The sequence below is a fragment of the endosymbiont DhMRE of Dentiscutata heterogama genome (genome assembly GCF_002888635.2).
GTDB lineage: Bacteria > Bacillota_I > Bacilli_A > Mycoplasmatales > CGIF01 > CGIF01.
On sequence record NZ_LN828718.1, the window covers coordinates 346,029 to 403,699 of the forward strand.

Annotated in this window: 76 protein-coding genes and 1 tRNA gene (2 of these 77 cut by a window edge); 19 read left to right on the forward strand and 58 right to left on the reverse strand. The window is 34.2% G+C overall.

Features of this window, described 5'->3' with window-relative positions:
* The 3 genes from DHMRE_RS02165 to DHMRE_RS02175 all read right to left on the reverse strand — a co-directional run.
* Positions 1-189, reverse strand: the 5' end (the start) of a protein-coding gene (locus DHMRE_RS02165; RefSeq protein WP_322632068.1) for a hypothetical protein. It extends 873 nt beyond the left edge of the window; only the first 189 of its 1,062 coding nucleotides appear in the window; it begins with the start codon at positions 187-189; its stop codon lies beyond the left edge, outside the window.
* Complete coding sequence (thrS, locus tag DHMRE_RS02170) at positions 182-1,468, reverse strand: threonine--tRNA ligase (RefSeq protein WP_322632069.1); 1,287 nt, start codon at positions 1,466-1,468, stop codon at positions 182-184. Before thrS ends, DHMRE_RS02165 begins: the two co-directional genes overlap by 8 nt.
* Positions 1,469-1,610: 142 nt before the next feature.
* Positions 1,611-2,090 (reverse strand): dihydrofolate reductase, encoded by a 480-nt coding sequence (locus DHMRE_RS02175; RefSeq protein WP_322632070.1) that lies wholly within the window; start codon positions 2,088-2,090, stop codon positions 1,611-1,613.
* A gap of 107 nt (positions 2,091-2,197) precedes the next feature.
* On the opposite strand from DHMRE_RS02175, the gene DHMRE_RS02180 reads away from it, so the two are divergent.
* The 4 genes from DHMRE_RS02180 to DHMRE_RS02195 all read left to right on the forward strand — a co-directional run bounded on the left by DHMRE_RS02180 (position 2,198) and on the right by DHMRE_RS02195 (position 6,304).
* On the forward strand, positions 2,198-2,845 hold the full coding sequence (locus DHMRE_RS02180) for a superoxide dismutase (protein ID WP_322632071.1): 648 nt from the start codon (positions 2,198-2,200) through the stop codon (positions 2,843-2,845).
* Positions 2,846-3,176: 331 nt separating this feature from the next.
* Positions 3,177-3,368, forward strand: coding sequence for a hypothetical protein (locus tag DHMRE_RS02185; RefSeq protein ID WP_322632072.1), 192 nt, complete (start codon positions 3,177-3,179; stop codon positions 3,366-3,368).
* Between the two features lie 68 nt (positions 3,369-3,436).
* The gene (locus tag DHMRE_RS02190; RefSeq protein WP_322632073.1) at positions 3,437-5,800 is read left to right on the forward strand and encodes a leucine-rich repeat-containing protein kinase family protein; all 2,364 of its coding nucleotides are present in this window, start codon (positions 3,437-3,439) and stop codon (positions 5,798-5,800) included.
* A gap of 9 nt (positions 5,801-5,809) precedes the next feature.
* Positions 5,810-6,304 (forward strand): hypothetical protein, encoded by a 495-nt coding sequence (locus DHMRE_RS02195; protein ID WP_322632074.1) that lies wholly within the window; start codon positions 5,810-5,812, stop codon positions 6,302-6,304.
* 2 nt (positions 6,305-6,306) lie between these two features.
* On the opposite strand, the gene DHMRE_RS02200 is transcribed toward DHMRE_RS02195, so the two are convergent.
* The 33 genes from DHMRE_RS02200 to DHMRE_RS02360 all read right to left on the reverse strand — a co-directional run bounded on the left by DHMRE_RS02200 (position 6,307) and on the right by DHMRE_RS02360 (position 26,614).
* Entirely contained in the window at positions 6,307-12,072 is a 5,766-nt protein-coding gene (locus tag DHMRE_RS02200) for an LPP leucine zipper domain-containing protein (RefSeq protein ID WP_322632075.1), read from the reverse strand.
* Positions 12,073-12,105: 33 nt separating this feature from the next.
* On the reverse strand, positions 12,106-12,840 hold the full coding sequence (locus DHMRE_RS02205) for a hypothetical protein (RefSeq protein ID WP_322632076.1): 735 nt from the start codon (positions 12,838-12,840) through the stop codon (positions 12,106-12,108).
* Between the two features lie 3 nt (positions 12,841-12,843).
* Positions 12,844-13,182, reverse strand: a complete 339-nt coding sequence (locus DHMRE_RS02210; RefSeq protein WP_322632077.1) for a hypothetical protein — start codon at positions 13,180-13,182, stop codon at positions 12,844-12,846.
* A gap of 15 nt (positions 13,183-13,197) precedes the next feature.
* Positions 13,198-13,449 (reverse strand): hypothetical protein, encoded by a 252-nt coding sequence (locus DHMRE_RS02215; protein ID WP_322632078.1) that lies wholly within the window; start codon positions 13,447-13,449, stop codon positions 13,198-13,200.
* Positions 13,439-13,990 (reverse strand): hypothetical protein, encoded by a 552-nt coding sequence (locus tag DHMRE_RS02220; protein ID WP_322632079.1) that lies wholly within the window; start codon positions 13,988-13,990, stop codon positions 13,439-13,441. Before DHMRE_RS02220 ends, DHMRE_RS02215 begins: the two co-directional genes overlap by 11 nt.
* An 89-nt stretch (positions 13,991-14,079) precedes the next feature.
* Entirely contained in the window at positions 14,080-14,289 is a 210-nt protein-coding gene (locus DHMRE_RS02225; RefSeq protein WP_322632080.1) for a hypothetical protein, read from the reverse strand.
* Positions 14,290-14,292: 3 nt separating this feature from the next.
* Positions 14,293-14,661 carry a hypothetical protein gene (locus tag DHMRE_RS02230; RefSeq protein WP_322632081.1) on the reverse strand — a complete coding sequence of 123 codons (369 nt, stop codon included), beginning with the start codon at positions 14,659-14,661 and terminating at the stop codon, positions 14,293-14,295.
* Between the two features lie 3 nt (positions 14,662-14,664).
* Positions 14,665-15,159, reverse strand: coding sequence for a hypothetical protein (locus DHMRE_RS02235; RefSeq protein WP_322632082.1), 495 nt, complete (start codon positions 15,157-15,159; stop codon positions 14,665-14,667).
* A 184-nt stretch (positions 15,160-15,343) separates the two neighbouring features.
* Positions 15,344-15,475 carry a hypothetical protein gene (locus DHMRE_RS02240; protein ID WP_322632083.1) on the reverse strand — a complete coding sequence of 44 codons (132 nt, stop codon included), beginning with the start codon at positions 15,473-15,475 and terminating at the stop codon, positions 15,344-15,346.
* A gap of 259 nt (positions 15,476-15,734) precedes the next feature.
* Entirely contained in the window at positions 15,735-15,950 is a 216-nt protein-coding gene (locus DHMRE_RS02245; RefSeq protein ID WP_322632084.1) for a hypothetical protein, read from the reverse strand.
* A 1-nt stretch (position 15,951) separates the two neighbouring features.
* A complete protein-coding gene (locus tag DHMRE_RS02250) occupies positions 15,952-16,179 on the reverse strand; it encodes a hypothetical protein (protein ID WP_322632085.1) in 228 nt (75 codons plus the stop codon).
* The gene (locus tag DHMRE_RS02255) at positions 16,127-16,417 is read right to left on the reverse strand and encodes a hypothetical protein (protein WP_322632086.1); all 291 of its coding nucleotides are present in this window, start codon (positions 16,415-16,417) and stop codon (positions 16,127-16,129) included. The genes DHMRE_RS02250 and DHMRE_RS02255 overlap by 53 nt, the downstream gene beginning before the upstream one ends.
* Positions 16,418-16,438: 21 nt before the next feature.
* Positions 16,439-16,621, reverse strand: coding sequence for a hypothetical protein (locus DHMRE_RS02260; RefSeq protein WP_322632087.1), 183 nt, complete (start codon positions 16,619-16,621; stop codon positions 16,439-16,441).
* Positions 16,622-16,625: 4 nt separating this feature from the next.
* Positions 16,626-16,787, reverse strand: coding sequence for a hypothetical protein (locus DHMRE_RS02265; protein ID WP_322632088.1), 162 nt, complete (start codon positions 16,785-16,787; stop codon positions 16,626-16,628).
* Positions 16,777-16,911 (reverse strand): hypothetical protein, encoded by a 135-nt coding sequence (locus tag DHMRE_RS02270; protein ID WP_322632089.1) that lies wholly within the window; start codon positions 16,909-16,911, stop codon positions 16,777-16,779. Before DHMRE_RS02270 ends, DHMRE_RS02265 begins: the two co-directional genes overlap by 11 nt.
* Before the next feature lies 1 nt (position 16,912).
* The gene (locus tag DHMRE_RS02275) at positions 16,913-17,320 is read right to left on the reverse strand and encodes a hypothetical protein (RefSeq protein ID WP_322632090.1); all 408 of its coding nucleotides are present in this window, start codon (positions 17,318-17,320) and stop codon (positions 16,913-16,915) included.
* Positions 17,321-17,469: 149 nt separating this feature from the next.
* Positions 17,470-17,694 (reverse strand): hypothetical protein, encoded by a 225-nt coding sequence (locus tag DHMRE_RS02280; protein WP_322632091.1) that lies wholly within the window; start codon positions 17,692-17,694, stop codon positions 17,470-17,472.
* Positions 17,695-18,194: 500 nt separating this feature from the next.
* On the reverse strand, positions 18,195-18,668 hold the full coding sequence (locus DHMRE_RS02285; protein ID WP_322632092.1) for a hypothetical protein: 474 nt from the start codon (positions 18,666-18,668) through the stop codon (positions 18,195-18,197).
* A 1-nt stretch (position 18,669) separates the two neighbouring features.
* On the reverse strand, positions 18,670-19,134 hold the full coding sequence (locus tag DHMRE_RS02290; protein ID WP_322632093.1) for a hypothetical protein: 465 nt from the start codon (positions 19,132-19,134) through the stop codon (positions 18,670-18,672).
* A 120-nt stretch (positions 19,135-19,254) separates the two neighbouring features.
* Complete coding sequence (locus DHMRE_RS02295; protein ID WP_322632094.1) at positions 19,255-19,494, reverse strand: hypothetical protein; 240 nt, start codon at positions 19,492-19,494, stop codon at positions 19,255-19,257.
* Positions 19,495-19,612: 118 nt separating this feature from the next.
* Complete coding sequence (locus tag DHMRE_RS02300; RefSeq protein ID WP_322632095.1) at positions 19,613-19,903, reverse strand: HU family DNA-binding protein; 291 nt, start codon at positions 19,901-19,903, stop codon at positions 19,613-19,615.
* 41 nt (positions 19,904-19,944) lie between these two features.
* Positions 19,945-20,406 carry a hypothetical protein gene (locus DHMRE_RS02305; RefSeq protein ID WP_322632096.1) on the reverse strand — a complete coding sequence of 154 codons (462 nt, stop codon included), beginning with the start codon at positions 20,404-20,406 and terminating at the stop codon, positions 19,945-19,947.
* A complete protein-coding gene (locus DHMRE_RS02310) occupies positions 20,406-20,600 on the reverse strand; it encodes a hypothetical protein (RefSeq protein WP_322632097.1) in 195 nt (64 codons plus the stop codon). Before DHMRE_RS02310 ends, DHMRE_RS02305 begins: the two co-directional genes overlap by 1 nt.
* 12 nt (positions 20,601-20,612) lie before the next feature.
* Positions 20,613-21,032, reverse strand: coding sequence for a tyrosine-type recombinase/integrase (locus DHMRE_RS02315; RefSeq protein WP_322632098.1), 420 nt, complete (start codon positions 21,030-21,032; stop codon positions 20,613-20,615).
* Positions 21,033-21,277: 245 nt separating this feature from the next.
* Entirely contained in the window at positions 21,278-22,084 is an 807-nt protein-coding gene (locus tag DHMRE_RS02320) for a bifunctional DNA primase/polymerase (RefSeq protein WP_322632099.1), read from the reverse strand.
* A gap of 414 nt (positions 22,085-22,498) precedes the next feature.
* Positions 22,499-22,822 carry a hypothetical protein gene (locus DHMRE_RS02325; RefSeq protein WP_322632100.1) on the reverse strand — a complete coding sequence of 108 codons (324 nt, stop codon included), beginning with the start codon at positions 22,820-22,822 and terminating at the stop codon, positions 22,499-22,501.
* A complete protein-coding gene (locus tag DHMRE_RS02330; RefSeq protein WP_322632101.1) occupies positions 22,812-23,423 on the reverse strand; it encodes an N-6 DNA methylase in 612 nt (203 codons plus the stop codon). The genes DHMRE_RS02325 and DHMRE_RS02330 overlap by 11 nt, the downstream gene beginning before the upstream one ends.
* Positions 23,416-24,312 (reverse strand): tyrosine-type recombinase/integrase, encoded by an 897-nt coding sequence (locus DHMRE_RS04035; RefSeq protein WP_419184201.1) that lies wholly within the window; start codon positions 24,310-24,312, stop codon positions 23,416-23,418. Before DHMRE_RS04035 ends, DHMRE_RS02330 begins: the two co-directional genes overlap by 8 nt.
* A gap of 3 nt (positions 24,313-24,315) precedes the next feature.
* A complete protein-coding gene (locus tag DHMRE_RS02340; RefSeq protein ID WP_322632102.1) occupies positions 24,316-25,008 on the reverse strand; it encodes a hypothetical protein in 693 nt (230 codons plus the stop codon).
* On the reverse strand, positions 24,995-25,276 hold the full coding sequence (locus DHMRE_RS02345) for a hypothetical protein (protein WP_322632103.1): 282 nt from the start codon (positions 25,274-25,276) through the stop codon (positions 24,995-24,997). Before DHMRE_RS02345 ends, DHMRE_RS02340 begins: the two co-directional genes overlap by 14 nt.
* A 10-nt stretch (positions 25,277-25,286) precedes the next feature.
* Positions 25,287-25,577, reverse strand: a complete 291-nt coding sequence (locus DHMRE_RS02350) for a hypothetical protein (RefSeq protein ID WP_322632104.1) — start codon at positions 25,575-25,577, stop codon at positions 25,287-25,289.
* A gap of 3 nt (positions 25,578-25,580) precedes the next feature.
* Positions 25,581-25,871: a hypothetical protein gene (locus tag DHMRE_RS02355; protein ID WP_322632105.1), complete on the reverse strand. Its 291-nt coding sequence runs from the start codon at positions 25,869-25,871 to the stop codon at positions 25,581-25,583.
* Positions 25,871-26,614 carry a hypothetical protein gene (locus DHMRE_RS02360; protein WP_322632106.1) on the reverse strand — a complete coding sequence of 248 codons (744 nt, stop codon included), beginning with the start codon at positions 26,612-26,614 and terminating at the stop codon, positions 25,871-25,873. Before DHMRE_RS02360 ends, DHMRE_RS02355 begins: the two co-directional genes overlap by 1 nt.
* A 97-nt stretch (positions 26,615-26,711) precedes the next feature.
* Here DHMRE_RS02360 and DHMRE_RS02365 point away from each other — a divergent pair, with 97 nt between their 5' ends.
* The 9 genes from DHMRE_RS02365 to DHMRE_RS02405 all read left to right on the forward strand — a co-directional run bounded on the left by DHMRE_RS02365 (position 26,712) and on the right by DHMRE_RS02405 (position 33,297).
* Positions 26,712-27,671, forward strand: a complete 960-nt coding sequence (locus DHMRE_RS02365; RefSeq protein WP_322632107.1) for an Eco57I restriction-modification methylase domain-containing protein — start codon at positions 26,712-26,714, stop codon at positions 27,669-27,671.
* Position 27,672: 1 nt separating this feature from the next.
* The gene (locus tag DHMRE_RS02370) at positions 27,673-28,323 is read left to right on the forward strand and encodes a hypothetical protein (protein ID WP_322632108.1); all 651 of its coding nucleotides are present in this window, start codon (positions 27,673-27,675) and stop codon (positions 28,321-28,323) included.
* An 80-nt stretch (positions 28,324-28,403) separates the two neighbouring features.
* Complete coding sequence (locus tag DHMRE_RS02375) at positions 28,404-30,062, forward strand: ribonuclease J (RefSeq protein WP_322632109.1); 1,659 nt, start codon at positions 28,404-28,406, stop codon at positions 30,060-30,062.
* 98 nt (positions 30,063-30,160) lie between these two features.
* Complete coding sequence (locus DHMRE_RS02380) at positions 30,161-30,586, forward strand: large ribosomal subunit protein uL14 (protein ID WP_322632110.1); 426 nt, start codon at positions 30,161-30,163, stop codon at positions 30,584-30,586.
* Between the two features lie 25 nt (positions 30,587-30,611).
* Positions 30,612-31,850, forward strand: a complete 1,239-nt coding sequence (locus DHMRE_RS02385; RefSeq protein ID WP_322632111.1) for a hypothetical protein — start codon at positions 30,612-30,614, stop codon at positions 31,848-31,850.
* Between the two features lie 129 nt (positions 31,851-31,979).
* On the forward strand, positions 31,980-32,183 hold the full coding sequence (locus tag DHMRE_RS02390; RefSeq protein ID WP_322632112.1) for a hypothetical protein: 204 nt from the start codon (positions 31,980-31,982) through the stop codon (positions 32,181-32,183).
* Positions 32,184-32,288: 105 nt separating this feature from the next.
* Positions 32,289-32,768 (forward strand): hypothetical protein, encoded by a 480-nt coding sequence (locus DHMRE_RS02395; RefSeq protein ID WP_322632113.1) that lies wholly within the window; start codon positions 32,289-32,291, stop codon positions 32,766-32,768.
* A 171-nt stretch (positions 32,769-32,939) separates the two neighbouring features.
* A complete protein-coding gene (locus DHMRE_RS02400; protein ID WP_322632114.1) occupies positions 32,940-33,143 on the forward strand; it encodes a hypothetical protein in 204 nt (67 codons plus the stop codon).
* On the forward strand, positions 33,112-33,297 hold the full coding sequence (locus DHMRE_RS02405; RefSeq protein WP_322632115.1) for a type II toxin-antitoxin system PemK/MazF family toxin: 186 nt from the start codon (positions 33,112-33,114) through the stop codon (positions 33,295-33,297). Before DHMRE_RS02400 ends, DHMRE_RS02405 begins: the two co-directional genes overlap by 32 nt.
* 21 nt (positions 33,298-33,318) lie before the next feature.
* Here DHMRE_RS02405 and DHMRE_RS02410 read toward each other — a convergent pair whose 3' ends face one another.
* Positions 33,319-34,569 (reverse strand): aminotransferase class V-fold PLP-dependent enzyme, encoded by a 1,251-nt coding sequence (locus tag DHMRE_RS02410; protein ID WP_322632116.1) that lies wholly within the window; start codon positions 34,567-34,569, stop codon positions 33,319-33,321.
* Positions 34,570-34,660: 91 nt separating this feature from the next.
* Between DHMRE_RS02410 and DHMRE_RS02415 the strand changes: the two genes are divergently transcribed.
* Together DHMRE_RS02415 and DHMRE_RS02420 are read left to right on the forward strand one after the other, a co-directional pair.
* Positions 34,661-35,380 (forward strand): hypothetical protein, encoded by a 720-nt coding sequence (locus DHMRE_RS02415; RefSeq protein WP_322632117.1) that lies wholly within the window; start codon positions 34,661-34,663, stop codon positions 35,378-35,380.
* A 49-nt stretch (positions 35,381-35,429) separates the two neighbouring features.
* Positions 35,430-36,149, forward strand: coding sequence for a uracil-DNA glycosylase (locus tag DHMRE_RS02420; protein WP_322632118.1), 720 nt, complete (start codon positions 35,430-35,432; stop codon positions 36,147-36,149).
* 97 nt (positions 36,150-36,246) lie between these two features.
* Here the strand turns inward: DHMRE_RS02420 and DHMRE_RS02425 are convergent, their stop codons facing one another.
* Positions 36,247-37,767 (reverse strand): hypothetical protein, encoded by a 1,521-nt coding sequence (locus tag DHMRE_RS02425; RefSeq protein WP_322632119.1) that lies wholly within the window; start codon positions 37,765-37,767, stop codon positions 36,247-36,249.
* Between the two features lie 95 nt (positions 37,768-37,862).
* On the opposite strand from DHMRE_RS02425, the gene DHMRE_RS02430 reads away from it, so the two are divergent.
* The 3 genes from DHMRE_RS02430 to DHMRE_RS02440 all read left to right on the forward strand — a co-directional run bounded on the left by DHMRE_RS02430 (position 37,863) and on the right by DHMRE_RS02440 (position 39,364).
* Positions 37,863-37,937, forward strand: a tRNA-Lys gene (locus DHMRE_RS02430).
* A gap of 58 nt (positions 37,938-37,995) precedes the next feature.
* Positions 37,996-39,021 carry a PCRF domain-containing protein gene (locus DHMRE_RS02435; protein WP_322632120.1) on the forward strand — a complete coding sequence of 342 codons (1,026 nt, stop codon included), beginning with the start codon at positions 37,996-37,998 and terminating at the stop codon, positions 39,019-39,021.
* An 85-nt stretch (positions 39,022-39,106) separates the two neighbouring features.
* Positions 39,107-39,364 (forward strand): hypothetical protein, encoded by a 258-nt coding sequence (locus DHMRE_RS02440; protein WP_322632121.1) that lies wholly within the window; start codon positions 39,107-39,109, stop codon positions 39,362-39,364.
* A gap of 95 nt (positions 39,365-39,459) precedes the next feature.
* Here the strand turns inward: DHMRE_RS02440 and DHMRE_RS02445 are convergent, their stop codons facing one another.
* From DHMRE_RS02445 to DHMRE_RS02515, 15 genes are all read right to left on the reverse strand, one after another.
* Positions 39,460-40,476 (reverse strand): CBS domain-containing protein, encoded by a 1,017-nt coding sequence (locus DHMRE_RS02445; protein WP_322632122.1) that lies wholly within the window; start codon positions 40,474-40,476, stop codon positions 39,460-39,462.
* Positions 40,466-40,948: a ribosome-binding factor A gene (locus DHMRE_RS02450; protein ID WP_322632123.1), complete on the reverse strand. Its 483-nt coding sequence runs from the start codon at positions 40,946-40,948 to the stop codon at positions 40,466-40,468. Before DHMRE_RS02450 ends, DHMRE_RS02445 begins: the two co-directional genes overlap by 11 nt.
* Positions 40,941-41,141, reverse strand: a complete 201-nt coding sequence (gene rpmC / locus DHMRE_RS02455; RefSeq protein WP_322632124.1) for a 50S ribosomal protein L29 — start codon at positions 41,139-41,141, stop codon at positions 40,941-40,943. Before rpmC ends, DHMRE_RS02450 begins: the two co-directional genes overlap by 8 nt.
* A gap of 85 nt (positions 41,142-41,226) precedes the next feature.
* On the reverse strand, positions 41,227-41,649 hold the full coding sequence (rplP, locus tag DHMRE_RS02460; RefSeq protein ID WP_322632125.1) for a 50S ribosomal protein L16: 423 nt from the start codon (positions 41,647-41,649) through the stop codon (positions 41,227-41,229).
* Positions 41,627-42,307 carry a hypothetical protein gene (locus DHMRE_RS02465; protein ID WP_322632126.1) on the reverse strand — a complete coding sequence of 227 codons (681 nt, stop codon included), beginning with the start codon at positions 42,305-42,307 and terminating at the stop codon, positions 41,627-41,629. Before DHMRE_RS02465 ends, rplP begins: the two co-directional genes overlap by 23 nt.
* 2 nt (positions 42,308-42,309) lie before the next feature.
* Entirely contained in the window at positions 42,310-43,446 is a 1,137-nt protein-coding gene (locus DHMRE_RS02470; protein WP_322632127.1) for a hypothetical protein, read from the reverse strand.
* A 42-nt stretch (positions 43,447-43,488) separates the two neighbouring features.
* Positions 43,489-43,851, reverse strand: coding sequence for an uL22m family ribosomal protein (locus DHMRE_RS02475; protein ID WP_322632128.1), 363 nt, complete (start codon positions 43,849-43,851; stop codon positions 43,489-43,491).
* Positions 43,852-43,862: 11 nt separating this feature from the next.
* The gene (locus DHMRE_RS02480) at positions 43,863-44,132 is read right to left on the reverse strand and encodes a ribosomal protein S19 family protein (protein ID WP_322632129.1); all 270 of its coding nucleotides are present in this window, start codon (positions 44,130-44,132) and stop codon (positions 43,863-43,865) included.
* An 8-nt stretch (positions 44,133-44,140) separates the two neighbouring features.
* The gene (rplB, locus tag DHMRE_RS02485; protein ID WP_322632130.1) at positions 44,141-44,986 is read right to left on the reverse strand and encodes a 50S ribosomal protein L2; all 846 of its coding nucleotides are present in this window, start codon (positions 44,984-44,986) and stop codon (positions 44,141-44,143) included.
* 22 nt (positions 44,987-45,008) lie between these two features.
* The gene (locus DHMRE_RS02490; RefSeq protein ID WP_322632131.1) at positions 45,009-46,010 is read right to left on the reverse strand and encodes a hypothetical protein; all 1,002 of its coding nucleotides are present in this window, start codon (positions 46,008-46,010) and stop codon (positions 45,009-45,011) included.
* Between the two features lie 12 nt (positions 46,011-46,022).
* On the reverse strand, positions 46,023-46,319 hold the full coding sequence (locus DHMRE_RS02495; protein WP_322632132.1) for a 50S ribosomal protein L23: 297 nt from the start codon (positions 46,317-46,319) through the stop codon (positions 46,023-46,025).
* A 1-nt stretch (position 46,320) separates the two neighbouring features.
* On the reverse strand, positions 46,321-47,691 hold the full coding sequence (locus tag DHMRE_RS02500) for a hypothetical protein (protein ID WP_322632133.1): 1,371 nt from the start codon (positions 47,689-47,691) through the stop codon (positions 46,321-46,323).
* Positions 47,692-47,785: 94 nt separating this feature from the next.
* A complete protein-coding gene (gene lon, locus DHMRE_RS02505; RefSeq protein ID WP_322632134.1) occupies positions 47,786-50,200 on the reverse strand; it encodes an endopeptidase La in 2,415 nt (804 codons plus the stop codon).
* A gap of 113 nt (positions 50,201-50,313) precedes the next feature.
* Positions 50,314-52,080, reverse strand: coding sequence for a hypothetical protein (locus tag DHMRE_RS02510; RefSeq protein WP_322632135.1), 1,767 nt, complete (start codon positions 52,078-52,080; stop codon positions 50,314-50,316).
* Positions 52,081-52,386: 306 nt separating this feature from the next.
* Positions 52,387-52,554: a hypothetical protein gene (locus tag DHMRE_RS02515; protein WP_195909736.1), complete on the reverse strand. Its 168-nt coding sequence runs from the start codon at positions 52,552-52,554 to the stop codon at positions 52,387-52,389.
* Between the two features lie 148 nt (positions 52,555-52,702).
* Here DHMRE_RS02515 and DHMRE_RS02520 point away from each other — a divergent pair, with 148 nt between their 5' ends.
* A complete protein-coding gene (locus DHMRE_RS02520; RefSeq protein ID WP_195909737.1) occupies positions 52,703-53,011 on the forward strand; it encodes a hypothetical protein in 309 nt (102 codons plus the stop codon).
* Between the two features lie 280 nt (positions 53,012-53,291).
* Here DHMRE_RS02520 and DHMRE_RS02525 read toward each other — a convergent pair whose 3' ends face one another.
* The 5 genes from DHMRE_RS02525 to DHMRE_RS02545 form a co-directional block, all read right to left on the reverse strand.
* Positions 53,292-54,218: an IS1595 family transposase gene (locus tag DHMRE_RS02525; RefSeq protein WP_195909738.1), complete on the reverse strand. Its 927-nt coding sequence runs from the start codon at positions 54,216-54,218 to the stop codon at positions 53,292-53,294.
* A 3-nt stretch (positions 54,219-54,221) separates the two neighbouring features.
* On the reverse strand, positions 54,222-55,322 hold the full coding sequence (locus tag DHMRE_RS02530; RefSeq protein ID WP_322632136.1) for a hypothetical protein: 1,101 nt from the start codon (positions 55,320-55,322) through the stop codon (positions 54,222-54,224).
* 120 nt (positions 55,323-55,442) lie between these two features.
* Positions 55,443-56,588: a hypothetical protein gene (locus tag DHMRE_RS02535; RefSeq protein ID WP_322632137.1), complete on the reverse strand. Its 1,146-nt coding sequence runs from the start codon at positions 56,586-56,588 to the stop codon at positions 55,443-55,445.
* Between the two features lie 45 nt (positions 56,589-56,633).
* A complete protein-coding gene (rplM, locus tag DHMRE_RS02540) occupies positions 56,634-57,140 on the reverse strand; it encodes a 50S ribosomal protein L13 (protein ID WP_322632138.1) in 507 nt (168 codons plus the stop codon).
* A gap of 3 nt (positions 57,141-57,143) precedes the next feature.
* Positions 57,144-57,671: the 3' end of a hypothetical protein gene (locus DHMRE_RS02545; protein WP_322632139.1), read on the reverse strand. The gene runs 963 nt beyond the window's last position; the window shows 528 of its 1,491 coding nt (coding positions 964-1,491); its start codon lies off the right edge, out of view — the gene reads right to left on this strand; its stop codon occupies positions 57,144-57,146.

The following is a 57,671-nucleotide window of genomic DNA, read 5'->3' on the forward strand; positions in this document are numbered from 1 at the left end:
TACTACTAAAAAATGATGCCTTACTTGGCTTGCATCCATATCACCAATATCGGATCGGGTGATAGAAATAGTATGGATTTGCCTTCTCCATTCTCAATCAGAAAAATAGCCAGCTTTTTCAATATGTTTTTCTAACCATTCTATAGCATCCACAAGAGTAGAATGGATTAATTCATTGTTGTTATTCATAGTTATTTTCTTTCTTTGATTTGTTAAAAGTAATTAGAAATTCAAACAATTCTTTTTCGGTTAATTCTTCTACTTTTCCTCCTTCATAAGTATGCATTAATTTTATTTTTGTCTCTTGGTTAGGATTTTTTTTGACTTCTACTTCCTCCTGACCTATTACTAAATAGTAAGGAATTTTTTTTTGATACATTTGCCGAACTCGGTCTTTTAATTTTTTTTTGGTGAATATTTTTACTCGTAAACCGGATTGTTTTAATTTTCCGACCAATTCTTCACAATAATCTTTAATTTCTTTTTCTTCATTAAAAGGCAAAATAGCCACTTGACAGGGTGCCAATCAAAAAGGTAATTTGCCGTCAGTTTGCTCTAATAGTAAAGCAATAAATCTTTGATAAGAGCCAATGGGCGACTGGTGAATAATGGCTGGAATTTTTAAATTTTGTTCAGAATCGATATAATTTAAGCCGAATTTTTGGGGTAGAATGAAATCTAACTGGATAGTGGAAATAGTAATATTTTTGCCGTCCGCGGCCGTGATTTCCAAGTCTAATTTTGGACCATAAAAAGCCGCTTCACCTCGGAGAATAACGTAATTTAATTTTAACTCATTCAAAGCATTAATTAGAATGTCTTCGGAATATTTTCATAACTCTTTATCCGAGTGATATTTTTCGGAATTGTTGGGGTCATGGAGAGCGCAAACAAGGCGTGAAATAGGAAAATTGAAGGCCGATAAAACCTCGGCTATGTAAAGATAATTTTTTTTTAACTCTTCTTTCAATTGTTCGGGGGAAACAAAAATATGATGGTCAGTTAATTCAAATCAGCGGGGTCTTTCTAAACCTTTCAGTGCCCCCGATGCCTCATAACGAAAAAGGAGAGAATTTTCACATAGACGGAATGGTAAGTCTCGGTAAGAACGAGGCTTTTGCTGGTAAATTAGACAGTGATGAGGGCAAGTCATCGGTCGTAAATAAAAAGTCTCATTATTGCGACTGATTTCTGGAAACATATATTCTTGATAGTGGTCCAAATGCCCGCTGGTTTTGTATAAGTATTCACTTCCTAAAATGGGGGTAATTACTTCTTGAAAACCGAATTCTCGTTGTTTTTTTCGCAAAAAATCAGATATTTGCTGGCGAATAATTACTCAATTAGGCAACAAAATTGGCAAGCCTTGCCCGGCTTGTTCGTCAAGGATATATAAATCTAATTCTTTAGCAATCGTTCGGTGATCTTGTTTTTTTTCGACGGAAAAAGTACTACTGTCTTTATTCATTATAAAAAATATTTTAACCGATAATTCTAAATCCCAGAGTAAAATAATTAAATTTCAAAGAAAATAAAAACAAATGGAACAGGTGATATACTTACTTTTGCGATACGCCCAGATAAATTAAGTTGCGAGGAGTGAATAATTATTAACATCTCTTATAAATACAAGCCGTAAAATCCAAAAATTCTCTTTTTTTAATCAACTCCCCCTTATTTCAATCGTCAAAAGGAAAATAAACATTGCCTTCATAATTCCCCTTTATCAGCGACACATAATAATAATCCGCCACCGCATAAGTTTGCTGGTAGATTTCACGACCGCCAATTACAAAAATGTGTTTGGTGGGGTCTTTCTGATAAGGTGCTAAAACCTCTTGTAAATTGCTGGTGAATATTAAGTTTTTTGCTTGTCAATTTTGATATTTTTCAAGATTCCGAGTAATTACTATATTATGACGATTTTTTAAGGGTTTGCCAATACTGGCAAAAGTTTTTGCTCCCATTAAAATTGTCTGACCCGCAGTAATTTGTGAAAAATATTTTAGTTCAGCCGGAATTTGTCAAGGCAATTTGTTGTCTTTGCCAATGAGGTTGTTGCGTTCCATGGCTCAAATTAGATTTATCATTATTATTTTTTTTGAAATTTTGACAGAGTCATTTTTATGAAATTTTAGATTATTTACTACTGACAAATAATTAATCCATGCAAAAATTATAATAATAGAAAAAAGTTATGAACAATTATCAAAGAATTAAATTGCCCTACGAACTTAATGAACTAGAATGAGTAATTTCTTTCAAAACCATGTATTATCATTACAATATTCTCCACAAAAATTACGAAGTCAAACTTTTGGAAACACTGCGGGGAACCGAAATCATGGAACAATTTCCTACTTTGGAAAACTTGATGGAAAATTTGGCTCAATTGCCGGAGGAAATAAAAGACGATGTACGTTTTTTTGGGGGTGGATTAATTAATCATAATTTTTTTTTCGCTCACCTGACTAAATTTAAACCCGAGCAAAAGGAACGTGAAAGGACAGAAAAAATAAGCCCCGATTTGCTAAATCTTATTCAAGAAAAGTTTGGCAGTTTAGAAAAATTAAAAAAAGAATTAGTAAAAAGTGCCTTAAAAGTGCGTGGGAGTGGTTGAACTTGGTTGGTGCTGAATAAGAAAGGAGAATTAAAAATTATTAATACTACTAATCAGGATGGGCCTTGGTCTTTACATTTACGACCGCTAATTGCTATTGATGTTTGAGAACACGCTTATTATTTGGATTATGGGGCTAATCGCAAAGAGTATGTGGAAAAATTGCTTGAGCTTCTTTTGAATTGAGAATATATTAGTCAGAGTTATCAGAGTTATATTTCGTAATCTAATAGTAAAAAAAATGCTTTTGCTGATGCCATACCTGACGGCAATTTCCGAGAAATGAGCAATAGTGACATAGAAAATGAAACAAAGATAATAGTAAAATAAACAGAAGTTTTTTGGAAAAATTACTTAATAATCAGTTATTAATCTCCGATAATAGAACAATCAAAGATTATTCATTTAAGAATGAAATAATGCGAACACTATTCATTTCTCAACATCTAATTCAACAATCACTTCTAACTTTCCCTACCACACTTTTTATCTATATTTAAAATTTTATATAATGTTTTCTGAATAGTAATCTTTATAAAATTATAATATATATGACATGGTATCACTCCCTAATTATCAGCAGAGAGAGAGAGAGAGAGAGAGAGAAAGCAAATTAGTCTCTAATTCTCGCACAAATAATTCAAAAGGGGGATATTTTGGTTCTATAATCAGGCAATTTTATCTTTTTAATAAATATTCAGGGGAGGGGAATATTTTTGCTTTTTTAGGTTCAGTAGATTCAGGATAACTAACTCATTAGAGTTAAAAAATATGAGAAAATTTTGAAGAATATAATAAAGAAAAGTAATATTAAATATGGTAAACGCACAAGAATGACTACAAAATAATTATCCTGATAAGGAAACTGTAACTAAAATTAAAAGAGGACATTTTTCTGAAATACTCGAAGGCGAACTAATTATCGAAAATTTTCCTAATTTACAAGAAATAGATGTTAGTTCTTTTCGTAAAGGAAAGTTAACTAAACTAAAAATATTTAATTGCCCACAACTCCGAAAACTAAACTGTGAAAATAATCAGTTAGAGGAATTAGACATTGATGGGGTTAGTAAGAAACAATTACAAAAAGTTAAAAGAGACAAAACTAATGCCCAAGAATGATTGGATAAAGAATATCCTAAAAAACAAAGAAGCGAAGTAACAGAAATCTACCTCACCGAACCCAGTTTAGAGGGAGAATTAGATTTAGGAAGTTTTGGTCGTGTATATTTGAGTACATATTTAAAGTTGTATATTTATCCTCAGGTGGATGAAACCAAAATAGTTTTTAAAAATTTGCCTGAAAAGATCATGATTATTCCAATAAATGCTCAAAGATATATTAATTATCATTATCCTTCCAAACAAATTAGATACAAAGCAGAAAAGTTAGATATTAATTATAGAAGGCTGGAAGGAAATTTAGATCTCTCTGATTTTGCTAATTTAAGAGAGTTAGATTTTCGAGGTAATAAATTGACTTCTCTAAATGTAAACAATTGCTTGCATTTAGAAAAAATTGAATGTTATAATAACCAACTTACTAATTTAGATGTAAACAATTGCTCTTATTTAACTAGACTTAGTTGTAATGATAATTCATTAACTAATATAACTCTCCCCACGGAACCCACTAACTTAGAATATTTAGATTTAAGCAATAATAACTTCCCAGCGCAAGACTTGTCTTTTTTAGTCCCTTATGCTAATTTAAAAGAACTTTATTTAGGAAATTATGATAGAGATGAAATCAAGCAAAATATTTACAACCATTGAACCGGTTCCTTAGATTATTTAAGTGGAATGAAAAAATTATGAGAACTTGATATCAGCAATACTGACCTTAATGAAGTAAATATTGATAAATTGCCTCAGAGTTTAAGGAGAATTGATTTTTCTATTGAAAAAAGACTAAGTTGTAAATTAGTTGAAATTATTTCTCAACTAAAAATACATGGTCATGGCAAATGTCAGAAGTGTCAACAATGAAATACCAGCCAGAGTTGGTGTCAACCTTGTGCTGATAAAGAATGGAAAAAAATAGAAGGTCAAGAATTAGTAGAGAAATTTATTCAGCAACAGCCAGGAATAGAGTGAATTCCCTATGAAGAATTTACTAATATTGAATACTTAGCCGAAGGAGGGTTTAGTAAGATATATACGGCCAACTGGGGAGTAGATGAACGACTTGATAACAGAATTGTTGTTCTCAAATCCCTCAATAATTCTCAAAATATTGGTTGGGATTTTTTACAAGAAATCATTAACACTAAAGTGGTTAAAAGTAGTGGTGTTGTATGTTATGGTCTTTCTCAAGACCCAGCAACTAAAAACTATTTGATTATAAACAAGTATATGGAAGGAGGTAATTTAAGGCAATATTTACAAAGTGAAAATGATAAGTTAAGTTTGGAAAATAAATTTCGAAGACTATGATTTATTGCTATGGGATTAAATAAGATCCATCAACAAAATCTAATTCATCGGGACTTTCACAGTGGAAATATATTAAATAATCAACGGAGTAGTTATATCACTGACCTTGGTCTCAGTAGATTGGTTAGTTCTCAAAACCGAGAAGGACAAATATTTGGAGTTTTGCCCTATGTGGCTCCTGAAACGTTACAGGGCGAAGTTTATACTCAAAAATCGGATATCTACTCGTTTGGGATAATTGCCTACGAATTATTCGCTAACTCTTACCCTTACCCCGACTTAAATGAATTGGATTTACAATTAAAAGTCTGTCAAGGATATCGGCCTAACATGGATAAGTTAAAAGTACCTCAATTGTTAAAGAGTTTAATTGCAAGGTGTTGAAGTGCTAATCCAGAACAGAGACCTAACGCTGAAGAATTAGAGAGAATTATTAATAATTGAAGAGAGGGGGTTTGCGGATATGCGGGAGAAACCCAATTCTCTCAACAATACCAAGAAATAGAAAAAGAATACAACACTTTTTCTCAAACAACTCCCTACCAAATCCATCCTACTGCCATTACTACTAGCAGATTAATAAATACCAAAGAAATTACTCAGAAATTACAACAGAAAAAAATTGAGGAATACCACACAGGAACTACTGAAGAATTAAGTCTTGACAAATTTGATGAATTAACCATTCAAAAGGCTCAAACTGAGGAACAAACTTCTACTCAAACCCAAATCCCTCCTAAATAATAATGACTTATGTCCGACCTCCAAACCTTACAAAAATACGATAATTGAAAAAAATCCAAAAGCCACCGAAAAACCTGGATAGCCCTATTAGCCAATTTAATCGGCTTACCCCTGGCCCTCCTACTAACCTGAGGAATTTTACAAGTCGGAGTAGGAAGTGCCTGAATGCTTATGAAAACCTCTTTTGCCAGTAAAGAAAAGATAGTTGAATATATCCCGAAAATTGAAGAAGTAGACAGCAAGTTAAAAAGTTCCGTGCTAAGTAAACCGATGAATTGACTTTCTAAAAAACACGAAGAAGAAATCAAAGCCAATACTCATGATTTAGGAATAATAACTATCAGCCCCACCCTAGAAAGTTCCGTAAAAAAATATGCGGGAATACTGGCTGGTGTTTGATTCTTAACGGTATTGGTATTCTGAATAATTTTAGCCTGATTATCTTACTGGATAATTGGCAAATTTGTGTGAAAAGAACCAAAATTAGTTGAAGAAGAAATTTAATTCTATTCCAACAACCCCACTTCATCCAACTCCCTAATTTTTTGTCGTCATCCTTCTTCGGTATAGAAATCAGGATAACGATTAGCCAACTTCACTACATTTTTGACATCCTCCATAGTCATTGGTCGGTCATTAACCAACTTATTTTTTAAGTCTTCTACACCTACTAACTTAATTTTTATCTCGGGATATTTTTTAAATAATTCTTTCACCGTCACCATTCTAACATAGCCCCCACGGCTTTTCGAAACTTGAAAATTTTCCTCCACTGGTTTTCCATTTAATAAAGTGCCAAATTTTACTTCATCATAACCTAAGGCATAATTGGATAATTCTTCTCAGGCTTTATCCTGTAATTTGCTGACTTCAAATTCTTTAATTCGAGCATGTTTTCTCTTTTCATCCTCAATTTTGTCTTTTTCTTTTTTTTGTTCGGCTACTTTTTCTTCTTCTTTTAGGCGGTTTAATTCTTCTTCGGCTTTCTTTTTCTCGGCATCTAGTTTATTTTTAGCCTCTTGCAATTCTTTTTCGTTGTTTTGTTTTAGTTTCTTTAATTCATCTTCCCAACGCTGTTTTTGGTCTTGGAGATTTCTTTCATTTTCTCTTCTCTCATTTTCCAAGGCTATTTCTCGTTCTTGCTGTTGTTTCAATATTTTTTGTCTTTCTTTTTCATCATCCGTGGCAATTTTAGCCAACTTCTCCTGGGTTTCTTTTTCCAAGAGTTCTTTTTGCTTCTCTAATTGTTCCTTAGCAAACTGATTTTGCTTTTCCAGGTTTTCAATATCTTTTCTTTTTTTCTCCTCGGCTAACTCGGCTTCTTTTTGCTGATTATTAAAGGCTTCTTGCCGGGCTTGCTGTTGTTCTTCAATAATTTTCTGCTGATTAGCCAAGTGGGCTTCGGTTTCTTCCCGTAAGGCTTTTTCTCTTGCTTCTTTCATCTCTTGCCGTTTTTTTTCTTCTAATTCGGCTAATTCTTTTTCTTTTTGCCGTCTTTCTTCTTGTTCTTTCAATTTGCGGTCTTTTTCACTTAAATTAGCCTGCCGACGAGCAAGTTCAGCCTCTTCCAATTTTTTGCGGGTTTCTTCCCTTTCTAATTTTTTTCTCAGTCTTTCCTCCTCTTCTTGGTTGAGATTAGCAAATAAGTCGCCATAGCGGGAAGTAGAAGGTTTTGGTTCTTGGTTTTCTTTACTTTCCTTATTTTCTTCCTGTTCCTCTAATTCCTCTTCACTGTCATAAAAAACTTCTCGGGGCTGATAACCCGCTAAGGCTTGATTTATCTTCTCATTTATTAGTTCTTCAAGATTTAAATCCTTAAATATTTCTCGTTCTTTTGGGTTTTGGCTGGAAGCATATTTTTCTAAAATGGTCTTATTGATGGTTATTTGGACTTCTGTTAGAGAATTTAAATATTCTTGATAATATTCTTTTAATCAATCATTTTCCTGTAAAAATTGTTCCCAAGCACTAATCGGAATAAGGGCTTTTTGGTTAATTTGTCCTCAGGTTTTTATTAAATTATTAAGTTTAATATTATTGTTGGGATATTTAGTTAAAAGAGTTGATAATTCGGTGTATTGTTGATGGGAAGGCAGTGTGTCATTAGATAAAGTTTTAATTACTTTCCTTACGGCTTCTTTTTCGGTTCCTTGGCTATTATCTTTTCAAGTATCTAAAATGGTTAAAATTTGGGTTTGATATTCTTCTATGGCTAATTGGTTCTGCTCGGATAGTTCTTGACTTTGTCAAGTTAAAGAAGTAAAATTTTCTACGGCAAAAATTAATATTTCTCAGAAGTGGTAGCGGGGAATAGTTTTTAATCCGCAAGTTAATAATATATCCTTTTGTCAACCTTTCAAGGCTCCAATTTTTACATACTCTTCCAAAGTTAAATTAAACTGGGTTTCGTCCTGATTTCCGTATCACTCTAATAAAGAAGTAATTATGGATCGCTTATTGGCTAATATTTCTTCGGCTCGTAATTGTTTTACTTGGGCCTCCCGTTCTTTTCTTAATATTTTTTGTTCTCCTTGTAAAAATTTTGTTTTTAAAGGCAAATAAGGACTTTTTACTTCACCAAAATCTAAATTAGGATTAGGGATTATTTCTTCATTTACCAAAAAGGATAAATGACTAGGTTTTAATTCTAAGGAATGTAATATTGACAAACTATCCTCGGAATATTTATCTTCACGAGTTAAAGGGGCTAGGGCTTGGAGAATATTTTTTTGCTGTTCGTTTAAAGGAAAGATGCGAAAAGTATCAGGGTGTAAATTAATTAATTGCTCTTTTTGTTCGTCAGTCAGTATCACTCTGCTCAAACCCGCTTTTAGTAATGGTTGTTTTTGGTTTTCTTCAATTACTCACTCGGAGGCATTGAAAAATCTTACTCCCACTTGTTCTAATGCTTGCTGTTGCTCTTTGGTTAAATCTAATTCATTAATAAACATTCGGAGAATATTTTCTTTTTCTTTGAGAGTTAAACCAAAATTAGCTTTTTCTTGGTAGAGAGTGTGATTTAATTCGACAAATTGTTCTTTTTTATTGAAAGTATTAATGCCTAAACTGTTAAGTCCGGAATTAACTAGTTTTAATTTTAGGCCTTGGCTGAAATTAGGGAAATTTTCGATTATTTGCTCTCTTTCATTAATAGATAAATATTGGGCTTGGGAAGCCAGAAGAGCAAATTTTTTGACAGTTAAATATAATTGACTAATAATTTCTAATTCTTCTTCACTAGGGACCGGCAATTTATCTAACTTATTCAAAAGTAAAGGACTGATGGTTTGGTTTTCGTTATCTTCTAACTCTTGGCTGAGTAATTTATCGGCTTTTTCCATTTCTTTTAAAAGGAGGGATTTTTCTTTAAACTCTGGATATCTTTCATAGATTTTATTTCAAGTCATTGGTGAATCACCTAGACCTTCCCGGGCTGCTTTTAATTTTTCTTCAAGTTCCGTGGCCTTTTGTAAATTTTCGGCCTTTTTTTGGATTTCTAATTCTTTTTGGCGGACTTCTTCTTTGGACTGGATAGCTGTTTTTAAATCCTCTAATTGTTGAACTTTTAATTCTCCTGAATTAGAGAAAATGTTGTATTCATCTATTATTGATGGCTGACTACTTTGTTGAATAGTTTTCCATTCCTCTGCGGTGATATTGTTTTCTTGACAGATTTTTTCAGTTTCTTGCTGATAAAAAATTTCTATTTTTGCTTGTTCTTGCTGTTTCTGATATAAAGTATAGCCGTAAATACCCGCAATGGCTAAATTAAAACCAATTACAGACGGCCATTTGTATTTTTCCTGTTCGGGGGCAGAATATGCCAAGACATTCCCCATCACATAACCGATTATTAAGAGATATTTATTTCATAATTCGGCATATTCTTTTAAAGTATCGCGGTAATAGTAAGCAATTGCTAATAAGATATTAAGAACAATCAGGCCAGTTAAGCCATTTTTCTTATAAACAATATACTCTAATAAGAAAATAATCAAAAAGAGCATTCATTTTGTCATCTGCTTTTGTGAAGCCGCAACAGTTTGCTCCATTTCTTTTAATTGTTGAGTTAATTCTTCCAGTTTTTTGTCCGTCTCATGTTCTTTTAACTCTTTTTCTTCTTCTTCCTTTTCGGGTTGTTCTCGGAGGACTTGTTTAGATAAGCCTTGAATTTGACTTCATTGCTGCCGAACTTCTTCTTGCTGTTGTTCTTGAATTTCCTCTTGCTTTTTTTCTAAGGTTTCTTCGAAATCTTGTCGATTTTCCAAACTGGCTAATTGTTCTTGGGTTTCTTGAAATTCCTGTTGAGCCTGTTTAGTTTCTTGATGAGTTTCTTCTAATTTTTGCTGATTTTGTTTACTGGGTTGATTTTGGGCTTTTTGCTGGGCTTTTTTTACTTCCTGCTGTTTTCTTTCTAGTTTCTTTTTAGCGGATTTTAGTTTAGTTTCGGTTTCAGTGATTTTTAAAGAAGTAGCCGCGGAGGGTTTGGGAGGAGGTGGAGTAGAAAGTTGGTTTTCTATTTCAGTTAATTCTTGATTAATTTCTTGCTGGATAGTTTTTAATCTCTCCAAAGCCTCTTTTTCTAACTCGGTAAATTGTTCTAAAAAAGAATTATCAGATTGGTTGGTCTCTTCTGGCTCGTTCGGCTGTTGTTGATTGGATTGAGTTTGTTCAGGTTTTCTTTTCTCAGGGTCAGTTAACGGAGCATTTTCATTATCTCCTAATAATCTAGTATCCCAACCTCATTCCCTTAATTGTTCAGGTGTGTATTTCTTGGCTCAACTACAATCAGGTTTTAAAGGAAATCCCTCCGGACGGGGCATGTCTTTTTCGGTGCCTTCTTTAATGCCGACTTTTCATTCTCTTTCGCTAAATTCCAAAGGGATTATTTTTTTGGTTTCACGAATAAAGTTTAAAGTGGCTAACAGTTTGGTTTCTTCGGCTTTTAGTTGGAGGGATTTTTGAATTTTATTTATTTTGGCTTGTTGAGCTGAGAAATCCATTAAAGATTGAGACTTAATATAATTATCTAATCGTTCATTAGCCAGTTGGGCTTCTTTTTTGGCTTTTTCAGTTTCTTCTTTATTTTTTTTAATTTGTTCTTGAAGTTGTTCAGTAGTTTGCCGAATACTTTTTACTTCGTCAGTAAGTTTATCAACTTTTTTATTAGTGTCTTTGGCAATATTAAGAGTTTCAGTAGTTCGGTCATCTAATTTTTGGGACAATTTATCCATTCTCTCGTGAACCTCCTCGTGAATTTCTTCCATTTGGTTAGCCACGAAGTCTAGTTTGTGTTTTTGGAAGTGAAGAAAGTCATTAGTTTCTTGTAAGTCTTCTATTATCTGTTGTTGTTCTATACGAGATTTCTTTTGTTCGTATTTAATGCTGGATAATTCTTCTTCCTGTTCTTCCAAGGCTTCCCTAGTATCTTTGATTTTAGCATCAAAAATTTTAGTTTGGGTTTCAAAGTTTTCTTGGCTTTCTTGGAGGTCATTTTGATATTTAGCCTCTTGGAGTTTTATTTTAGATTGGAATTCGGCTTGGGTGTTTTCTAATTCGGCCTGAGTTTCGGCAAGTTTTTGATTGGTTTGGAATTGATATTTATTAAAATTGTCCGCTAATTCATCTTTTTCTTGTTGGAGATTATTGATTTTGGTGTTGGCAACATTTATTTTGTCTTTTACTTCTCTTATTTCGGCTTCCCTTTGGCGTTTTTCTTCTTCGATTTTGCGTTTGTTTTCTAAGATTTTCTTTTCCTGCTTCTCAAATCTTTCATTAACTTCATTTTTAAAATCTTCTAATTCTTGCCTTAACTCATTTTGTGCTCTGGTTAAATTTTCCGTGACTTCTTGTAAAGCCTGTTCTAATTGCTGTTTTTGTTTTTGTAAGGCTTTTTTGGTCTCTTCGGCTTGGCGTTTTTGTTCTCCTTGGAGAGTAGCAATTTTCGCGTCTTGGGCTTTGATTTCTTGGTCGAACTTTTCCCCTTGTTGTTTTAAGGCTCCTTCTAATTCCGATTTAACTCCTTCAATTTGACCTTGGAGGGCTTTGCCTTGACTTTCAATTTGGGCTTTGGCTCCGGCTAAACCATTTTTTAAGTCTCCAATATCACTTGCTAAATCGCCAAAATCAATTCCTCCCCCCGCTTGTAAGTCTTTTCAGGCTCCGACACCTCTTTTTGCCATTTTTACTCCTTTTTTAAGAGCTTTACCGGCAACTGGTATCATATCCAGTCCTGTTTCTAATGCTCCTCAAAAAAAATCACTTCATCCCATAGTTATTTGATATTATTTAGAGTCTTGCGACTATTATTTTTTTTCATGTTTCTTTTGCTTTTTTTTTCTGCTAAAAATAGGTTGAACTTCATTACTTTTTGTCTCAACTTCCGGGCATTCATCTACTTTTGCTCTCTCTCTCTCTCTCTCTCTCTCTGCTACTTGTTTTAACGATTCATATAATCCATTAAAATCAACTTTTTCCTCCTCATCGACCTGGGGATTAAAGAGAAGATTAATTTTCTGCAATTGCCTTAGTTGTTTCTCATTTTGACTTTTTAAATCACCCATCTTTTGCCATCATTCGTTCCTTTCTAGTTGTCAGTTTTCAAACGACAAAAATTTGTTTTTAAGTTGTTTCGATTTTTCCTCCAAAGACTTTTTCTCCTCTTTTCATTTCTCCTTTTCTTGTTCGAATTGTTGCTGTTGCTGGGCTAATTTACCCTTCAACATCCCCAAATTCCACTTTTTATTAATATCAATTCCTTCGCTTGTGGCCCACTGAGCCACTTCTTCCCATTGCTGAACTAAGAGATTAATTTGTTGATCTGATAAATCCGTTTGTGTCCCGCTCTCTGACTTATTATTTAACTTGTCAATATCCTCGACTACCCTTTTCTGATAAAGCCCTTGATAATGCGACACTTGTCTTTTTAAATCTTTGATTAAATCACCATAACTCCGCTTATCAATTGAGGGATGATTTTGCTGATAATAGAGATAGATTACTAAAATTATTAAGGATAAAATTATTATTTCTTTGGTCATGTTTTAATTATCATTATATTCTTTTAATTTCTCTAATTCTTCCCTTACTTCTTTTTCTGTTCTGTCGTATTCTGCCCTTCGACTTAAATCGTCCTTCTCTATTTTCTCTCTAAGCAACGAAAAATATTTTTCAAAGACCTGGTTTGGGTAAGGAAAATTAGAAATTCCAGCACCAGAATTTCCTGGCTTTACATCTTCCTGATTATATTGCGTGGCTTGCTCGGTAGTTGGCCGAGAATCAGTTTGGGTGGATCGTGAAACTTGATCCGGTGACTGTGACATCTGATAATAACAATAAATCAGTAAGATTATTAAACCGATTATGATAATTTCTTTTGTCATAAATGAAAATATTTTCTAACTCCCACTAATTATCCACAACACAATCAATAAACCAACCCCAATCCAAAATAGTCCTCTATGAAAAGTAGGTCGTTGCTGATAATAATCTACGGGTTTATAAGCGGTTTCTTTGGCTTTATTCCCGTAAGTATGAACCTGTTGCGAGACAAAGTTTTCCAATTCCAGAGTTTTCTTTTCAATGGGTTGCTTAACCCAATTTTCGTATTTTTCAGTCATTCATTCTTTAACAGCTGATTTAATTCCCATAATTGTTATTATATTTGGCATTTTTATTTAGTAATCAGATAGATAAAAAGTAGAGGCCAACCATTAAAATAATGGGTCCATAGTCAATTCATCAGTTAGGAGTAGGAGTAATATTTTCCTCTTTATTTTCCGCATTTATCAATTTTATTTCTAATCGGGCTTTTTCACTCTGACTTTGGCCTAATTTTTGTTCTAATTCTAATTTTTTGCGGTTAATGGTTTTGAGTTTAGTTTCCAACCTTTCAATTTCTTTTACTCCGTAATTGACATTGCTTTCTAATTCGGCTTTTAATGTTTGCTTTTTCTCCAAATAATCACCAAAATCTTTGAGTTTGCTAATCCTCAACTCTAAAATTTGGTCTTCTAATTGGGTGATTTTTTGTTTTAGTTCCTCGGCATTTTCTTCCGGAGCATCTACAAAGATTTCCTCGCTTTCTTGGCTAGGCAAATCATTCAAACTTTTACTTCTTTTTAAATGAGAAGGCTTCACACCTGGCTTAACTTTCTCTTTCAATTCTTTTTGTAATTGGTCTTTTGTCATAATATTAAGAACGAGGTCATTGCGTCAATTGACATCATCAGCACAGATTAGAGTTTAAAAAGGGTTTTCTTTTTTGGCAAAGTAAACATTTATTCATTTTTATTTTTTAACTGTTCTACTTCTTTTTTCAAATCATCAATCTGTTTTTGCTCTTTACCATTCTTTTTCTCTAATTTAGCCGTGCGAACACCAAGTTTCAAGTTATAACCAAAAAACATGGCTAATAAGGCTAAAATTACTCCAAAGGCTCCGGCAATCACATAAAGGGCTTGGCGGGCTAATTCACAGCAATCGGTCATTATTTATTTCAATTCTTTCGCACAACCCACAATATCCGCTTTCACATACCTTCCTAAATTTTCTCCCATGTTCTTATAATCTCGGGCTAATTCGTGAATTAATTTATGCTTATACTGGGCTTTGGCTTGGGCTATTTTTTGTTTACTACATTTGCATTTATGAGTTAACTCAGTAATTTTTACTCGATCATTTTTGGGCGAGGATACTTGCTCTATTAAGCAATCATAATAAGCACAGGTGCTTTGTTTAGAAACAGGAGTGCGGGGTTTAAGGAGTTTAGGAGATTTATTTTTTTTACTTTTGGGAGCAGTTTTAGTCTTCGACTTAACTACTACCGGTAGTTTAGTTATATTTTTTTCTATATTGGGCATAATTTAAAATAATTTCTGTAAATATTCTTCTTTATGAACGGCAAAATTCTTTAATTCTCCAATTAAACTTTTCACGACCAAGAATAGATATTCATAAGCAATTTCCTCACTTACTTTTTCTACTTTTGGCAAGTCAGGTCCGTAATCATTTTCATAATCCACGCAAAGAATGCGGTAATCGGCATCATTATTGGGACTAAATATTTTCTTATCCCGACAATTAGCAAGAGGGAGTTTGCGGTTCAAAATATCGGCTAATAAGTAATGAGTTTTCTCATCAGCTTGCTTTCAGAAAGTTAAATTTTTATCACCGTCATAAATTTTAGGATTTTTTTTAGTTTTGATAATTCTCATAGTTTTTTTAGTTAAATTACTCCGGACTAAATAGCGATTGCCGTTAGCGGCACAATCTGGACAATAGTCAAAATTTTTGTAAGTAGTAAAATTTCCTAGGCATCGTTGGCAAACTTTAGCCCGAGTTTTTCTTTTTTTATTCACGTTTTAGGTAATTAGTATAAACATAAGCCAGAACTAAGCCGCTTACGATACCAATGGCTAAATAAGTATATTTGGATTCTGTTAATTTCATATTGTTATATATTCGAATAGAATAATTTGTAAACAAATTATCCATTTCATATTTTTATTAAATTGATTATTCTGTTTCCTTACCGAGCCAAAACTAGGATACAGTTCTAACATTAAACGGCAATAGCGTTAACGAGGTATTTATCAAAGTCTCAATAGTTTGTTGAACGAGAATACCACACAAGACGGCTAAAGCCGAAGTAATTAAAAAAGGGATGATTGACATATTTTAAAAATATTCTTGGAATCTCCGAAATTGCCCGGCTCCGGTCTGTATCCAATGACGGATATAAAAACCACCGACCATACAAATCGAAAATCAGATAATTCATTTAGTTTTAGACATATTTATTTGTTGTCGTCTAAGGAAATGGATCGGCGAGCGGTAGCCAGGTCATAAACATAAAGTCCTAAGTAGCCCACCAATATTCCAATTGCGATATATTTTAAATTCTTCATATTTTATTAGTTTTTGTCTACGACAATTATTCAGTTCAAAAATAAGCAATAGCCAATAATAGGAAAATTCCACAGCCAATTGCTAACATGGCTTTTTGATAATTTAAACTTTTTTGGATGAACTCTCCCGCAAGATTTTTATACTCTGTGCTTTTATTTTCCACCAAGTCTTTGAGGCGTTCATCGTAGAAATTATTTAAGGCTCCTTTGAAATCAGGGAGATAATCTTTCCAAGCGTGCATATTAGTCTAAATTCTCTTGGTTTCTTATATAATGATAAACCAATAATCCCGCCACTACTGTTCCTACTAAAACATAGGTGATTATTTGCGTAGTCTCAGAATTATCCGGTTTAATCAATTCTAAACTATTATTCAATTGGTCTACGACAAGAGAGTAATTAAAATTACTCCTTTCTTTAACTGTGCTGGTTAACTGGGTTAGTTGTGGCGGCAGAATTATTTTTATCATAATTTAAGGATTCCGTTTTGGCTTGTCGGGCGTAAAATTTTTGCACTTGATCCATTACTGGGCCAGACGCAGAATTATTTTTAACTTTACGCTCCTTAAATTTTCAGTAAGTTTGGCCTTTTTTATCAGTGCGAGTTAAACCTAATAATCTTTGATTATCCGTGCTGATAATAAAACTATTAGGATATTTAGGGTCTTGGTTGGCCCACATGAGAATAATTTTTGAGCGGTCAGTCATAATTTTATATTCTATACTAGGTTAATAAGAGGATGCTTCTGATTTATTTTGTTCCTCTTTTTTTCTAAACAATTTTCCGGTTAACGATTGGATTACTCCCATTCGATAAAGAGCATAACCAGCGAACAAGCCAATAGTGAACATGGCTAATTTTCCGGTGGCTCAGGCATAAAGCGTATTTTGATTTTCTTTTTCTGGATTCATATTTTTATTTGCGTAATTGTTGCACGGTCATTCAAGTAAACGAAACTATACCTAAAGTGACAAAAGCAAGAATGGTTCCGTAAGTAAATAACCTATCGGCGGTGTATTCAAATTGACCGACATCGATACTTTCTATTTTTTTTCTTTCTAATATTCTATCGTTCATTTTTAGTTAAATTTTGTTTTAATAATTTATTTTGCTCCTCTAACAAGGTAATAATTTTGTGCTGATTTTTATTTAGTTCGCGAACTTCGTCAATTAAAGGTTTGATATCAGGGAAAAAGGACATATTAATTGCTTTCGTGCTGTAAATTATAAGGTTGTGATTTATTAAAATCACTTCCATTTAATTCAATCTGTTTTCTTTCGCGGTCGTGCGTTAATCGGACGGACTTAATACTTTGGACTTGTTGACTTAAATTATTGAATGAATTAGCCGCATTATTTTCAAGAATGGTTAATCTCTGATTAAAGGCTTGTTGATTGGCTAATATTTGCTGCAAGGTCATTTGAATTTCAAACATAGTTCCTCCCATTGACGGGATTTTTTGGCCCGTAAATTGCTCGAATAATAGAGGTAAAAATGGTAAAGATTGACCCACCATTTTCATTAGGCCCGAGGACTCTTGTTTGGACTGTTGACTATTTGAATTTAAATTGTCAAAGCCACAATTCTCTGTTTGATTATTTTGATTCATAATTTTATGCTAAATTTATTAGAGTATTTAAGCCGAAAGCTAAACCACCGACCACCGGCAATAATTTAAGGTATTCGTTATTTTTAACTTGCGAACCGTAAAAATAGAGACCCACACAAGCGGCAGCCACTACGAGCAAGATTATTTTTTTATCCATCTAATTCTCTTTTTAAATTGCTGCTAGTCCGAAAACTAATCCGTCAGTAAACATGATTTCTTTTATCTCAATCCTTAATTTTTTGTTTAGTTTTGACAAAAGTTCCTAATTTATTGAGGCGAATTGCTTCTCCGTCTTTAATTTTAACGAGGTTGTGAACTAAATCTTGGCTTACTATTTGATAAGCGTTCTTTAATTCTTGCTGAGTGTATTTCATAATCTTTGATTATTTTTCTCTTACAAGGCAAAAAGTTCAGAATAATATTTATTTACAGTTGCCTTTTTGGGAGAGCTGGAAAGTTGCCAAATTTGGGAGAGCTTTCAATATTTTTTTCTGAATAGTGCTAAAATCTTTTTCCAATACGGACCGAGGACAGTGCTATATTGTAATTTTATAGTAATTTCAAAAATATTTATTTCAGTTGCTCTATAAGAGGAGAGCTGGTCGGTTGCTTAAAGGAGAGCCGACAATATTTTTTTGTTCCAGACAGGACTATCACAAGTATATAATTTCTTTTTCGTAATTTGTTTTTTGATAATTTTAGGCTTCGACTTGGAAAGGGAGTAAATTTTTTAGAGAAATTTAAGTAAAAAATTAGCGGGAGGATGAGGGAATTTGGGAAAATAATTTTTTTCAATTGAGTTTTTTTTGAGAAAAATTTTGCGGAAAATTATTTAGACTTGCGGCTTTTATTTGGTTTTTTACTTAAAATTGAATTAATAATCAGGGCAATTTTTTTTAGCCATTATGCAAATTAATTCAGTCCGTTTAGCCCTTAATTTTTTGACATTTTTATGTAAAGAGTGGTCAAAATCAATGAAGAGAATTGAGAATAAATCGTTATAGGCTTTTTCTTTGGTGTGAAAATAGCGGCGTTTTAAGTCGCCAATTAAACGGATTTCTGTGTTCGGGATAGATAATTGGTAAAGGTTGGCGTAAGAGACAAAGGTTTTAACTTGGCTGGTTTTGGCATGTTTGTTAAAAAAGTCAGTGATTTTAACTTTTGCTCCATAATCGGCAAAATGACAATTACGTTGCTGATTGATTTCCTTAAAAGTTAAGTCATTGTAATCACCGAAAGCCCGAACTAGCCAAGAAAAAAAAGAACGAATTTTATCTTCTCTCAATCGATTATGCAAAATCGGATCGTGAATACATTCAGTTAATAATTTGTCAAAAACAATAATCATTTTAAGTTCTTATTTGCCTGCCATTAGCGGCAAATTTTATTAAATTAGCCAAGGGAATACGGGTAATCTCTTTTTCGGATTTAAGAGGCTTACGAGCATCTTTTCACGGCTTATTTTGGGCTTTTTCGAAAAGGAGATATTGTTCGGTATTTTGGTGTTTTTTAAATATTTTCTCGGCTCAATTGAGTGCTAATTCATTATCAATATCCTTTATTGGCTTAAAAAGTTTGGGGAGATGGTGGCGGTAATCGAACATTTTATCAAATACCGATTCCACGGCTGGACCGTTTGGTCAGGCTTGCCATTCTTCGGTAAAGAGCAAATATCCTTGTTTCATGGCTTCGAGATAGGTGAAATAAACTAAATGTTGAGTAATGGCCATGTCTTCAATACCTTTTTCCCAAAAATACTTTGCCACTGACAAAGGATTTAAGTTTAATTGTTTTAATTTATTATTAGTTACCATAATGTTATTTACTTTTTTAGGCCTTTTTACTTGCTCCGCTAAACTATCTCTATCACCAAATAATAGGATAAATAGCAGAAGTAAAAAATTCTTAAACTTATTTTTGAGAATACATATAACTTATTTTACTTCAATCACAAAATCCACTAATAAATTAGCCCCTTGCTTACCTTCCTCTACGGTAAATTTAATCTTTTGTCCTTCTTTTAACCAACCTCATTTTTCCGGGCTGACTTTACCAGCAAAAACCAGAATAGATTCTCCATTTTCTAATTCTAAAATGAGAAAATTGTTGCGGTTCTTGTCTAAAAGTTCTTTGCGGTTGGTGATAATGGATTTAATATTACGAGTTAAGTTCATTTTATTTTATTTTTTTACTTTCTGCTCCATTCTATATCAGAAAACAACAGACAAATATCAACATTAAAAAATAGTGCCAAGAGTTATTATTATTCCGAGGAGTTGGACGCATATGCTCTTATTTTTTACGAGCAATCTCCTCTTTTAGGGAAGTAGAGAATTTACACTTGGGCACTCTTTTACTAGGCACTTTCATTTTCTTTTTAGTCTGTAAATTCATAGCCATACGGGGTTTGGTAATAGCCGTTTTTAAAGTAAAATAACCTTGTAATCTCACTTCTTCACCTTTTAAGAGAGATTTTTTGGTTTCTTCGAGAAATTCCTCTATTATTCGGGATACTTGATTTTGGGGTAATTTAGTTTTTTTAGATATTCTTTCAGTTAATTGAGTTTTTCCGGTGATAGTCATATATGTTGTTTTTTATGATTCCTCGGCTTTCCGCTTCAATCTTATCAACTTAGAGCAGATTGAGTTTGCAAGTTAATTAACTCTTGGATTTCTGGTAAAGTTCACAGATAAATTTCCAAGCAGCCAGTTAATATTCGGTGCCTTTCAGTATGAGGGTCATCAATGTTGAGGTAATTCGGGTCATAGTCAAGCAAAAGACAGTGGGCTATTTCATGAGCAATGGTGCGAACAAAGTGCGGAAGATTATATTCTTTTCCTGTGTCGACATTCATTAATTGCAAAGCATATTTATAATTAAAATGAACAGTCTTAGTAATAATTTCAACATTACCCACTACTTCCTTGATTGGTCAGGTGCGTCCTTTTCAATTATAACTCATTTCTCAGCCGCCAAATTTGATATAAGAAGAGGCAATTGGAAGAGGCGAAATAAAGAAAAAGACCAAAGAACGACAATTTTGATAAACTTTATTGATAGTATGTTCAAAAAAATCTTGTAACATTACTTTTTGCCTTTTTTGGGATAATTCGGTTCCCCAATGTCTTTTTGAGTGCAATTAATCTCACTTACTCAGCCACCCGAAGTTTTTTTTGTTGGGGTTTTCTTAACATCTTTTTTAAATTCTTCGGCAAATTCTTTAAGTCATTTTTTATCCTTAAAAGGATTTTGAGGTGTTGATTTATTAGTTGCTACCATAATATTAATATTTTACACCGGCCTAAACTTAACCAAATTCCCTAAATCAGAATCCTTAATATAAAGAGCTGTTGTACTTATTTTACTATGCCCTAATACTTTCTGCAACACGGGCAAAGGCATGCCTGAAATAGCCTGATAAGTAGCAAAACAGCGGCGGAGAGTATGAGGTGATAACTCAATATTAGCCGATAAACCCATTTCTTTTTTTATTTGTTGTAAGAAATCAAAAAAACTAACGCGATTAGTTTGGTGGGGTTGTCAATTCCTTTTCTTCAATTCCTTAACTATTTCAGGTCCAACAAATACTCATCTCTCTTTTTGTCTTTTGCCACGTAAGAGATAGAGATTTTTATATTCGGATTGTTGGTGTTCCAAAGATAAATCAAACTCAATAGCCTCCGATATTCGCAAGCCAACTTTTCAGCACAAAAGATAAAGGCATTCATGTGCGGCTTTTTTTAAATTCTCCTTTTTTTGGTGGGCGGGAGATTAGGTAATCTCAAACTTGTTGGAGTAATTGATTGGTCGGAAGAACTGTTAAAGTTTTTTTATTGGGCATCTATAATTCTTTTTACCGTTTATTATTTACTTCTTACTTTTTATCCTTTTTCAGTAGGAAGCAGATATCATTTTTACTCTTACTGCTAACAGAATAAACAATTTTGTTGGGAGAATTAGGCGGCTTTATTTTTTTGTCTTTGTTGGTAAGTTTTTCAATTTTTTTGATGTCTCTTTCCGGCTAAATGAGATTTTATAATTTCGGATTCTTTGGTGAAGCAAACCAAACAAATATAACAGATGTTTAAGTTTTCCCGTCGTGGATTACTCTGGATCCGTTTTTCCAATTGCTCTTTTTTTTGATAATAATTTTGGATCGGCTTAAATTGAGATTTTATTTTCTGGACCGGTTTATCTTCATAAAATTCCAAATCCCGTATATTTTCTTTTCCTTTTTTTCCTCAGGGAGTAGTAAAAATATTTCTCGCTTTTAAAAATTCCTGTAATTCTGCCAATTTCTCAAATTTTAAACTTCATTTTTCATTCACTCGCCCTTTTAGAGTATAGCGAACCCCTTTTTCATGAATAGAGCCAATGCCGACCACGAAACGGCCTTTGCTATGTAATTCTCCAATCAGATCTCCATTTTGGTTGACTAATCAGCAAGATTTTGGGAGTTCTTTAATCAAAACATAACGATGAATGCCGTTAGCAGTTTGAATATAGCGAGCATCCTTGATTCGTTCTCTGGCTCATAAATCGTCCAAATCTACCGCGATAAAGTAATAATTGCCAATCAGAGTGCCAGTTCTTAACGAATATTCTTGATTAAGTTGGAGTAATTGGGCGATGCTACGATGTTCGGCATAATATTTATTTCACCCTTTTACTAACGGTTTTTTATTTTTGGTCGGCAGTAAAATATGCTTTTTAGTTAAAATTCTTAAATATTTATTTTCTGTGATAGTTAATTTTGCTTTCATTTGATTTCTATATGTAGGTGCCTCTTGTAATGAATAGTTAAGAGAGGAGAATAATAATCCCACTCCTGTATTCAGCGGATAATATAATAGAGGAGTAAAAAAAAAAAATTCTCCTCCTCTAAAATCGGTTATTTTATTTTGTCTAAGGTAAACCTTAAAAAATCCTTAGCCGCTGAACCCGAATTCTCGCAGTTTCCGGGCAAACTGTCCAGGGCTTGTTTTTCATTTAGCCCATGCCCCAACTCTCTGTTTAGGACACCTCCCCTGAGTTAGATTTCTCTAATCAGGAATCCGACTTGTCGCTTATCTGTCAGTTTTTCCAATTTTTTGACGCGGTTTTTTCCGCGTGAAGGGTAATTATCCCCTCAACTCGGCCATCGGGGAGTGGAATTAATGGCCGAATTCAGAAAATAATTAGCGGTTTTTTGGTATTCATCAGCCTTTTTCATTTTTGATAACTTGGTCGGCAGGAGTGAATTGAAAACTAATAATATCAGCGGGGGAGAAGTCATGGCGGTAATAAATGGTCTCACCATTTTGAGAAAGTTTGGCAAAAACTCTGATTTTTTGGGTTAAAATAGTAAAAATTATTCAGGAATGTTCCCCCAAAATAAATCCTTGACCGCCAAAATTGGCGGTGAATTTATGTTCTTCGGGGATTTGGTGAGAATATTCCGTGTTAGGGTTTATGAGGGATAATTGATTGTTTAAGTAGTCGTATTTGAATTTAGTTTTCATGGTAAAAATAATGGGGTTGTAAATTAGGAATGTTAAAAATCAGTATCTCACTATGAAAAACTACTCCGGAAAAAATATTTTTAGGCAAAGTAATCCGACTGCTAATTGGCGGATAAGTGCCATTCTTAAACTTTTTTCATCTTCGGCTTTGGAGAGTCAAATTGTCACAAAAACCAACTGGGGCAAATAAGACGATTGGAATATCCCGACCAAAAAGTTCAATAATCCTATCTAATCAGACTTCCGATCCTAATTTCTGACCGTAGCCATTAAAAGGAGGATTGCAGAGGATTAGAAGTTTATGATCTTCTTTCTTGATACAAATTCGGAACAATTTAAAGATTTGCGACTCATCTTTCAAAAAATCTCAGTGTTTATCGGCTGGAACATTTTGGTCGATATCAATTCCATAACTAGGATAGCCAACTTTTTCAAAAGGTTCTAGCAAATTTCTTTTTCCACAGCACGGATCGAAAATTATTCACTTTTTATCTATCTTATCTTTCAATAATCCACAAATAAACTCGCTTACTTTGGGAGGTGTGTAAACATTAGAACGCTTGGGATTTAAATGATAATTATTAAGCCTTAAATTATACATGAGTAACAATATTCTCCGAGCCTGAATTTAGGGGTTTTTTCCACAATTTACTATAATCAGCATGCACGGTAGCCCAATCATACTGAATATATTTCTCAGTAGTCTGAACGCTGGAATGCCCTAATAATTGTTGGATAGTTAATAATTGGGCTCCGTTGCGGTAGAGTCAGGTAGCAAAACTTCTTCTAAAAGTATGGGGGGTGATATTTTTCTTTATTCCTGCCTGTTTGGCACGGGCTTTCAACAATCAGCGAATATATTCGGCTTTAATGGGATTACCCCGCTGATTAAGAAATAAGTAATCGTTAGAACTGGGATTAAAATGAGTAATCAAAAAATCCCGCAGTAAAACAAATCGCACCTTATTCCCTTTACCATGAACTCTTAATTGATTGCCTTGTCAATCTTGATGTCGGATATTTACTAATTCATTAATTCGCACTCCGGAATAAAATAAGAAGCCCAGCAGGAGATTATTTCGCTGGTGAATTTTAGGATTTTTCTCAACTTTCGTTAATTTCAACTTTTCTAATTCTTCTTCATCAATAGTATCAAAAAACTTGCGTTGGGATTTGGGAATTAAGCGGACAATTCTTTCTCATTCTATTTCTAATTGCTTGAATTTGATGTAAGAATTGAGAGCATATTGTTGGACTTTTAAACTGGTTGCTTCATAATTTTTTAAGTTGGTGCGAAAATAATCTTTTAGAATTTGGGTGTTAAACTCCTGGGGGAATTTACCCAGGACATTCAAATATAATCTAATCGTATTCGCTGCTAAATTCTTGTCTTGTAATCATTCGGTATATTGGGAAATATTATGGTTATTAGTCATAATATTTTGTGGTTGAATGGCCTTTTTGAGGTTTCAGTAAGTAGTTCAGGTCATAAGTTAAAAATCATTATTTTTTTGCTCCTGCCGATAACTCCACTCCTCCAATTTATCATTTAGTCCATTTTGGCTTTCCACAATTTCTTTTACTTTTTCAATGTTTTCCAACATTTCATCACACGCATTTTTATCCCAGGTGTCAGGGTCATTTTCATCTAATACTGCACAATCAATAGGAAGTAGTGCTTTTAATTTTTCGATATCTGCTTCGATAGTTTTTTTTAACTGGGTATTGGTCATTTCTTTAATAGATATTTTGCTTATCTCGGCTAATTCTTTTGCTTTTTTTAACTTCTGCTTGGCTATTTTGGCCATCTCTTTTTGCCTCAAATATCAAGGACATTTTTTAGAGGCATGTAATTCAGCGTTTTTACAGCACTCCATAATCTTTTGGTGCCATTTACAATAATCATATTCAGTAGTTATTGTTTCTATTCCTTTTTCAAAATATCCCTGCTGCTGTTCTTTTCACTTGTAATAATCATCCTCTTTTCAAACACTATATCCTTGACCGAATTTTTTATCCCCTTGGTTTTCCTCACTTTGGCAATACTTCTCAAAGGCGGATCGGGAGGTGTCAGGTTCAATATAAAATTGTCTTTCTTTTTTGTCAATTTTAGCAGGTTGGGTTTGCTTTTGGCAATTGGGATAGAGACATTTTTCGAAACTACACGACTTTTTATTTACGGCCATTCTCTTTTTTTAATTTTCTTAATAACTCGGATAATTCCCGGTCTTTTTTCTCATCTTTTTCTTTTTCCTGGGTGGCAAAATAAATGATTTGTCGTTCTTGACAGTAAGCAATCAGCAATTTTTCTCATTTTTTGGGGCAATTGTTTAGGCATTTAGTTTTGGCATCAGCGTGATTATCCGTGCGGATTATTAGTAATTGTCAGGTGGCTTGGCAAACGGAGCAATGGAATTTCAATTTCTTTTCGAGAGTGTTAAGGGGCTTTGGCATGAGCGTTAATTTACTTTCCGAGACTAGGCAACTCCTCCCAATTATGTAAAACTCATCTTTTAGGCTTTTTTTCACAGAAAAATAGATAGCGTTTATCTATGTAACGGCTTCTTTCAATGCTGCCAATGATTTCGGATCGCACTAGGTTGGGATAAACAAAAACAAAATTTTCTTTTTTTTCATTATCCAATAAGACGGTTATTTTATAAGTAAGATTGCCGCAAAAAGGAGATTTTTTATCATAGACTTTGCGAGGTTCTTTGCCTAATATTTGGCCGACTAATTCATAGAGTTTGGTCATCTTTTACTGAGTAAGAATTCCCTTTTGGGCTAGCGAGCAAAGTTTACAGCGACGGAGGAGTTGATTAGGAAATTTAATTCAGCCTGAACCATCACACTCACTACAAGGGCTATTACGCACGATATAACGATTTCCATTAACCGCACAATCACGGCAGTAATCATAATTATGGTGAGCATAGCAAGTAAAAGGGTCGCAACAACCGAGGCAAGTTTTTTTTATTCTTTTGAAGGAAGTTTTAACTCCGCCCAGACGGGCGGAAGTTGGATGAATAACTGTTTTATTAATCATCATTAAGAGATATCAAGTTCTTCTTTTTTTGCTCCCTCATGAATATTGACCTCAGTTTTTTTGAAAAAAGCCGCATATATTCCGCAAATAGCCGCTAATCCTGCTCCAATACAGGCTCCAATGTTTCAATAATTAGTCCCTTTTTCTCCACCGGGGATTTTTTTCACTTCCTCTTTTACTTCGTTAAATTTGCTATCTAATTTAGAGAAATCCGCACCAATGCCCTTGGTTTTTAACTCGTCTACTACTGTCTTTATGGCCGAGATTTGGGAAGTATCAATTAAATCTTCATAAATTATGTTGCCTTGACTATCTTTTTGGTCTGTGCCGTCAGCATTTTTTTTAGGAGTTTTTAAGCCTTTGGTGGCCAAGGTTTCCAGTTTACTTATCAAATCTGCCGTTAATTTTTGTCCGATTACTTCATCTTTTTGTTTAATAAGAGCATCTTTTGCATCCCGTTCAGTTTGGAGTCGAGTTTTTTCATCCGTAAGTTTTTTGATTTCGGCATCGGTTTTTAATTTTTCGGCTCCGATGGAAGTTTCAATATTTTGTAAATCTTTGAAATCAGTATCCAGATCAGCCGTTAAATTGGTGTGTCTGGGATTAGACTTGTCTAATAAGTGATTAATCCTTTTCTCTAAATCAGTTTTGTCTTGTGTGCTTCAGGCTGAGGTATTATTCGCGTGAGTTTTTAAATCGTTAATTATACTTTTTACTTCTTGCAATGTATTATTGATATTTACCATTTTGCTACATATTTATTGTGATATTGTTGTGTAAAATATATAGACAAAAAGGAGGGGTGGAAAAAAGTTCTGATAAGTAAAATTTTGATATAGTCTAATGCTAGAAGCCCAATTAGTAAATGCCGAGAAAGTTAGATTAGGCAAATTTTACACCACGCAAAATATATTCAGTTATCCTCAATTTCAAGGGTGATTTACCAAGGCCTTAAAAGAAAGTAATAATCAAGTATTAGAACCTTTTGCTGGTGCTAATAATCTAATCAAAATGCTCCAAGACGAGGGCTATAATTTTGAATTTGACGCCTACGACATAAATCCCAGTTCCCCAGAAGTAGAAAAAAAGGACACCATAAAAGATTTCCCCCAAGGCTACCAACTAATTATTACTAATCCTCCTTACCTAGCCAAGAATTCAGCTCACCGAAAAAAAATTGATTTCCCTAATACTAAATACGACGATCTATATAAATTATGCTTGGAAATAATGTTAGAAAACTGCGATTATGTAGGAGCCATTATTCCGGCTTCTTTCATTAACGCTGAATTGTTTCAAGAAAGATTACACTCTTACACTCTTTTAAGTAGTCAAATGTTTACCGACACTGAAAATCCGGTTTGTTTGGCTTTATTTTGCCCACAAAAATCTAATTCTGTTTATCTTTATGAAAATGACAAATATGTCGGCGAATTACATTCCCTAAAAAAGCAAGTAGAGGAAATTTTGGCTAATAATCACTCGTCAATTGAGATAAGTTTCAATCACAAGCAAGGAAATTTAGGTTTGCGAGCCATTGATGGAACCCGTTTTCCCAGCATTGCCTTCATTGAGGCTCAACTAGTTCCCAGCCGCAAAATAAAAGTTAGTTCTCGCCATTTAACCCGCATACACATTCCCCAAGAAGTTAATTTGAATCTACTAAACGAAAAATTAAAAAAATTGCGGGAAATAACCAACGACTTTTTTTTAACCCCTTTTCGGGGTTTGCGAAAGGACGGAAAATTCCGTCGCCGTTTGGATTTTCAGCTAGCGAGAAAAATTATTGAATCTTGCTTATAATATGATAGATTGAGAAAAAGAAATTAAAGAACAAATTAAGGAAAATTTACGCGAATGTGAGAAAAAATTAGACAGTAAAGAATACCGCACTAAAATTGAAAAATGGTGTCGCAAATTTGGTTTTGATTTTGAGGAAGTTTTTGAAAAAGCCAAAAGTGATTATCTTTTTCGAGCCTTTTTCGCCAAGGACCCCAAAAAGCAGAATATTTATGAAAAAGCCCTTGCTAATTACCTCAATTCTTTGGAATTTGTCACTAATTTTCAAAAATTAAGCAGCGGTGGGAAAAATGCTCGCTACATTGACCGGGGAGTTGTCCGTAAAGGTAGTGAATACCCACACAATAAACCGGCTAAGTCCGTTGATTTCACTTGAACCATCCAAAATGAAAAAGGCGAAATGATTAAATTTTACGCTTATCATAAATACATTGAGGAAAGCGGCGGAGCCCAAGACAACCAATTTAAGGAGATTAAAAACTGTATTGAAGTGGGGAGAAATGGCAGTCAAGAGGCCAATAGAAGGGTTATTTTTATCTGCGATGGGGCTTATTTTACTGATAAGAAAATCAAAGAATTAAAAAATTTAAAGGGTAGTTGGAATTTTATTGTTTTACGAGGGGAAGAATTGGAAAAATATCTGAAAAAATTCTAAAAAAGCAGAGCAATCTATTTTTTGTCGTTCCAAAAAAAAATAAACATATACATCAAAATAAATCTTCGAAGATAAAATTTATGTCTAGTAATTTAAAAATATTTGCCTTGGGTGGCTTACACGAAGTAGGAAAAAATTGTTATGTTTTCGAAAAAAATGAGGATATAATTATTGTGGATTGCGGGGTTAAATTTCTCAATGGCAGTAATCTCGCTGACGGCACTGTTCCTAATTTTTCTTATCTTGTGGCTAACCAAAAAAAAATCAAAGGTTTATTTATTACCCACGGTCATGAGGACCATATTGGCGGCATTCCTTATTTACTACAATTAATTCCGAACATTCCAATCTATGGTTCGGACTTTTCAATTTCTCTTCTCAAACAAAAATTACGGGGAGAAAGCAAAGAAAAAACCACCATTTTTCAAGACGACACAATAATTCGCACCGGGGAATTTCGGGTCAGTTTTTTTCGAGTAACGCACTCCATACCTGGTTCTTTTGGTGTGATAATTGAGGTAATAAAAGATAAAACTCGAATAGTTATTACTGGCGATTTCAAATTTGATTGAACCGAAATCGGAGAAAAATTTGATTTAGTTAAATTGGTTGAAGTTGGCAAAAAAGGCGTGGATTTATTGTTGAGCGACTCCACTAATTCTGAAGTTGAAGGCAATACTCCTTCCGAAGCGAAAGTAGTTAAGCGTTTGGAAAATATTATTACAGAGGCCACAGGTCGAGTAATTATTACCTCTTTTGCTTCTAATGTCTACCGGTTAAAAAAAGTCATTGAGATTGCCAAAAAAACGGACAAAAAAATTGTTTTGCTGGGTTCTTCACTACTCAAAATGATGAAAGCCATTCAAAAAGCCAGTTTGTGAAAAATAGATAATTCCGTTTTTTTGAAAGCGGCCAACATTGCCAAAATCCCTAACAACGAGTTAATTATTTTCTGCACGGGTTCCCAGGGGGAGGAAAAAGCGGTCCTCAGTCGGCTGGCTCACCAAAATTATCCAGATTGAAAAGTTGAGGCCGGAGACTGTATTATTTTAACTTCTTCTCCTATCATGGATAATAGATTTAATGTTGAATTAGTTAGCAATAAATTATTTGCTCTTGGAGCCAAAGTTTATGAGAATAATAAAGAGGATTTGCTCCATGCTTCCGGTCACGCTTGCCAAGAAGACTTAAAATTAATGCTTACGCTAGTTAAACCGCGTTATTTTATGCCTTTTCACGGCGATTTTCGGATGCTGAAAAAACACGGGCATTTGGCTCAAGAATTAGGTATTCCTAAAGAAAATATTTTCGTTTGTGCTAACGGGGAAGTGGTGGAGGCCAAGGGCAAAGAATTTTTTTTAACCAAAAAAAGATTGCCGGCCCAACCTAATTATGTGTTTAATGGCCAAATACTCCCTGTGGAGGAACTGAAAAGTAACCTGACTTTGCGGGAAAAAATGTCCCAAGGAGGTTTTTTTCTGGTAGTACTTTTTTATGACAAGACCAAACGAAAATTAACCACTTCTCCTTATCTTTTTACTTACGGATTTATCAATATAAAAAAAAATGAGAATTTGCTTGAGGACTGAAAAACGAAAATTGCAGGACTTGTAACGAACAAAATCTCGGCCAAAGAATCTGATTGAAAAGAGGAGATTAAAAGTTATTTGGAAAGTGAATTATTGAAAAATTGAAATAAGGAAAAACCTTTGATACATACCATAGTGGAGGAAAAATAAACCCGATATTTTACCGGAGGTTAAAAATAAATACAATTTTTTCAGAGACCAAAAATAAAAGAAAGACATTTTTGCCACAGGCTAAAAAATAATAATATATGTTACAAAACGAATCAATTTTGTGAGTGGCGGACAATTCCGGAGCAAAAAAGTTATTAGTAATTCGCTGCTTGGGTGGCTCTAATCGGCGATATAGCCGCATTGGCGACTTAGTAATCGCCACGGTAAAGAAATCTGAACCTAATGCTGACCCCCAATTTAGCAAAGGAAAGATAGTTCTGGCTTTGGTAGTAGCCACTCGTCGGTATTTTCATCGTCAAAATAATACTTGAATAAAATTTAGTAAAAATTACGCAGTTTTAGTAAAAAAAGAAAGAAAAATAAAAGATGAAGGAAAGAAAAAAAGAAAGATTATCAAAGTTGTCAAGGAACCAGTGGGAACTCGTGTATTTGTTCCTATATTAGCCGAGTTTGACCAATGAGGATACAACAAAATCTTGTCTTTGGCTCCCGAAATTTTATAAAGGGGGTTAAAAATATTAATAATATATGCCCCATAAAGGAAAATCCAGTTTCACCAGCCTAAAAAACAAATCGGTTAGTTTTTTGAGAATTTTAAGAAACAGTTTGCGGATACTTTTCCTAATTATTTTTTTACATTGACTTCTTTGGATTACTACTTATGCTAAAGCCATCACTTATCAAGAGGCGATAAATGATGAAAAAATCGACCGACACGATAAGAAAACGGATAAATATAATAGTAAAGGTTTATTGGGAGGCGAAAGAAAAGAAAGGACTGTTGCCGAAATCGAAAATGATGTTTTAGGACAAATTGAGAAAAAGCAAGAAGGGCTAAAAGAGGGTGACTTGCCGCGAAAATGAGAAAAAGAAAAATTGCCTGACCTAGTAAAATTACACGAACAAATCGAAGAATTACAAAAAAAACCAAACCCAACCGCAGAGGAGAAAGAAAAATTAACCAAAAAAAAAGAGGAATATAATAGTAAATTAAACCAAGCCAAAGAAGACACGATTAAAAACATTCAAACCCAATTGGCGCAAAATAAATTAAATATTACTGAACTAGACGATAGTCGAAATTGATGACAAAAAATAGTCTATGACCCTCTCAAATCGATTCTCATTTCTCCCCTCAATTGAGGAAGTAAGAAGTTGGGATTACACAATTATCTATTTTTGGAGATAATTTTTAAATTAGTAATTATTGAAATAATTGCAATTTGGATTTACTTCGAAACGGCGAAATTTTGGGAGAATATGGAAAAAAGTCGTGATCCCCATCTTAGCGTTGAGGAGAGAGAGCAGTTGAATGCGGAGATGGTGCCATTGTTTAAATACTGTATCTTTAACGGCTGTATGATGGCTTTATTTACTTTTTTTCTTTCCTACCACCCGGCTTTCTTTGACCGGACCAGTCGCTGATGACAACATGGGGTCTCAGGCACTGAATGATACATTTGGTTAATTCCTCTTTATATCTCCGTTATGTTCTCAATTATCAGCAGCGAGTTCCTGCGTCACGGTCGTTTATTAAATAAACAAGAATTAAAAACTTGCATAGCGAAAAATTGAATAACTGGTCTTTTTATTACCTTGGTATTCTGCATAGGATTTCCGAGATTAATCAGAATGAACAGTATAGGAGCCAATTTGTTCTCTCTTTCGGGGGGATTGGTGCGGTTTGCCATAAACACTATTCGGGCAAAATTTCTCGGTCATCGGGAAAACTGACCCCACAGAGCAAGTCCAAGAATTTTACATTAAAATATTCGAATCAGACTTACTTTTACTAAAAAAATGAACTTTGAGAGAAAAAAATTTTTAAAATTAAATTGATAGCCAAAATTAGAAAAAGAACATTAAAAAATTTCAAGAATAAACATTATTCAATAGATGTTGCGTTGTGCTAAGTGTAATAAACAATTAAAAGTAGGAGAGAAATTTTTTGAAATAGGCAAAGACAGTCAATGGAATGTTTGAGTTTGGTGAAAATGAAATAGATTGGGGGCAAAGGAATATTTTGCTCTCCCTGTGCTAAAAAAGAGCGAAAAAGAAGGAAAAAATTCTGAAGAGATTTTTTTTGACTTCATGTTATAGTTATTTTTGGAATCCTTACTGTATACTTGGTTATTTTAGTATCGAAAATTTCCTAAAAAGTAAATATACAAATAATATAGTAAACCCACAAAAGTAGTATCCCTCATGAATTTCTCTTGAAAATACCAAGTTCCTAATAAAGGTTGATGGGCTAATTATCGTTGGCATCTAACCGAACCAAGTGAAAATTTGGGACTAAAATCTAATGGTTGAAAACGAGTTTTTTTTCGGCGGGGCTGGCAAGGAAAAGCGTTGGAAGTAGAAGGCGTTGTAGCCGCAAAAAAATGCTTACGAGCCTTACAAAATGGAACCATTACCGCTTTTGGCGGCAGGTTTCGTGGAATTAGTTATGACAAAAATGCGGAGCGGATGGTTAAGCAAGCCCAAAGGTCGCTAAAAGAAGCAATTAAGAAACATGAGAAAGGAGAAAATATTGATATTAAAGAAGTTGCTATCGTGCCTGCTTCTTATTATTGTTGGGGAGTAATTGTTGGTGGAGTTTTAATTTTTTTAGTTTTCGTTTTTGTTTTGTATTTACTTATCAAGTATTTAGCAAAAAAAACATTGACGAAGAATGGAAAATAGGTAGCGGGGCAAAAAAATTGCTAAATAGCGCCTGTTGGATAGCCAACATCGAATATTTACTAGGCCGAGGTAAAGGTGCTGAAAATATATAAAAACAAAATAATCTAGTATTCACCAATTAGAAGCATTTTTGGTTTATTGTTTTTCTCAAAAATGCTAAAATTAAATATTATGGAAAGTCTACAAAAAATAAATAATCAGCAACTCCTCCAAGAATTACAAGCAAGGGTAGTTAATAAAAAAATCTCCCAAAAAGAGTTAGCAGAAATATTAATAAAATCTCATAAATTAGTCCAAGAAAAAGAATTAGCCCAAGCCTACGAGGAATGAGCCAACGACCCTAATGAGTGAAAAGATATTAAAGAAAAATATTAAACGAGGAGAAGTTTATTGAAGTCGTTTGGATGATGCCGAAGGTTATGAGCAACAAAACGAAAGGCCACTAGTAATCGTTTCCAATAATAAGCAAAATGAGATAGAAAAATTATTAGTAGTGGTTCCCCTCAGTCGTTCCATTGAAAAAATTTAACAAAAAAATTCTTTCTGTCTATTATTGAGAAAAATCCAAAGCACTTATTATTAGATCAGGATTTTCCACTAACTCTTTTAGACAGCAGACCAATTTATCAATTTCCTCTTTGGTATTGTAAATAAAGAGAGAAATTCGGACGGCGGCTTCTTCACCAATTAATTCGGGCAAATAAGGACAGCAAAAATTGTCCGCTCGCACCAAAATATCATTTTTGCTTAAATAATTTTCCACGTCGTGAGCGTGATAACCAATCAAGTTGAAAAGAATAATATCCACCGTTTCTAACTCTTGATTATAAATAATCACTTTTCTTAATTCTTTTAACCTACCCAAAGCATAATTTTTCAACTTTCGCTCATAACTGCTTATTTCTTTTATATCTAAGCCATTAAGAAATTCAAAAGCTGCTTTCAGACCAAATATTTGGGCTAATGGTAAAGTGCCAACTTCAAATTTTCTCGTTAAGGGTCAACATTCATTCTTATCTAATAAAAAATTATTTGGTCCATTTTTTTTCCCGCCACCTCATAATAAATCCGGTAATTTTTGGGCTAATTCTTTTTTTAGCCAAAGCACCCCAATTCCGGTCGGTCCATAAACTTTGTGTCCGGAAAAAACCAAGGCGTCAATTTTTCATTCTTCAACATTAATTGGCAAATGAGCGATACTTTGACAAGCATCAATTATCACCCAGCAATTCGGGTTTATCTCTTTAATCTTGGCGGCAACTTCCTTGACAGGATTAATTACTCCCAAGCTATTACTCATGTGAAAAAAGCTGACTATTTTGGTTTTCTTGTCAATATAATTTACCAATTTGTCAATATCAATAGTAAACTTTTCATTTAAAGGCAAAAAAATTACTTGACCGTCCTTTTCTTGGGCCAAGGCTTCCCACGGAAAACAATTAGAACTGTGTTCTAAACGGGTTAAGAAAATTTTATCACCAGGAACCAAAAAATCACGGGCAGACAAGGCTAAAATATTTAGTGCGTAAGTGGTGGAAGGCAAAAAAAAAATTTCATCCGGGTTAGCCTTAATTTTTTGGGCGATTAACTGGCGGGTTTGTGAAATGGTGTTTTGGACTTTTTGGCCTAAGAGACCACTGCCTCCACTATGGCTATTAAGAGAATATTTTTCATAATATTCCCGCACTGCTTCAATAACACTCTCTGGTTTTAGACTGGTAGCCGCACTGTCTAAATAAACAAGACTTGGGTGATGGGTAAAAAAAGGAAAAAAATGACGAATAGCAATTTCTTTATTCATAAGAATATATTAATTTTATTTCACGTTTGACAACTCTTATAATTGTGGAATGCTAAAATGATAACGCCAAAAAGCAAATAAAAATAATAATATGAAGTCAAAAAAATGACAACCAATAATTTTATTGATTGGTGGCGTAATTGTTTTACTCTTAATAATCGGGAGTGTTTTCTTAATCAAACAAAAAAACGATAAGCAATCTTCTTCTTCTACTCCTAGTCAAACGCCTCCTAATAATAATCAAAACCCTCCATCCGAAGATCCGGAAAACTCAGCAGAAAAAATTAAGGAGGAATTAAAAAACCATTTAAAAACAGAAAACTATCTGGATTTGCCAGATTGTGCGTGTAGTGACGACAGACTTGTTATTCTCTTGCGTAAGGAAGGCAAACCTGTTAGTAAGAAAGAATTTTCCCTTGTGGGAATGAGCGAAAAAGTTAAGCAAGAAATTGAAAAATTATCCGAACAATTTCCTTTTCGAGCAGAAGAGTTAATAAACAAAGATATTGCAAAGTTAGACCAAAATCCCAACCTACTTTATGATGGAAGAGTAACCAGCGGACGTCCTGGAAACCCGGAACAGAAATATTGAGAATTTGCCAACAGAGAAAATCAAGAAGATATTAACGTTTATATCCCTATCAATCACCCAACTTTAGTTAACTTTGTTATTGAAAAAAAGAAGCTTTACTTAGCAACCGGAATTGACAAAATAAAAATCGAAATAATTTCCAAAAACGGCCTGGATTTTAAATGTAAATTTGTCGAATTAGAGGACCAAATTACGTTTGTCCCTTTTTCTGGTTGATAAAACCCCCCCTCAAAACTTCTACTAATGACAAAAACGCAAAAATTAAATAATGAATAATGACTTTTTATGAAAAGAATTTTACTTAGATAAAATTGACCCCAGTTGAGTCCCTTTTTTTCAACAAGAAGCCCAAAAAGTTTATTTTTTTCCTCTGCTGGCAAAACTGAGCCAAGAATACCAAAATTATAAATGTTGACCCCGAAAAGAAAATATTTTTCGACTTTTTCGGGAAATTTCGGTTCACCAAATAAAAGTAGTAATATTAGGGCAAGACCCTTATTATTTGCCGGAAGTAGCCGATGGTTTAGCATTTAGCACCCAAAGACCTAATTATATACCAGCCAGTTTAAACAATATTTTTTTGGAATTTAGCAGAGATCTTAATTGTTCGCAACCTCTCAACGGAAATTTACTTCCCTGGGTCAAAGAAGGTATTTTTTTACTTAATACTGCCTTAACAGTAAAAGAATGAAAAGCCGCTGCTCACATGGATTGATGAAAAGAGTTTGTCTATTCTCTAATAACTTATCTAAAAAACTATGAAGAAAAATTAATTTGAATACTTTGAGGAACGCCAGCCCAGCAAATTGCAAAAAAATGTCAGATCAATGAAAATCGTAAAGTAGTTGGGGTTCACCCTTCTCCTCGTAGTGCTGATCGTGGTTTTTTTGGTACACGTCCTTTCTCTAAGACTAATCAGTTATTATCTGAATCGGGCAAAGAACCAGTTAACTGATTTTCTATTCTGTCCCCGAAATTGGAAAAATAGACATGGATATTTTGTCGTAGACCAAAAATAGGCCTGATACTTTGCTGAAAACCAAAAAAAAGCAAGAACTTTTGTCTAATAAGATCAAAAATGCTGCTTACTTTTTTTTCTTTTTAGTAATAAATCTAATAACTAGAACAAACAGAGCACCACCTACCAAAATAAGAGCGCCAATGCTTACTATTTTTAAGATAGTGTTTTCTTGAGGATTAATTTGTCCGGAATTGTCATCTAATTTAATTGAACTCTCATTGATTTCTCCCACTGTTACTTTATAAAGATATTCATTTATTTGGCTATCAGTCAGAACTTCGTCTTTTTTTAGCGAATAATATTTTCTAATTTTCGCATCCTTATTTTTTTTATCATCAGCATTTAATTGGTCGTATTCAAATCGTTTAATAATAGTAATTGCCTCTTGAGGTGATTTATTGGTAATCAAACTATTAAGGTCAGGAGCCGAATGCTGGGTGGAGATTTCGGTTAAAAAATCGTTATTTTCTTTAACATTTTCAAGCAGGTTTCTTACTCCCTCGGCAGTATTAAATGGACCTTTTTCTTGTTTTCATTCGGCTATTTTGGCGTCAGTAAAAGTTTGCTCCAAACTTGGGTCAATATTTTTTAATTCTTCCCTCCACTCGTTAGGACTTTGGTCAGTATCTTTTTTTGGATCTTTATCGGTGGGTTCTTGGTTGTCGTCTTTCCCATTGTCTCCGTTGTCGTTATTTCCGTTTCCATTGTCAGGAGTAGGCTCTTGGGAGTCGTCGGAGGGTTGTTTTTTTCCAGGTTTGGGGTTATCGCCTGGTTTTGGATTGGGATTTGGTTGTTTTGGTCCACTACTATCGTCTATCAGAGAATTGAACTCATTAATTAACTCTTTGGCCTTGGCATCTATCTTTTCGGCATTACCAGTTTGCGCCTTAATAGCACCAGCAAGCCCGCTTCCCATACCATAATAAGTATTAGCCGCATTAACAATGGCGGAGCAGCTATGCAAACTTTTATTTCGGATATCTCCGACTTTGACTTGTAGACCTTTTGTTGGCTTACCTTTCAGGGCAGCCGCAAAGTGTTTGTCCTTGTCAAAGAAATTAGTAAAGCCAAATAAATCCCCTTTCACTTGCTGGACTTTTTCTAAAAACAAGTGCCGAGTATTTCCTGAATAATCTATTAGCGTAACTTCCTCTAACTTTTGACACTCGGCTAATTGATTAGCAACTCCACGGATTATTCCTTCTGCCAACTTTTCAGGGTCGCATTTACCAAGGAATATGTCTCCACCAACGAAAGGAACAGCCAATTTTTCGGAATTATTTCTCTCGGCTAAAATAATACAATTTTGGACGGATTTGACTACGCATTCAATAAATTCCTCATCACTAGGAAATTTTGACCGTTCCTTTGGCCCAGCATGAATGATGTGAGTAATTCCTTTGCTATTGAGGATTGAAGAACCATTTCCGGAGCCATCTAAAGTGTCGGTCATTAAGGCACAACCAGCCGGCAAATTGCCCTTGGTGACTGAATAGTTTGCAATTCCTACCGACGAAATTGGCAAATGCGGATCTTTTTTGTATTCTGGTTCTTGGCCCGTTTTTCTCAGAGCAGTGTAATTCATATTATATTATTTTATTATGTTTAACTTAATTAAAAACTATTAATAAGTACTTGTTTTTAACTCTGTTTTTATCACTCCTAACGATTAAGCAAAAAGCCTTGTTAGCTCAATGGTAGAGCAATTGACTCTTAATCAAGAGGTTGGAGGTTCGAATCCTCTACAAGGCACCAGAATAATCATTGAAAACCTGGTTAAAAATATATACAAAATAAATCTATCAGAAAATTTGTGAACAAGGATTCAGAAACTAAAATCATTGACTATTTAAAAAAATTAGAAAAAAACGAAATTTTTCCTCCGATAAGCAGTAAAAAAAAAAATCTCCTGCTGGCCAGCAAAAAGGAGTATGAAAGGTTAGACCAGGAACAAAAAGATTATCAGGAATTAAGCCAAGAAGCAAATAAAGAGGAGCGTGATTTTTTGCTGAAAGAAGTTGAAAATCTCCAAGAGCAAAAAGAGCAGTTAATCTCTAAAATTAGAGAACAAATAATGGCTGAGGAGGAAACAAGCCAAAATGTCGTTGTAGAAATCCGTCCACATGCGGGTGGGAAAGAAGCCGAATTATTTGTCGGTGACCTTTATCGGATGTATGAAAGTTTCGCTAAAGAAAAGGGTTGAAAAGTAGAAATGGTGGAGACCGATGTTGACAAAGAGGGTGGTTTTAAGTTTATTTCTTTTCTCGTGAAAGGAGAAAATGCGTTTAGGTGACTAAAAAATGAAGCCGGAGTTCACCGCGTACAAAGAGTTCCGCGTACAGAAAGGAAAGGGAGGGTGCATACTTCCACAACTAGCGTGGTAATTTTGCCCGAGGCCCAAGATATAAATTTAAATATTCGCGACCAGGATTTAAAAATTGAGACTTATAGTTCCGGTGGGCCAGGCGGGCAACATGCCAACAAAACCGCCTCGGCAGTACGAGTTTTTCATATTCCGACTAAAACCATGGCAACTTCGCAGGATGGTCGCGATCAAAGAATTAATCTCAAAAGAGCAATGTCTGTTCTCAAAGCACGGATTTTAGAAAAATTACAAACCGAGAAAGCAAAAGAAGTAGGCAATTTGCGTTCTTCTGCCATTGGCACAGCAGAAAGGTCTGAAAAAATTCGCACTTATAATTGACCTCAAAATCGGGTGACCGACCACCGATTAGGAGTAAGTTGAAATAAACTTAATTTCATTATAGAAGGGGATTTACAAGAAGTATGCCAAAAACTGATTGACTATGAGGTAGAGAAAAAAATAACTTTTGAGTAGCGTAAAAAAATAATAAATAAAATTAATACAGACCAACATTTTGTTTTTCTCATATGGAGAAAAACTGTCGAAAAGCCTAGAAATTATGAATATAAAAGATTTTTTTGAGTTATTTTTTGTGGTTGCAGCCGGAATTGCTATGCCTTTTATCGTAATTGGCAGTTATTTTAATTTTTTTCCTAATCCTGATGACCGTCGCAAAGTGGGGGCCATTATTTTTTTAATTATTAGTATTATTTACGCTTTGTTTTACACTTATTTTGCCTGAAAGGCTATAAAAAGAGATAATGCCAGTTGAAAAAGAATTGTAGGAACTGAAAACAATGATAAAAAAAACAAATAAAATGCTGCAAGCAAAACCTAATGTGTTGTCGTCAAGACTAAAGGTAAAAACGTCCTTACTTATTTAGGTGTTAAAAAGTAAAAACTGACTAAACATTAACGTCGAGGAAGCAACAATATTTCTTTTTCATCTTTTATTTTTCCCACTAGGGCACTTAAAACATCTTGGAGGGTGATAATGCCTAGCAATTTTTTTTTCTCTTGAATGACAGCCATGCGTGAATTAGTGGTTTGTAATTTAGTTAAAACTTTGTCCAATTTATCCTGGGGAGAAAAACGGATAACTCTTTTGTCAACATAATCTTGCCACCGGATTTCTTTGTTTTTTATTAGTTTTCAGTAAAATAATTCCATATTAAAGGTTCCTATTACCTCTTTTTTTTGGTTTAAAACCGGATAACGGGTGAAAAATTCTCGGGAGTGAATGGTCTGGATTTCGGGGTAGGGCATTTCGTGATTGAAGGCAACAACTTTTTCTCAGGGAGTGGCGATAGAAGAAACTCTTAAATCATCAAACATGAAAGCTGCTTGAACTAACTGGGCTTCATTTTTCTCTAAGACTCTATCTAAAGTTAAATTGTTGACAAAGCGCATGACATCTTGCTCTGAATTAACAAATATTCTCTTTCTCGGCTTGACTATCAGCCGTAAAAAATAATTTAAAGGCAAACGGATTAAGGCGTAAGTAATATCGATAAAAAAATTGTTAAAAACCATTTTTCGGCTACCGGGTCGGTTGGCTAAATAACGAGCAAATATTTCATTAGTCAGAGCAATTGTGAGACCAAACAAAGCCAGCACCAACCACTTGTATTTATCAACCACAGTAGAACCCAGTATTTGTTGACCGATACCAGACATAAATATTTCCGACAAAAAAATATTGAGAAACACTTGTCAAATACAAATTACAGCAAAAAGGAGATTGCCATTTTTGAGGATAAAAATTATTTTTTTGCTTCTTCTTTTATCTTTTCTCTCTTTTACTAAATCTATTTTAAATAAATTGACATCGGAGTAAAGGGCAGAGATATAGTTAAGAAAAAAAGAGAATCCTAGCAGCAAAAGAAAGACAGCAACAAGAGAAAGGGATAAGAGGTCACTAATTTGCATGAGTAAATTCTTGGAGTATTTTTTTCAGATTATTCATGGTTTCTAACTCTTTGTCAAGAAGGAAAACAAGGTGGGGGATATAAGCAAATTTTTTGCTTTTTGCAATTTCTTTTTTTAGCAAAGAGGAGTATTTTTTATTCATTAATTGAAGGATTTCGGTTTGATTTTTGGGTCGAGCAAAAGATAAATAAATTTTTACATGCTCGCCTCGAGTACTTGTTTCGCAATAACTCAAAGAACAAGAAGGTAGATTATATTCCTGAACCATTTGGTGCAAAAGACGACTTATCTCTCGCTCATAGAAACTTTTTTTTGTTTGCCGAACCCAACTTCTTGGATTTTGTTTTCTGGGCTGAATAGTTTTTATATTCATAGAACCTACGTTGAGGAGGTGACTTTTTTTAGTAATTTTATTAATGCCGTGTGTGTGTGTGTGTGTGTCATGTCATATTAATGTTTTGTGACTATTCACTAATCTTCGCTCCAGAATTTTTTTTAGTCAAAAGGCGCGCAATCTCCCTTTTTAATTCTTTTATTTGGTGAGTTTTGGCTAATTGCCCCATTTTATTTTGAATGCGGAGAACCGTCAGGGTCGCACGATACTGGGCTAATAATTCCTCTTTTGACAATGGTTTTTTTACTTTTGCTTCTTTATCTTTATTCATTTTAATATTTTTATTTTAATACTTCGTATTAATACTTCGTAAAATATCAGGTCTATTTTGGCCTTATCAGGAAAAGTATCCATACTTATTTTTCAACAACTTTATATTTGCCTGGTAATTTATGGCCGGCTTGGATAAGTGCTGAATAGGCGATATCTTGGGGAACCTTGTCACTTAATTCCAAAATTATTGTTTTCTGCCTAGTTGGCGCTACTCAATTTTCAGTTGAACCTTTACCAGAACCCATTCTCACTTCCAATGGTTTTTTAGTTTTGGGAAAATGAGGATAGATATTAAATTTTCAAGGCTTATTTTTGCCGTCAGCATATTTTTTAGTATAACCACTAACCACTTTGCGAGTGGCCTCGAGTTGCTTTTCGGTTAGTTCTGCTCCTTGCTGAGCCTGTAAACCTCATTTGCCCCAAGTTATTTTTTGGTTGCCTCTGGCCGGACCTTCGTATTTTACAAGATGATAATAACGATGTTTAGTTTTTTTTGGTATGGACATGATTTCTATTTCTTTTTTGTCAAATTTTTCCTTTGTAAAGTATTATTTTGATACTTACAGTACCTCGATTCAAAACAGCCACTTGAGATCCCATCTCTACATTGCTATCCATGGTGCTGGTTGGCAATTTTCCTCACTTTCTCTTTAAAGTTTGGGCAATGCCAGTATTGTTCAAAATGCCTTTCATTTCGACACCTCCACCCTTAATTTCTGGTTCATACTCTACTTTGGCTAACACATTTTTTAAAATTTGTTTCACCGGAATCCATTTTTTTAGTTGACCAGAAATTAAATTAGCGATTGACTGGGCGTGTGCGTAAATTTTTTTTACTTTTTTCAGATCTACTTTGACAGAAATTTTTTCATCATTAACTATTTTATAAATACCTTTTAGCACTGTTTCCAGTTTAGAATTATTTTTGTCTAGTAATAGGATAATTTCGGCTTCCGTTAGGTGAGGGCGAATAAGAATGCTGTTTTTAGTGTAATAAGTTTCTAATCGAACGATATCCGGAAGGAGCGAGTATAGATAATTACGTATTGATAGATCCTTTATTGCTCAATTAACTTGGTCTTGCTTATTTTCCGGAAAAAAATAACTATTCCAAACTTGATTATAACCTAAACGCATTGCATACGGACTTGCTTTCTGTGCCATTATTATTTAATTTTAGGATTTTTTTTTCTGGACTTTGCCAAGATAATAATCAATCCAATAAAAGTCATCAGTGAAAGTCCGATAATTGAATAAGTGATTATCTTATTCTCATTTGGATTTTCAGTAGTAGAGTTGTTTTTTTGTTGGTTTTTTAACTCTTGAAGTTGCTGCTCTAATTTGGCCGCTGCCTCGTTATCACCATCTATTTTGGCTTGCTCCAACAAAGATTCTTTTTTGCCTATTTCTTTTTCTATTTCCACTTTTGCTTGGAGTGCATGGGGATTATTATTATCATTCTTTCACACGCTTTCTCAATGGTAGCCGGGATAGCCTCATTCATGCAAAAATGAAGGAGGAATTTTATCCATATTATCGTAATAGATTTTGCCATTCTCAAACAAAATACTATTTTGGTCTAATCTTTCAAGCCAGCATTTTTGTCGTTGCAATCCTAAACTTTCTAAATGTTCCTCTTCCTTTTTTAATTTGGCTCCTTTTTCGGCTAAACTCAATGAATTTCACCACTCATTAGCCCGACGATATTTTTCTTGGTTTCTCTGGTCTCATTTTTGTCTTATTTTTTTCTTTTCCTCAGAATCGGTGTCATTATAAACTGCAGTATAGTAAATGCAACTGTCGTCGCCGCAATATTTTTGTCCGGGTGGAACCAATTTGTAGCAGTCTAGATTAAATATTTCTTTCCCGGTTTTTGGGTCGCGATGGTATACTCCTTTGCCCGCACAATTTTTTCAACCCTGGTCTTTTCGATTTTGATATTTTTGGTTGTTTTTGTCAACTCATCACCGATTAAATTGACCTTGACAACACTTAATTCAATCTTTACCATGAAGTTCCTCCGGACAAATTAAGTAGTATTTATGGTGTTTCTCTCCCTCGCGCTCGTCATAGTCAATGGTTTCGGCTAGTTTTCCCTCCTCCGATTTAATTTCATATCCGTGTATTCTTTTTCATTCTTTTTTCTCCAACTCTTTACTGCACCACATACACTCGCTTTTGATATTTTTAGCACATTCGCGGCAAAAAAATTGCTTATTTTTTATTCCAATTCGATAAACATCTTGAGCCGAAAAATCCCTCTTACATTGAACACATTGATAGGTATCATTGATTTTATTCATGATGATTTTGTTATTTATTATTCTGTTATATTTATATATTATTTATTTTAGTGCTTTTGTATCAACAACCGCTTCTTTTTTACCCAAATACAAATTAATCAAACTATATCTCTTTCTTATCCGGTTAGTGCGGCCTTTGGCTCGATAAATGACCCTTTTTTGGATTTTTCCTTGGTTCACTTCTACTTTTTGGAGATAGAAATTGGCTGGCTGTTCTTGATTTTTTTCTAAACCTTTTGCGGCCCCTGCCAATAATTTATATAAAATTTGCCCGCCTTTTTTAGGCAAAAATTCCAGGACTTTTAAGGAATAATCCAATTTTTTTTTGCGGATTATTCCGGCTACCTCATTCATTTTTTGCGGTGAGATAGCAATAGCCGAACTTTTGATAATAATTGGTTCCATAATAATTTATTTTAATGCGTTCCCGCCTTACCATGCTCTCCAGATTTTCGAGTTGGGGAAAATTGGCCTCATTTTTTGCCTACCATATTTTGGGTAACTTGGCGTTTAAAAAACGTTTTGCCATTATGAATAAGGGCAATTTGACCTATCGCCTCTGGTGGAATTACTGAACCTCTATCTCAAATTTTAAAGGTCTTTGTTTTTCCTTCTTGATTGGCTTGTTGGAATTTTTTTAGTAACTTTTCGTTAACGTTTAAAGGTTTTTTTAAAGAACGTGGCATATATTAACTTATTTTTGGCGACGACGAACAATGAATTTAGTGGAAGGTTTTCTCTTTTTACGGGTTTTTCGCCCAAGCGTCCTTCAGCCCCAGGGACTACGTGGTGCATCATGACCGATAGGCTGCTTTTCTTTACCCCCATGAGGGTGGTCGCAAGGATTCATGGCTGAACCTCGAGTTGTTGAACGAATACCCCTTCACCGGCTCCGTCCGGCTTTGCCTAAACGGACCAAATTGGCTTCGCTATTGCCTACTTTGCCAATAGTTGCCCGACAATCGGCTAATACTTTTCTCACTTCTTTGGAGGGAAGTTTTACTAGCACGTACTTGCTATTTTCTTCTTTACCAATTATTTCTGCATAAGTTCCGGCTCCTCGTGCTATTTGCCCCCCTTTTCCTTTTTTTAATTCCACATTGTGGATGGGAGTGTTAAGAGGAATATAACGCAAAGGCAAATTATTGCCGGTTTTTATGGGAACATTTTCATCGTTTCCGCTTGTTATTTTGTCATTTACTTTTAATCCCTCAGGGGCAATTATAAGAGTAAAACTGCCGTCTCGATGGCTTACTAAATGGATAAAACAATTACGGCCGGGATCGTATTCAATACTTACAATCTTGCCTTCAATGTTATCTTTTTCATAGCGCTTTCAATCGATAATTCGATAAAATCGTTTGTGGCGTCCTCCTTGGTGTCGCACAGTAATTCTCCCTTGATTATTACGACCAGAATGGGGCGAAATCAGTTTCAATAATTTTTGGGGAATTCCTTTTTTATAAGGGGACAATTTCTCTCGATAATTCAACAGAATAGTATTGCGACGAGAATTAGTTAGAGGTCTGATGGCTTTCATTATATACTATATATTAGATATTTTACGCATAAACCGTTTGTGTGTAGGTTCTATGGTTTTTTTTTTTTTTTTTTTTTGCTAACACTAATCCTCCTACCACCATAGCCATAATTATCAGAACACTAACTAACCCTATTTTTAGATTTCGGTTGTTTCTTTGTAAATCTTGTTGTCTGCTTTGCTTTTTTTCCTGCTCCTCTTTCATTATTTTCTGCTCTAAATCCAATAATTGCTGATAAGTCTGAACCTCACTTAAAGATTTTTCTAATTCAGAATTATTTAATCCTATTTTTTGTCAACTAACTTTAATTTTCTCTTTTAATTCATTCATAACCTGTTCGTTTGGCTTTCGCAAGTCAGCAATGGTTTGGTCTTGGGCAGTAATTTGCTGTCGCAAATCAGCCATCTCTCTCGTATTATCAGGTTGCTTAATTAATTCCTTAATTTTGGCTATTATTTGCTCGAAAGTACTGTTTTGATCCAAGCTTAAGCCGCTATCCGTAATAATTTGTTTGCTAATATCCTGCTTAATCTCATCATAATTAGTTTTACCGCCCAATTGCTCTTTTAAGTGGTCTCGTTCGGCGGTCAGATTATTTTTTTGGATTTGTAAATCATCCCGTTCTTGCTTGATAGTAGTATAATCCGTGGGGTGGCTATCCCAAGTATCTTTATAGTTTTTGAGTTCGGCTTTTACGGCAACCAATTCCTTTTGATATTCTTCAACGGCTTTATCAATAAGTACCACATATTCAGTTGCACTACTATTTAACCTAACTAATATTCTATTGAAGTTCCAACTCGAATAACCACCAAAATAAGTTTTAGAATTAAGAATAGTTCGGCAGATTTTTGTGGCTTCATCGGTTATATCAGAAATATCATCCTTTTGATTTTTCAAATTATCCTCTCAAGTATCTTTTATCTGTTTGTAATAGAAATATCCCTCATCCGGTTGATATTCATTTATTAATTTTTTAATTTTATCTATTCAAAACTGTTTGATTGTATTAAGGTTAGCCATATTTAATATTTTTTATTCTTTTTGTTCCTCAAAAATAGGTAATTTTTGTCCTGGCATTAATTCTACAAGGGCCTTTTTTCTTAATTTAGTATAAATCCGCGTGGGCGATTTTTGTAAATAGCGAGCTTGGCGTAAAACGGGTTTTTGCCGGCTAGTGCGGATTTTTTTTATTTTTACGGCAAACATTCTTTCTAACTCTTGTTTGATTTGAAATTTATTGGCTGAAGGCAACACATAAAAAGTATAGATTTTATTTTTTTGATAGAGTGATTGACCTTTTTCAGTCAAAATTGGTTTTTGGATTAACATATTATTTATTTTTTGACTTTTTTTGTCGCCAGATAAAGACTGAAATACCAACTATTATTATTCCCAAGGCTACCCCTCCTATTAATCAATAATATTTATTTCCTGTCGAAGCATTATCAGGAGAAATATTTTCCGAGTTAAGGCCTAATTCTTGGGCTGTTAATTCATTTTTATCAATTTTACTCAAACTATCTTTAATTAATTGATATTCAAAATTATTATTTGTACTAGATATAATTTTATTATCATTATACGTGATAACTAATTCGCCATTGTGGAAAGAGATTTGTTTAATCTTATTCTGGCGAAAATACGACTTAATTAACTCTAATTCCGAATCGGAAAGGAGTTTTTTCTCTTCTTTCTTTTCCCCATCCCTATTTAGCGGTGTTTCTTTCTCCTGTGGACTTGGTTCTTGCTCTAAACTAGCCAATATTCCATTTATCTCATGGAGACTAAGACACCTTTGACTAGAATTGAAAAAAAAGGTTCTTAATTTTCCTCACTTCGCCAATTGGGAACTACTTTTTTCCTCAATATTGCCGTTGGCATAATAAATAATGTAGTTATCGCCACCTGATTCAATTATCTGCTTAATTGATTGACCTTGAAAGTATTGGCGAAGTTTTTGGAAAAATTCTTTCTTTTTTTGATTTTGCTCCGCACTTTTTTTGCTTTGAAAAAATGGTAGTTTGTCAAGAAAACGATATCTAATTAGTGCTTGCCTGTTTTCTACTTTATCGCTTCGAAAGGCAAGGTCAAAAATAATTTTTTGGGCTCCATCCCTTCCGATTTCTTTTTCAATTTGGGCGGCGACTTCGGGACCAAAAGCGATTAATTTATCTAGAACATTACGCTGATAATCATCGTTTAATTTTTGTCGGCGGGCATTTATCTCATCACCACAATTGTCACACAAATTAGATTCATAAATGTTAATTTGTTGACCTCCTTTTTCGCCAATAAAATTGCTAGCACAGTTTAATTTTTTTTCTCAATATTCGCGGGTTAATCTTTCTAGTTCCGGAATAATTTTCTCGGCAACTTGGGCTTTTTGATAAGCAGCGTTAAGTTTTTCCCGCAAAGAGCCGGAAATATTTCTCGAAAAAAATTGGGCAATGATTTCTTTTTGAAAACCGACTCCTTCATTTACTTCTTTCAATGCCCGCTCTGCATTATCATTGCCATGATAAATGTCATAATAGACAGAGTGAGTGGTTTTTTCTTTTTGACAAGCCTCACATAGTCCTCAACGAAGATTATGGTGTTTTTCACAAGCGAGGTAGGAAGTAAATTCCCCCCAGTTAATTTGCTTATTACAGCCAATTACTCCACATTTGTTAACTTTACCTCATTCAAATTTTTTTGTCATATCAGTATTAATTTATTTTTATGTTATAAAAAGGGATGGTTTTCCCTTAAATATATTTTAGCAATTTGATAACCAAAAACCTCAATATTATTTGTTAAGGATTAACTTCAACTTTAGGCGTTGACCGCTTTTTAATAGGAAAAACACTTTTTTTGGGCTTTTTACCGAACAAAAATTTTCAAACCTCTTCATACTCATCGACAGTAACAATTTCTAAATTTTGCCGAACTTCTTCAGGAATGTCTTCGATGTCTTTTTCATTAGACTTGGGGATTATAATCGTTTTTAATCCGCTGCGATGGGCGGCAATGGCTTTCTCTTTTAAGCCCCCAATCGCTTCCACGTGGCCGTGAAGAGTAATTTCTCCGGTCATTCCTACTTCGGTGGAAATGGCTTGCTCGGTGAGAGCCGAAATAATGGCTGACGTTAGAGCAATGCCGGCACTGGGTCCTTCTTTAGGGACAGCACCTTCTACGGCATGAATGCGAATTTTATTTTGAGAAAACTTTTTGGGGTCAATACCAAATTTTTCGCAATTAGCTCTTATGTAATCTAAAGCCACCAAACAAGATTCTTTCATGATATCTCCCAAATTACCAGTGAACTCAGGCTCTCCTTCTTTGCGAGGATAGTAAGCCACTTCAATAGGCAAAATATCCCCTCCGTAGCCCGTTCAGGCTAAGCCAGTTGCAGCTCCAATTTCTGGATGCTTGCGTTTTTTGGTAAATTCGTGGGGTTTTTTCAAGTACTCTGGCAAATTTTCGGGAGTAACTATTAATTCCTTTTTTTTGCCCTGAATAAATTGGACAATAAATTTTTGGACTACAGTTTCAATTTTGCGGTTCAATTCTCGCACGCCCGCCTCACGAGTATAATTTCTTATTAAGTGTTTAATGGCTTCGTCAGTAAACTTTATTCTCTCTCCTTTTTCGTCTTTAGTAATAGAGCGATATTTCTCCAAAACGACAGGAATGCGGTAATCTTTGGCAATATGAAATTTTTCGATCTCCGTGTAAGAAGAAAGGTGAATCATTTCCAGACGGTCTAACAAAGGAGCCGGGATTTTTCAAGGGTCGTTGGCAGCGCAAATAATAATGACCTTCGACAAGTCATAAGGAATTTCTTCTCCTAAATAATTATCGATAAACTTTTTATTTTGCTGTGGGTCAAGAACCTCCAATAAGGCATAAGCCGGATTTCCTCGTCAACTATCTTGCCCAATTTTATCTAACTCGTCGATAAAAAGGAGAAAATGTTTATCACCAGCTTTTTTGGCTAATTGGATGATTCGACCTGGCATAGACCCGACATAAGTGCGAATATGACCTTTTACCGTCGCTACGTCGTTAACCCCGGCTGCCGAGAGAATGACAAATGGCAAACCCAAGGCTTCGGCTATGGATTTAGCAATGGAAGTTTTTCCCACTCCTGGTGGGCCTCACAACAAGAGATGTTTGCTAGCCGATTCTTCTTCTTTGGCACTTCAGGAAGCAGCCAAATATTCACAAATTTTTTCCTTTACTTCTTCAAGTCCATAGTGATTTTCGTCTAGTTTTTGGCGAACTCGGACTAAATCTCGGGTCTCCTTTTTCTTCTGTCACCACGGTATATTAACAAGTCAATCAATATAAGTGCGGATCATGCTAGCCTCAGTTGAACTAGGGTGCATGGCCTCATAGCGTTCAATTTCCTCGTAAGCAGTTTTTTTTACATACTCCGGATAAGGTTCTTTTTCCAAACGCTCCAAATGTTTTTTTATTTCTCCACTGCCATAACCACGAGATTTTTTGAGTCTCCTTTCAATGGCTTTTTGTTTTTCACGCAAGTATCACTCCTCTTGCTGCTTTTTAATTTCCTCTTTAGTTTCTTTTTCCAAGTCCTCGTCAATTTTTCGTCGATCAGGTAAGTTAATTAAAATGTCAAGCCTTTCTTGTAAATCCAAAGAGGCCAGGATTTTTCATTTGGTTAATTGATCGATTTCACGGCTATTTTGAGCGATAAAATCGATTATATTAGTAACATTACCCCGCATCATAGTCATGTAAGGCAACTTGTCGACCGCACTCAATTTGGATTTTTCCAGAATGTCTGGTAGGTGGCGAACAAATCTTTCGGTCAATTCATCCAAGATCCTTTCGTCCAATTCTTTTTCTGGTAAAGTTTGATATTTGCCGTTTCAGATTTCACCCCGTTTTTCCAGGTCGGTTATTTTTATTCTTTCCAAGCCCCGTAATTGAATTTCTTTGAGGGAATTGAGAAATGGCTCCAAATCGGCCGTGTTAGCAATATCCAAATTAATTTTAGCCAAGGTTCCGAAAGGCACAAACTTCTCTTCAGGCTTACCAGTAATTTTTTCCTTATTAGGAATAACCAGCAAATAACCTTGACAATCTTTTCAGGCCTGCAATAGTACTTTCTTTCAATAAATATTATTCTCTAAGGGGAGAAAGTTATCACACCGCGGAAATAAGAAAAAGTTATCTAACAATAAAATAGGGAATTCAGTCATAGTTTTTAATTTTTTTATGCTTTATTATATATTTATTTTTTATTATGAATTTGTTAATAATGAAAGCAAAATGAACTAATCTTTCCAAACCATTACTCGCTAATTCCACATGTTTATTTATCGTCCTCCGGCAAAGTATCCCTGTTTATTTTTCTCACTAAATAATAAACTATTCCGACCAAGGCACCTATTATCCCGATAATTAAAATTATTCCTCCCGGAGTTTTGTATCACGACGGATTTTCTGAAGATTGATTGCTACTTTCGGCTTGGGATTTAGCAGTTTTTCATTCTTGAAGTTTGGTTTCCATTTTGTTTACCAATTTTTTCAAGGCTTCTTGTTGAACTGAGGAGTAATTGGCGATGATATTATGGTTCTTGTTACCCTGAGTATAACTTTTTAATTTATTTAGCTTGTCTTCTAAATCTGTTAATTGAGTTTTCCAGTCAGTATAATCAGATACTACTATAGTTATTAGTTCGGTTAATTCTTTTTCATCAGAACTGACCTGATTTCCTTGGTCTCTAATCTCTGCCGCTTTTTCTGCCAGAGGAAAATAAATCTCATCATAATCTTGTTTATTATTCTTATACTCATGTTTATTCATAAACTCGTTTTTGGCGGCTGTGAACTCGGCGGGGTTCTGGGCGTTTTTGACTTGCGAATAATCTTTTTGCCGTTGCTGGGCTCAATCATTTAACTTTTTTAACATTTCCTCGGCATAACCTTGGTCTTGGCCGTCCTTCCTGTATTTATTTATCGCGGTCCAGGCCGTACTATTGTGAGTGTCATTTTTGAGGTTGTTGAGAGCATCCAATAATTCTCCTTTGTCGTCGTTGGTAGCAGTGTCAATCTCTTGACACTTTTGCCAGATTTCTATGGCTTTATTTAGGGCGGTTTCGGAGTTCTTAATATCAGTTTTTATTTGCTGGTAAGCATCCTGACCGTCAATTTTTAGCCCAGCCAGTAAAGATTTTAATTTTTGTCGGGTCGCTTTTAGACTTTTTTCTTGGGGAGTCATTAATTTTTCTCGAGCGGTGGCTACGCAATCTGCTCTGTCGCTGTCCTGATTTTTGACTTTTTTAGCAATGTCTAGGGCTTTTTTTTGTTCGGCGTTATTTTTGCTCTCTGAAATAAATTGCTCTAATTCCTGCTTGGTGTTGGACGTAGGAGTGCCATGGGCTTCCTCCAACAATTTCACCAACTTTTTCAGTTCGTTAAATACTGTTTCGGTGAATCCGTCCTGGTCGGGTTGACATTTTTGATAAATCTTTTTGGATAATACACCACCACGATTTTTTAATCCGGCTAATTCAGTCTTTCAAGCCGGAACATCGTCATCTGGGTCGTCATTGAGTAGAGACAAAGCCCCGTCTACCTCTGTCAAAAAATTGTCAATTACCGGTTTTCAGGCTCCGCCCGAAGTATAAAAGCGAGTAGTTTTTCACTTCTCTAACTTGGCTTTAATTTCTTCCAATTTAGTTTTGTCAAGGCTATCCACATTAACGCCGAGATATTCCTCATAATCAGTTATAAATTCCGTGGCTAACTGGTAGCCTTTATCAATTTTATCTTTCATGGCCGGGTCGTCATATTTAGGAGCGGGTTTGGCACCAACTCCGGCAGCATCACCTGGAATTCGTCATTCACAATGGGTTGCCGCTTTGAGAGCCCCATAATAAGAGTCTAACACCTCCTTACGACTCACTCCAATTACCTCATTAAATTGGAGGTTGATATTGGGTGTCTTTTCATGATCGGAATTAGGATTTCCTTTTCGGGTGGCATTATCGCTTTGCGGATCATCATAATCCTTGCCAAAAAAAGCCAAATCCATGGCTTCTTCGGCATTTTGGGCAGAAAGAATATCAAAGACCATTTTTGAATGGCCGCCAAATCTTCAATTACCATTGACATAAAGATAATCACCGGAATTATCAGCCCAAATATCACCCGGTTGAAATCCTAAACATTCCTCTGGCTTACGGTTAGCAAAAACCTGAACGTCATTTCCCTTTCTATCCTTAATGGTCTTTTCCTTCGTAAATATATCGCTGTTTGAACCAGTATAACCATCAGCAAAATTGCGAAAATTATCAATATTTTCTTTGGTGAAGCAAACCGGTTTATCCGAGTCAATTTTTTCAACTTTAAATTTAGGTAATTATATAGAATTTTACACTAATTATCTTTTCTCTCTTTCTTTTCAATTTTTAGGTGGAGGAATTTTAAACATAGCCTCTACCATTTTATCAAAGTCTTTTTTTCTGACTTTTCTTTTTTCCTCTTTTTCGTTTAGACTAATAAAAGAACCTTTACCACATTTCGGACAGTGAATTAATTTCTTTGTCATATAAATAGTTTTATGGATTACTTACAATTTTAAGATTAATCATTTACTGATTAGATTTCATTATAATCAATAATTGTAAATTATTTATCTATAAAATCACCTAGTAAATAGTATTAAAATTGTAAAAAATGCTAAAATATAATATATTATGATAATAGATTTGTTTGCCTCATTATTTATATCAGGGATGTTTCCTGGTGGTGTTGCTGTTTGAGTGTTTTATGCTTTTTGAATTCTTATTTTTGGTTATTGGATATATAGTGTGGTTAGATTAAGTAAAAATAAAAGCAAAGGTGGAATGTGAGCTATATTAGGAGTTGGTTTATTAATATCTTTCTTTTTCGCTTGTATAGCAAGCATGTTTATTAGTAGTGATAAGGGTGATACAGAGAGAGAGAGAGAGAGAGAGAGAGAGAGCAAAAATAGCAATTTGAAATTGATATTAAAACTTCTATAAGGGGTTAATTTTTCAGCGAGGGCAATCACAAAAAAACATTTGGGTCGGTTCTTAAACTAAATCCACCAGTGGCTACCCTCGCTCAAAAGTTAATTCCATAAAAATAAGCGAAAAAAATCCCCCTCTTTTTCTTAAAATTTTTAGACTAGCAGTAATTATGGGAACCTGTTTCATAGTTATCTACTTTGCTACCCAGACTATCCAGCCCAGCCAACTATGAGGAAGATTCCAAATCCCTGACTAAACTGGGTCTAAATAGGTAGGGTAGGAAAATAGACAACTATATACTTATTTTACACAATTCTTTATAACTTAAACTTTTACCTACACTTGATAAAAGCACTAAATCAAACCTTTCTTGTTCGCTGTGCTTTCTTGTATTAAACCTTAAAGTAAACTCGTTAAGATATCTTTGTAAGTGTTTTTTGCTTACTTGGTGATAAGTGCCAATGATGGTTCTTTTTAAATGAGACCATGCATTCTCAATAGCATTAGTAGAAGCATTACCATTGACATATTGCTTAATGCTGTGATTTACTATTTGATGATTGAAATTTTTGTATAAATCACCATGCCTATATCATTCATCCGTATAAACATTAGAACCCTCTTTAACATTAGCTCTAATTATGGGGTTAACTGTTTCTTGTTTAGTGTTAGGGATAGTTTGAGTGATTAAATTGCCATCTCTCTCAATAATTCCTAATACTGGTATCTTATCTTTTCAATTGCGACCTTGGCAATGAGGAGCCTTTTTATCTCTGTGCCTATTTTTGTTTTTCCCTCCTATAAAGGTTTCGTCTATTTCTACACTGTTTCCTAACATAACTTTAAATTCAGGTAAGTTAGAGATATAGCGTAGACGATGTAATACGAACCATGCTGATTTTTGAGTAATATTTAACTTTTTTGCTAATTCGCAAGATGAAATACCTTTTTTATCAGTAGAGAGCAAATACAAGGCTAAAAATCATTTCTGTAAAGATATATTGGAGTTTCTAAATATTGAACCAGTTTTAACAGTGAAATATTTGCCTGTATTCTTACACTTATAGCGATTATTAGCACATTTATAGACTTTGGAATTGGGGTCAAAAGGGGAGATTACTTTGTCTTTTCATCTCCGTTTTTCAAAATAACCAATACAATCTTGCTCGGAGGGATTAGATTTTAGGAAATCAAATAGGCTTTTAAGGTTCAATGACATATATTATATTTTATTTATAAAATATAAAAGTTCTTTATAAAACTCCTGTTTTTGATTTTGGTGTAAAATTATATATAGTTGCCTAAATTTATTATCGTCAGTCGGGTCAGGAGTGGCTTTTAAGTTGGGGTCAATTAGCGGAAATCCTTTGTAGAAGCCTGGTTCTTTATCTAATTCAAGTTTGTCAGAGAATTTATAACCGCTACCACTATCCATCAAGAACACATGGGATTTTTTGGTTAAACCACGTTCAATAATTTCATTAATCGCTAATAAACCTTTAATTAAAGCCCTCAAATTATATATTTTTTGATTATAATTATCTTTCAGATCAAAGAGAATATGTTTAATATTCGTGGGGTCTTTGGCAACTTGGGGGTCAGTTCCAAAATAATAGGCTCACAATCCCGTCGCGGCTACCGGGGGATTGGCGGCGGGGTCGGGTTTGTTGCCTAGGTCTGCACTATCGACAAATAGGTCGACATCGGGACCACGTCCAAAATCTAATAAGTTGCGATACTTGGTTTTCATTGTCTCTACTAATCTTTCTAAAGCCAAAAGTTCTTGTTTTTGGTCGTCACGGAATACTACTGTCTCAGTTTTATTATCATTTTTTGCGTGGTAATTCACGTCGTTAATAAGGATTTTGTCGGTAGTCATCTGACCGCCAAAATCGGCCGCCGACAATTTAAGTATCCTGTCCCTAGCCCCCGTGGTGCTTCCTGCTGAGATATTTCAGTGAACATTAGAGTCGCCTATGTCTTTATCAATAACTAGTTCAAAAGAAAGGCTATTTTTAGCCCCCACTTTAGTACCTTTAACACTATTTTTCAAAAAAATGAGATTATGAAAGGTAGTTAAAACGTTGGTTGCCCCAGTAATCTCTATTTGTTTGATTTGAAAATTTTTTGCGTTGTTAGCAAGGTCTCCATCAATGGGAAATCCCGTATTGACTCGGCCATTGGTACCCACCGCCGCACTATTATTCCAGGCAATTACTTCTTTTAAATTGAGGGTGAGAGTAGAAAGAGCAGGATTATTAACATCTGACGCCAAAATTACATCAGTTTTTCTTTTTAATCGAATTAGAAGATTAGTTGACATAAGGATTTTTCTATTAAAATATAATACTTAATTTTTGGACTAATCCAACCCCCAATGACATTTTTGCCACCTAATTGTTTTTTTTTTTTTTTTTTTGTGAAATTACTGTCATATATATTATTATTTTTTTGAATTGATTTGAATTTGGGCTTGAAATTCTTTCGCCGATTCTGTCAGCAAACTCTCTAATTGCTCCTTTCGCAAATGGGGATTTTCATCCATTATCCTTTCATATTTTTCTCTAATCAGAACATTAGCCTCTTTATAATTTTCGTTTTCGATTCGTAAATCCTCTATTTGCTTTTTTAATTCATTGATTTCTCGAATTAATTTCTCTTTTTCTTCCCGAAAATTTTGTGAATTATTTTCTTCTTTTTCCTTTCCCCCTTGTAATATTTTAAGGGCAACATTAAATTCTTTTCCTAATTTGTTTACTTGGTAGGTTTGGGAATTTTCAAACTTTTCTTTTCAAAAAGTAGTTAATCTCTGAAAAGCGTCTCTTTCTTTAGACAATTGTGGCAATTTTTCCGATTTCAAAATTTTTTCTTTTTTTCATCTATTAAAATCACCATCAAATAGGGCTAGTTCGGCTAATATTTGGGCATGCCCCAAATCTTCCCCAGTCAATTTTTCTCTCATATCAGCCAAAAAAATTTCTTTCAAACTGTCTGACAAATATTCAAAACCATAATTTACTTCTGTATTACTAATACACAATATTTCTAAATTATGGCAATTTTGCAAGGGTTTTAGAGAACCATAAAATTGGTTATAAACAGATAAATTTATCCTCGCTAAATCGCTGGTTCCTAAATAAAGTTCTTTTATTTGCAAAAAAGGCGAAAATACATTCAAATTGCTAGGACGAAAATAATTATTACGGAGATTTAAATAAAGTAATTTTTCCGGACATTCCAAAGTAGTAATAAATTCGATATTCAAAAGGTTGTTAAAAGAACCATCCAAGCGAGTTAAATGTGAATTACTGCCGATTGCTAAACCAGCCAAATTGTTGTGAGAGCAGTTAATTTCTTTTAAGTGGTTATTTCCTGTTAAATTTAGACTAATTAGATTATTATGAGAACAATCAAAAGTTTCCAGTTGGTTAAATCTTTCTAGTTTAAGTGATCCGTTTAGTTCTTGTTGGCTAATATCTAGATTGGAGATTTCTGCTCTGCTTTTGCCCCAATTTTCTCGATCCTCTTTTCTTACACAAGTGCCATTTATAGGATAATTTTTATCCAGTCATTCTTGGGCGTTTATCATAGAGTTATAGGCTTTATTATTTAGTCAATCTTATATTTATGACAATTATTTTTTTAATTCCAAATCGATTTTAATGAAGTTTTTCTCTTGCGCTTGTAATATTTTTTGTTTGTTTCTGTTTAGCATTTCTTCATCAGCAAAAATGAATAATCGCGCGGCTTGTTTATCTCCTAATTTATTGTGAGGCAACATACCTCTAATAATCCTAAAAACTAATTCAGTAGGATATTTTTCTAACATTGAGCGGGTGCTGCGGGTTCGCAAGCCCCCCGAATATCCAGAATGATTGTAATAATTTTTATTGTCTAATTTGTTGCCTGTAAAGGAAATATGACGGGCATTAATCAATACCACATAATTTCCCAAGTCTAAATGGGGAGTGAAATCTATGCGATTTTTGCCACGCAACAAGTCGACTATTTTTGAGGCGGCTTCCCGACCTACTATTTTATTCTTCAAATCCAAAAAATATCATTGACGAGTAATTTTTTGAAGCGAAGGGATAGTAGTTTTTTGTAATTGTTCGCTTTCTCGATGAATAGAAACCTCCATATATTATTTTTTTATCTTTTTTTGTCTCCAACAATAAGCAATTAGCCCAATTAAGATAATCACAACAGTCCCAACGACTAGACCTTTATAGAAACTTTTATCGTCTTTATTAGAATTTGAATTAGTATTGTTATTTCGTAATTCACTTAAAGATAGAGTCTGAGTTGGTAATTTTTCAAGTATTTGGTGATATTTTTGTTGTTCGGAGTCCTCATCAGTTACAATTGTATTATTATTATTATGCGTGATTATTAATTTTCCATTTTCAATCGTAATTTTCTGAATACCATTTTGGAGAAAATATTGCAGAAGTTGGGATTTTTCAGCGTCGGTTAATTGGTTATTTTTGTTTTCCTCTAGTTCAGGTGTCCGACCATGGTAATGGAGAAAATTTTCGTCAGGTCGAGGGCATTTTTTATCTGACGAGCATGCTCGACCTTCAAAATGACAACAAAGTTTAACACCGCAAATATCACAATCTTTATCACAAGCCGCGTAATAAGCCGGACGATTTTTTTTCATGTCGTCTAA